Raw genomic sequence first — 57,671 nt, 5'->3', positions numbered from 1 at the left:
CGGATGCCGAGAACCGTGTCGCGCTCGCCGACCTGAAGACGGTGTTCGGCCGGCGCGGCTACATGGCGCTGTTCCAGCGGCGAAGACCGAACGACGCGGTTCGCATCGACGCCCTCGCCCGGCAAGCAGGCGAGGCAAGCGTCCGCGCCGTCGTGACCGGCGACGTGCTCTACCACGCGCCCGAGGTTCGCCTGCTCCAGGACGTGGTGACGGCGGTGCGCGAGAAGTGCACCGTCGACGAGCTGGGCTACCGGCGCGAGGTCAACGCCGACCGCGCGCTGAAGCCGCCGGCCGAGATGGTGCGGCGGTTCAGGGCTTATCCCGACGCGCTGCGGGCCAGCGTCGACATCGCCCGCGCCTGCACCTTCGATCTCGGCGAACTCGCCTACCAGTATCCGCATGAGCGGCTGGTCGAGGGACTGACCGCCCAGGGGGCGCTCGAGAAGCTGGCGAACGAGGCAGTCGCCCGCATGTTCGAAGGCGCGGTGCCGACTGCCTACGCCGATCAGATAACGCACGAGCTGCGGCTCATCGGCGAGCTCGGCTACGCTCCCTACTTCCTCACCGTCTACGCCATCGTCCGCGAGGCGCGCCGCCGCGGCATTCTCTGTCAGGGACGGGGCTCAGCGGCGAACAGCTGCGTCTGCTTCGTGCTCGAGGTCACCTCGATCGATCCGATCAAGCACGAGCTGTTGTTCGAGCGGTTCGTATCGGGCGAACGCCGCGAGCCGCCCGACATCGACGTCGACTTTGAGCACGAGCGGCGCGAAGAGATTATCCAGTGGATCTACGAAACCTACGGCCGCGACCGGTCGGCGCTGACCGCAGTCGTCCAGCGCTACCGTGCGCGCGGCGCGGTGCGAGACGTCGGCAAGGCGATGGGCCTGCCGGAGGACTTGACCTCCTCGCTCGCGGGCCTCGTCTGGGGCTGGTCCGCGGAAGGGGTCGGCGAGAAGCAGGTCAACGAGCTGAACCTCGACATCGCCGACCGGCGTCTCCGGCTGACGCTCGATCTCGCACGCAAGCTGATCGGGGTGCCCGCCACATGTCGCAGCACCCTGGCGGCTTCGTCCTGACGCACGACAGGCTCGACGACCTCGTGCCGATCGAACCCGCTGCGATGGAAGACCGCCAAATCATCGAATGGGACAAGGACGACATCGATGCCCTGAAGTTCATGAAGGTCGACGTGCTCGGTCTCGGCATGCTCGGCTGCATGAACCGGGCCTTCAATCTGCTGGAGGAGTCGAAAGGCGTGCGGGTCGGCATGGCCGATCTCCAGGACGACGATCCATCGGTCTACGCCATGATTCAGAAGGCGGATACGCTCGGTACCTTCCAGATCGAAAGCCGCGCGCAGATGTCGATGTTGCCGCGGATGAAGCCGCGCCGCTTCTATGACCTCGTCATCCAGGTCGCGATCGTGCGACCGGGACCGATCCAGGGTGACATGGTTCACCCGTACCTCCGCCGTCGCGAGGGGCTGGAGAAGCCGGAATACCCGCGCCCCGAGCTGCGCGCGGTGCTCGAGAAGACGCTGGGTGTGCCGCTCTTCCAGGAACAGGCGATGAAGGTGGCGATCGTCGGCGCCGGGTTCACGCCGGCCGAGGCTGACCAGCTGCGCCGCGCGATGGCGACGTTCAAGTTCACCGCGGGGTGAGCCACTTCAGCGAGAAGCTCGTCGAAGGCATGGTGGCGCGTGGCTACCCGCGTGAGTTCGCCGAGCGCACTTTCCGCCAGTTGGAGGGCTTCGGCAGCTATGGCTTTCCCGAGAGCCACGCGGCGAGCTTCGCCAAGATCGCCTATGCGTCGAGCTGGATGAAGCATCATCATCCCGACGTGTTCTGCGCGGCGCTGATGAACGCCTATCCCATGGGCTTCTACGCGCCCGCGCAGATCGTCCGTGACGCCCGCGAGCACGGCGTCGAGGTGCGGCCGCCGTGCATCAACGCCAGCCGCTGGGGCTGCACGCTGGAGCCGACCGGCGGGCGCTACCTCGCCGTTCGGCTCGGGCTGCGGCAGGTGCGTGGGCTGTCCAACGCGGATGGCGCCGCGATCGTCGGCGCACGCAGTACGGCCGCGTTCGAGTCGGTCGAGGACGTGTGGCGGCGCTCGGGCGTGCAGCGTGCTGCTGTAGAGAAGCTCGCCGATGCCGACGCCTACCATGCGTTCGGCGCGGATCGTCGGCAGGGATTGTGGAAAGTGAGGGGGCTCGGCGAGGCGCCGCTGCCATTGTTCGCAGCCGCCGACCGGATCGCCGACGGTATCAGCGCCGAAGGCATAGAGCCCGACGTCGCGCTCCGGCCATTGACCGACGGCCGCGAGGTGATCGAGGACTATCGCACGCTCCAGCTATCGCTGCGCGCCCATCCGTTGTCGTTCCTCCGCGACGAGCTGTCGGGCCGCGGCGTGACCCGCTGCGGCGACCTCGCGGGCATCCGCGATGGGCGGCACGTCGAGGTCGCCGGGATCATCCTCGTTCGGCAGAAGCCGGGCTCAGCGAAGGGCGTGCTCTTCATCACCATCGAAGACGAGACGGGCATCGCCAACGGTATCCTCTGGCCGGACCGCTTCGAGGCGCAGCGCCGCACCGTCATGTCGGCCTCGATGATCGGCATGAAGGGTAGGGTACAGAAGGAGGGCGAGGTCATCCACGTGATCTGCGACCGGATCATCGATCACGGCGACCTGCTGACTCAGGTCGGCGCCATGTCGTTCCCGCACCAGACCGGCCGCGGTGACGGTGCCCGTCACGCCGGTTCGCCCGATCGAGGCGACAAGGGCTGGAGCCCTCTTCCTCGCAATTCCTACTGGCCGCCGCACGCCGACGGCATGGATCCCGAGGAGGTCGTGCGGTTCAAGTCGCACGACTTCCGCTGAGCTGTGACGGCGCTCCCGCGCGGCCAGCGGATCATCATCGCCCTGTCGATCCACATCCTGCGTACCGGCGTCGCCCGCTGCTCCGACACAAGGGTCGACAGCGCCGAGGTGCGCCTGGCGCTACGCTGCCTGCTGCCGCACTGCCCCAAGCGCTGGCCGCTCGAACTCTACTGGGACGCGGCGCAGCAGGAAAACGAGATCGGCCGAGCACAGGGCGTCACCGCGGCCTTCAACGGGATCGTCAGACAGTTGCGTCGCGCGGGGCGGTACGAAGAGTCCATCGTCCCGGTTCAGTGACCCAAACCGTAAAGCTACTCTAGCTTCACCTGCAAAAACTCGGATTAGCCGCTTTCGGCGCGCTCGGCGAAAGCGGATCATTGATAAAGTCGCCGGGGCCACCTTGGGGTGAGGGGGCAAGCGACTCCGGCGCATGGTTGCAGGCATTGCATCAGGATGCATAAGCTACCGCGCCACCACGCCTGGCACATCATGGCTCAGAGGTGCATGCCGCCATTGGCTTGGATGCACTGACCGGTGATCCAATGCCCTGCCGGGGAGGCAAGGAACGTTACCACAGGCGCGATGTCATCTGGCTTTCCGAGGCGTCCGAGCGCCGTTTGGGCAGCGATGGCTTCCATCACGCCGGGGTAATCCCGAACCGAGTTGATGAAGTCCGTATCGGTCGCGCCCGGCAGTACCGCGTTCACAGTAATTTGCCGCTTGGCGACCCCAGCCGCCAGCGACCGGGTGAAGGCATTCACCGTGTTCTTGGACATCGCATAGACGATGTACTCTGGATAGGCCGCGATCGACACCGTGGACGAAGTATTGATGATGGAGCCACCATCCTGCATTTTGGGTAGCAGCGCCTGCGTCAGGAAGAACATGGCTTTGACGTTAGTGTCGAACACGGCATCATATTGGTCACGCGTCGTTGCCAAAATATCCGCTCCGTCCGCAATGCCGGCATTGTTGACGAGGATATCGAGCGTCTCGACTTGGCCAACGAGCGCATCGATCGCTCCCGGATCGCGCAGATCCGCCTGTACGCTCTGCGCGTTGCCGCCATTGTCGGCGATAACAGCGACCGTCTTGTCCGCAGCCGCCTTGTTTCCGGAATAGTGGACCATCACATGCGCGCCGGCTTTAGCAAGATGCATGGCGATGGCTTGGCCAATCCCACCTGATGCGCCCGTTACCAGCGCAATTTTTCCGTCAAGCGTCTTATTGGTCATGTCGATTTTCCTGGAAAGAGGGAGGTTCGTCACGCAGAGCTGTCGGCGCTGTTTGATGTATTTCCGGCGATGAAGAGCGATGTGACGCCGATGATATGGGCGAGCAGTTCGCCATCCCCCGGACGAGTATCCAGGCCACAAACCGCGCGCAGATGGATATCTGCCCGAAGCAGTCCCATGAATTGCTTCGCGGAGGAAAGCGCGTCGGGGCATTCGATCTGACCGATCGAGTGGAAGTGCGCCAATCCGAGCGCCACTGCCTCATCAGCTGGGTCGAGTGCTTTCTCGGCGTAGATCCGGGCTATCTGTGGATGCCGAACGCCTTCGCTAAGTACCAACCTGCTGATATCCAGCGCACTGGACTCCAGCATCGCCGGTAGCATTCTAGTGCCCGCATCGATGAGATATTCACGGACATCCTTGTATCTCGTTAGATCGCCATTGAAGTCAACGAACATGTCTTTGCAGCACTGCAGCATGACCGCTTCGAAGAGCGCACCTTTGGTATCGAAATATTTGTAGAGCGTACCCTTCGAGCCGCCCAGGTCCGCCGCAATCCCCGACATCGATGAACCGCCATACCCGTCGCGTGAGAAGACCTGCCGGGCGACCTCGACGATGGTGGTGCGTCGATCGTCGGGCGTAGAACGGCTCAAGCGTGTTCTAGTGACCATACCGTACGGTTATGGAGATCACGCGTGAATTACAATGGGAAATTTCCATCGACCTCCGATAGCCGCAATGCCCGTATCCCGAGCCCCGCGTCAGAGGCAGCAACAGTCGCATGAGTGGTTGAGCGTTGTCTCAGACGATTAGGGTCACACCCGAACGGTCTGCAAGTGCCCTGAACCGCATTGCGAGCACCGGATCGGCGTCGATCCGGGTCGAGCTGACCACGCTCAGCGCCCCGGAGGGCAAGCGATCGCCGAAGAACATCATCGCCAATGATGACGGATAAGCTCGTGATTCCCAGACCATCCCGTGTGTGCCGACATCCTTGCGGTGAAGCGCGGCCGCCCAGCGCCGCGTGTCAGGGAACTCGTGCGCAGGCGTATCGATCAGCTGGTTCCGCGCGAGGCCCAGCTTCATCAGGTCCGGCGCAAGGAAAGAGCGTAGCGCCAAAGGACTGGTCACCCGCAGCACCGAGCAACGGACCTCCCCAAGTTTGCTCAAGGGATAGGTTTTGAACGGCTGCGCGGGATCGAGATCGTGGAAGATCGTCTCGTACACCGCCGCCTCGAACTCTTGCGCGGCATAGGCGGTCGGCACGCGCTTGCGCACGGGTCCGATCGGTGCAAACCGGGAGGCGCCAAAACCCGGATTGAAGACGTTGCCAGCAAGCTTCTCGGCGTGGATGCGCCAGAGAACCGCACCCACGGGCAGATCAGTAACGTGGGTCGCAAATGCAGTTGGCGGTTTGGGAACGATACCGGTCGGCGCGAGCACCATCACCCGCTGATCTCGTCGCTCTCGTGCGCCGCGGCTTCAAGGACACCCGCTTCATTCTCGAGCATCTCCCGCGGCGCGGGACCACCGAGCCAGGAGTTGGACGACACGAACCAGAAAGCGGTCTGCCATTGCGTCCGGCTCGCCGGCAGGACGTCTAGGATCTTCTTGATGAGGGGGAGCGGCTTGCCGTCGGCGTCAAACAGGAAGGCCGGGAAACGGTCCTGTCCCTGATACGGGACCGCGAAGACGCGGCGCTGCGCCTTCCAGCGCGCGGCGGTCTGGTGACGGTTCTTGGCTTGGTGTCCCGCCCGCGCTGCGACCTCGGCCGAGGTGAGCGTCTCGACCTCGTGCATGAAGCGCTGGCGGATGGCTGTGTTGTCGGCCGCAACCGCGGTATGAAACTCAGCCATAGGATCATGGGTGTCGGCCAGGACGTCGAGGAGTTGCTCGATCTTGCGCTCGAGGTGCCGCGCGCGGACGTCGGGCAGCAGCTTGTCAACGATCGCGTAGAGTGCCTGTCGATCCGGGTCGGCTGCGATGCCAGTGGCGGTCAGCTGCTCAATCGCGTGATCGACGGCCGTTCGATACTGTTTCGAGAAGCCCTCAACGGTGGGTGCTATATATAAGGTGTCGTCGATCACGTCGGATCGCGTGGTCCCGCGACGCTTGGCCGGCTTGGCGCGCGCGGTTTCGACCAGGCTGGCGAACACCAGATTGGCGAAGGCGCCGGGATCAATAGCGTTGGCGAGGGTCGCCATGGGCAGCTCCTACGTTAGTCTCGCTAACATATAACTCTAATAACCGGCATTACCATCCTTCGGGCAACGATTCCGCTTAGTCTCGCTAACTTATAAGCGGTCTAACCGCCTAAGCCACACTCAATGTATTTTCCAGTAACACCTCTTCCTGGAAAAAAGATAGAGGGCGCACCACGCGGGTCGTTATCGGCGTCTCGCCCTCAACGAACATCGATCACGGCGAGCTGTCCGGACGCTTAGACCCTCAAACAGAGACGAACCTCCGAACGAGTGGCTTTCGTGAGGCTTGAAGAAGCGCTCCGTCGAGGCTCACCCAGATGGATGAATGTGGCACGTAAAATCGCCGGGTCAGCTGCGAAGCGCTAACCTTTATGCACCGTTTTTGAGAACGCGTTTCGAGAAAGCGCTTCTGCTTGGCAAGATCGTGAGGCTGCGCGGAAGGCGCGACGATCAAGCTGGACCCAAAGCCGCGATAATTCTGCAGTCGGCCACCATGTTGCGGCTACAGGAGTCGATCAGCGAGTCCAACTCGCCCGCGAGCGCCGTCAGGTCAGCTATCTTCCGCGTGATCGCATCCCGATGCTGGTTGGCGATCACGTCCACGGCCATGCAGGACTGATCGCGACGATCGGCGAGCCCCATCAGCTCTCGCACCGCATCGATCGAGAAGCCGAGATCGCGCGCCCGGCGAATGAAGGACAGCCGACGCAGGTGCTCGCTCTCATAGGTTCGGTAATTGCCGGCCGACCGCGCTGGCGCCGGCAGCAAGCCGATCTGTTCGTAATAGCGGATCGTCTCGACTTTGGCGCCCGTCGCCGCGGCCAGCCTCCCGATTGTCAGTTTCTCAGACACAGCGCTTGACCCTCTAGCGACTAGAGGGTGCATATACGCTGCCAGATCGATTTTTTCGAGGTGGCGAAGATGGCCTGCACGAGCTGCGCGTCCGACAAGGTGGGCACCCTCAACGACCCGAAGTGGCGGCGCGCGCTGTGGATTGCGCTCGCCAACAACGGCGGCATGTTCGCGGTCGAAATCGTCGCAGGGATTACAGGCGGGTCGAAAGCGCTGCAGGCTGACGCGCTCGACTTCTTCGGTGACGCCGCCAATTACGCGATCAGCCTTGGTGTCGCCGGGATGGCGATAGCCTGGCGCGCGCGCGCCGCGATGCTGAAGGGAGCGACGCTTGCTCTGCTCGGGCTCTATGTCCTGCTCGCGGCGGGGTGGGGCGCGCTCCACGGTGCTGTGCCTCATGCCGAGGTCATGGGCGTCGTGGGGGTTGCGGCGCTGATCGCGAACGTCCTGGTCGCGGTGATGTTGTACCGCTTCCGCAGCGGTGACGCGAACATGCGCTCGGTTTGGATCTGCTCGCGAAATGACGCGATCGGCAATATCGCCGTGGTGCTGGCGGCGGGTGGCGTCTTCGGTCTGAACAGCGCGTGGCCCGATCTAGTGGTGGCCGCGCTGATGGCAGTGCTCGGGCTATCGGGCGGCTTCCAGATCATGCGACAGGCGCGCACCGAACTGCGGCCCGGTTTAATGCCCGCCCCTTCCAATTACAGGCTGCCGGGACATGGCAATCGGTAAGCTCTAGGATGGTAGCACAAGCCGAGCGCTGGTCGATGAGCTTGTTACGCTTGTTCCGATTGCGATCTTAATGGATTAAGGCGCCAGCGATCATCGAACGTGTGAGCATCAAAGTATAGCCATGATGATGCACCGGGATATCGTCTTGGTTCTTATCGACAAGGGTCACATCGACAGGAAAGCCGGCACGCGTGACCGTCTCAGCAAGACGGTCTACGGCCGCCCCCCTGTTCGGGATTGAAGAGGGACCAGGCAATGCGATGCATTTGTCCGGGCACCATGAGGTACCAGAGCCACGGTTTGCGGGGCCAAGCAAAAGGAATTGACCCGCCCTCGGTGCTGGGTCAGCAGGCTGAACATGGCTGATCCCATCTTAGACCGCCTCGAGACGACGATCCGTGCGCGACGCGACGCCCCCGCCGACGCCTCCTACACCGCTAGTCTCTTCACCAAGGGTCGTACAAAAATCGCTCAGAAGGTCGGCGAGGAAGCGGTCGAAACGGTGATCGCAGCCTGTTCCGGCGATGGGGCGAGCATCGTGTATGAGGCGGCGGACTTGCTGTTTCACCTTGCGGTCCTGTTGGCTGATGCTGGGCTGAGTTTGAAGGATGTACGGGCCGAACTTGAACGGCGCGAGGGCGTAGGCGGGCTCGTCGAGAAAGCTGGGCGGACCGCTTGATACGTCGTGCCGAACTTCGTCCGGCGTACTGACCGCTGCAACCGTTCAAACCGAATCAAGCACTCTTCTAAGGGCCGCTTGGCAATCCAGCGCGCCCGCCAGTACCTACAGCAGCGGACCGCGCGGCGCGGAGACTCCGTCGCTGTCGGCCGATCGGGACGAAGCTAACCAGTTCAAGGTTGTGGGGGAACGGCCTGGTGACGTCGTCCTTGCGAGCCGTCCAAGGGCTTCGCTACAAAGCTGGGTAGCCAAGGGCGTACCTTGCCGACTCCGTGGTGGCGCATAGCTCTGCGTTCGTCACGAGCATGGTATTATTATACGTGCTGAGGGACGTGACCTTCGTATGCGAACATCATCGTAGCAAGCGAAGGCCGGCGGCGGGGCAGCGCGGCTTAGTTGTGGAGAGTATGGTATGCATCGCAAGCGCCCCGAGGGGATCAAGGACTATACTGGCCCGGCCGGCGGCTGGGGCGCGCTGAAGGCAGTTGCGCTCACCCTCAAGGCGCAGCAGATCGTCCAGCGCGGCGCGCAGACCTTGCTCAAATCGAACCAGCCCGACGGCTTCGATTGCCCGAGCTGCGCGTGGCCGGACCCCAAGCACACCTCGTCATTCGAGTTCTGCGAGAATGGCGCCAAGGCGGTGGCCTGGGAATCGACCGCGAAGCGGATCGGCGCCGACTTCTTCGCGCAGCACAGCGTGGCCGAGATCTGGGAGCAGAGCGACCATTGGATCGAAGGCCAGGGCCGCATCACCGATCCGCTGCGGTACAATGCCGAGACCGATCACTACGAAGTGGTCGAATGGGATGAGGCGTTTGCCGCGATCGGCGCCGGCCTGGCCAGGCTCGACGATCCCAACCAGGCCGAATTCTACACCTCGGGGCGCTGCTCCAACGAGGCGGCGTTCCTTTATCAGCTGTTCGCCCGGCTCTATGGCACCAACAACTTTCCCGATTGCTCCAACATGTGCCACGAGGCGACCTCGGTAGGGCTGCCGCAGTCGATCGGCATCGGCAAGGGCACCGTCAGCCTGGAGGATTTCGACCACGCCGATCTGATCCTCTCGATCGGCCACAATCCCGGCACCAACCACCCGCGGATGATGGCGACGCTGCGCGAGGTTGCCCGCCGCGGTGGCCGGATCATCGTGTTCAATCCGCTCAAGGAACGCTCACTTGAGCGGTTCGAATCGCCGCAGTCGGTGATCGAGATGGCGACCTTTTCGGCGACGCCGATCGCGACCAACTATCTGCAGGTGAAGGTCGGCGGCGATGCCGCGGCGCTGAAGGGTATCGCCAAGGCGCTGGTCGCGATGGACAAGGCCGCCACCGCCGCCGGCGAACCGGCGGTGCTCGATCATGCATTCATCGCCGAGCATACCGCCGGCTTCGACGCGCTGGTCGCCAATCTCGAGGGCAGCGACTGGGCGGATATCGTCCACGCCAGCGGGCTCGGCCAGAGCGACCTCGAGGAGGTCGCGCGGCTCTACGCCCAGTCGACCGCGACCATCGCCTGCTATGGCATGGGCATCACCCAGCACCGCACCGGCACCAGCAACGTCCAGCAGATCGCCAATCTGCTGCTGCTGCGTGGCAACATGGGCCGGCCGGGCGCCGGCATCTGCCCGTTGCGCGGCCACAGCAACGTCCAGGGCGACCGCACCGTCGGCATCACCGAACGGCCGACCGCGGCGCTGCTCGACAAGATCAAGGAGGTGTTCGCCTTCGAGCCGCCGCGCGCGCATGGCCATTCGGTGGTCGAGAGCATCGCCGCGATGCGCGACGGCAAGGCCAAGGCGATCGTCTGCCTCGGCGGCAACCTGGCCATCGCCTCCTCCGATCCGCAGGCCTGCGCGCAGGGCTTCCGCAACATGGAGCTCGCAGTCCACATTACCACCAAGCTCAACCGCACCCAGCTACTGATGGCCAAGGGCGACACCTACATCCTGCCTTGCCTCGGCCGCACCGAGCGCGACCTGCAGGACGGCACGCCGCAGGCGGTGACCGTCGAGGATTCGATGTCGATGGTCCACGCCTCGCGCGGCTTCCTGATGCCGCCGGGCGACAACGTCCGTTCCGAGCCGTGGATCGTCGCGCACATCGCCAAGGCGACGCTGGGCGGCAAGGGCGGGATCGATTGGGACGGCTACGTCGCCAATTACGACCTGATCCGCGACAAGATCGAGGCGGTGTTCCCCGCCTTCAAGGACTACAACAACCGCATCCGCGAGCCGGGCGGCTTCCACCTGCCCAATTCGGCGGCCGAGCGGGTGTGGAACACCGACACCGGCAAGGCCAATTTCATCGTCTCGCCCGGCGTCGAGGAGGACGAGACCACCGCCGACCCGACGGTGATGCGGCTCACCACGCTGCGCTCGCACGATCAGTACAACACCACCATCTATGCGCTCGACGATCGCTATCGCGGCGTCTTCGGGCGGCGCGACATCCTGTTCATGAACGCCAAGGAGATCGCGCGGCTCGGCTTTGCCGAGGGCGACGTGATCGACGTCACCACCGCGCTCCAGTTCAAGCGCGACGACCGCATCGTCCAGGGACTGACGCTGGTCGAGCATGCGCTGCCCGACGGCTGCTGCGCCTCCTACTATCCCGAGACGCAGCCGCTGATCGCGCTGGAGGACCATGACCTCCAGAGCCTGACGCCGTCCTACAAGTCAGTCCCCGTCCAGATCCGCCCCGCCGGACCCGACGACGGGACCGAGCGCCTCGTCGCACGCGCCGGCGTGATCGGTCGGTCCGTCGAACCTAAAGGCTGACCGCCATGCACCGGCCAGCGCCCGACCGGACCATCAGGGCTGCCAGTTGGGCCGGTAAGCTGGATCGAGGCGTCGATCGATGAAATAGGCCGCGCTGATGAAGGCGAGATGCGTCAGCGCCTGCGGGAAGTTGCCGAGCGGCTGGCCACGTCGGTCAAGCTCTTCCGAAAACAGGTCGAGCGGGTTCGCATAAGCCATCCCCTTGGCGAGGGTCATCTGCGCCTCGTCGATCCGGCCCGCGCGTGCCAAACATTCGGCATACCAGAAGGTGCAGGTCGTAAACGCGCCCTCGCCACCCTCCAGCCCATCGCCATTGCGGTAGCGGTAGATCAGTCCGTCGTCGCGCAGACGTTCGCCGATCGCGTCGAGCGTCGTCAGCCACACCGGATCGGTCGACGACACGAACCGCACCAGCGGCATCATCAGCAGCGCGGCATCCAGTTCGGTGCCGCCCCGCGACTGCACGAAATGGCCGTGTTCGGGATGGCGGAAGTTCGCCCATACGTCGGCGACGATCGCGTCGCGGCTTTCCGACCATTCGACCAACGGCGCCGGCAGCGACCGTTTCTTCGCCAGCCGGATCGCCCGGTCCAGGGCCACCCAGCACATCACCCGCGAATGGAGAAAATGCCGCGGTTCGCCGCGCATTTCCCAGATCCCGGCATCGGGCTCCTGCCAGTGCGCGATCACATAATCGACGATGCCGCAGATATGCTGCCAACCGTCATGGCTGATCGCCGCGCCATATTTGTTGGAGAGATAGATGCTGTCGAGCAGCTCGCCGAAGACATCGAGCTGGCTCTGCGCATGCGCCGCGTTGCCGATCCGCACCGGGCGGCTGCCCGCATATCCTGCCAGATGCGCCAACTCCTGCTCGTCGGCCGCTTCGCTCCCGTCGAGCGCGTACATGATGCGGATCGGATCGTCGGGCGTGGATGCCATCACCCGTTGCCCGGCCCATTGCCGGAAATGCTCCGCCTCCTCGATGTAGCCCAGCCGCATGAACGCATAGACGGTGAACGATGCATCACGGATCCAGGTCGCGCGATAGTCCCAGTTGCGTCCTGCCCCCGTCGCCTCGGGCAGCGAGAAGGTCGCTGCGGCGGCGATCGATCCGTGCCGGGCAGAGGTCAGCAGTTTAAGCGCCAGTGCCGATCGCAGCACCTGTTCGCGCCACCGCCCCTTGTAGCTCGATCGTCCCGCCCAGCTGCGCCAAGCCGCGGTGGTGGACGCGATTTCCGCCGTGACCTGTGCGTCGTCGGGCCGCGCGAGCGTGTCGCCGCCAAGCACGAACCAGGCGCTTTCCCCCGCGGTCAGCCTGACCTCGCCGATCGCGTCGCCGCCATTGCAGGCGAGCGGCATCGACGCGAATAGCCGTAGCGCAAGGTCGGGCGTATTGAAGCGCACGCCCCCTGCTGTTGCCGCTGCCGTCGGCACCTCGCGAGCATAATCGAACCGCGGCGCGCAGCGTACGGCAAACACGATCGTTCCCCGTGTCACCGTGATCCGCCGAATCACACATTGTGCGCCGCGATCGGAATGTACCCGCGCTTCGGGATGGGGCATCAGGTCGACCAGCTCGGCACTGCCCCCTTCCGACATCCAGCGCGTCACCAGCACGTTGGTGTCGGGAACGTAGAGCTGCATCACCTGCGGATCGTCCAGGTCCGGCCTGATCGAAAACGCGCCGCCATCGCCGTCGATCAGATCGGCGAACACCGTTGGACTGTCGAGCGATGGCCAGCACAGATAGTCGATCGTGCCGTCGCGCGCGACCAGCGCCGCGGTTTCGAGGTCGCCGATGATGCCGTGATCGCCGATGCTGCGCAGTGGCGGTACTGCTTGCGCGTCATCCATTGTCACGGAACTCAGGGTAAAGCGACATACCGCCATCCACGAACAAGGTCGTGCCGGTTACGTAATCCGCCTGATCCGATGCCAGCCAGACCGCGGCGCGGGCGACATCCTCGGGCTCGCCGATCCGGCCGTAGGGGATCAGCCGCAACAGCTTTTCCAATGCCGCATCGCTGTCCCACGCATCCTTGTTGATCGGCGTGCGGATCGCACCCGGTGCGATTGCGTTGACGCGGATGCTATCGGCTGCGACCTCTTGCGCCAGGCTGCGGGTCAGCATGCGGGTGCCGCCCTTGGCCGCGGCGTAGTTGATATGCCCGGCCCATGGGATGATCTCATGTACCGAGCTCATCGCGATGATCGTGCCCGCGCTGCGCGCCGGGCGCCCTTTGCACGGCTGAACGCGAAAGCGGCGGACCGCCTCGCGCGCGCACAGGAACTGCCCGGTCAGGTTGACGTCGATCACCGTGTTCCAGTCGGCCAGCGACATGTCGGCGACCGCAGCATCCTTCTGCACGCCGGAATTGGACACGAGCACATCGATACGGCCGAACGCCTCTGCCGCGACATCGAACAAGCGTGCGACGTCCGCCTCGTCCGACACATCCGCCTGCACCGCGATCGCGCGACCGTTGTCCCCGACGATGCGCTCGACCAGCGCATCGGCACGGTCGCCATCGGATCGATAGTTGACCACCACCGCCGCGCCTGCAGCCGCCAGCGCCTCGGCCACGGCGAGGCCGATCCCGGAACTCGCGCCGGTCACGATCGCGGCGTGGTGCGCCAGCAGTTGCTCTTTAAAAGACATGGATCGATCCTTTCGGGGGCAGGAGTTGAGATCAGTCGCCTGTCGGCGATGCCGCATTGACCGGATCGGGTGCCGAAACCGCGCGCAGGGTGCGTTCCTGAACGTCGGGATCAATCCGCCGGGTTCGTCCAATGTGCGCGACCTTGACCGGCAGCTGCGTTTTCAGCGCTTCGACGATCGCCTCGACGACCAGCAGATCGGCCAGTCCCTCCTCGCCGTCCGGCTCGGGGCTGCGATCCTCCAGAATGCATTCGGAGAAATACTGCAACTCGCCTCCGAATTGGTCGGTAGCCTTGAATGTCTCCTGGCTGTCCTTGTCGCCGATGCGACGACGGTGAGCGAGACCCTGGCCGAAGCCGAACGCGGGATCCATCTGGATCGAACCCTTCGTGCCCGCAATGGTCAGGATGTCGACGTTGTTGGCGTAATAGCTGACGGTAAACTGCGCGAGGCGGTTGCCCGGCATGCGTAACGTCACCGCAAAGGTGTCGTCCAGATCGCCGAAGCCTGATTCCGGGTGGCGCGTCGCCACTGCCGAGACGACTTCGAGCGGCTCTGCGCCAAACAGATAGCGGATCGCATTGATCGGATAGGGCGCCATGTCGAACAGCGGCCCAGCCTCGATCCCGCTCGTCGCGCGATGATTGGCCGGATCGACCATCTGCGTGAAACAGGCGGTGAACGCGATCAGGTCGCCGAGTTCGCCGGCCCTTATCCGCCGGATCGCATCCAGCGTCGCGGGTTCGAAGTGCAGGCGATAGGCGGTCATCAGCTGCGCCTTGCCCTTCGCCGCCGCGGCCATGATCCCGCGCGCCTTGGCCGACGAAACATCAAGCGGCTTTTCGCTGAGGACGTGGATGCCAGCCTCGAGCGCCGGCACCGCGAATTCGGCATGCCGCCAGTTGGGCGTGGCGAGGTAGATCGCATCGATCTCCCCCGACGCGAGCAGCGCGGGGAATTGCTCGTAGCTGTAGAGGTTCTTGACGCCGTAGCGCTTGCCCACCTTCGTCAGCTTCTCCGGGTCGCCGGACACCAGGGCGGTGATCGTCGAGTTGCCGGTGTGCGACACGCCCGGCATCAACGCCTCCTGCGCGATGTCGCCGAGACCGACGATGGCGTAACGGACCTTGCGGCCGCCGAGGCCGAGTGCCGAAGCGATGCTCATTTCAAACTCCTGATCGGAAAAGTCTGGCCTAAACGCCCAACCGGGGGCGGATGGGTCCCACCACGATGATGTGCTATGGGCAGAGGCCTGTCCGCCCGACCCACAACACATCATCCGCACGTAAGCGTTCTTCTAGTGGAGGACGGAAGAACGCCTCTGAACTTCCAGTCCGCTACGCAGCGGGTCCGGGCAGCCCCGTCTCGGTCGGCGACCCGCGACTGACGATCGGTGTCGGCGAACCCTTGGTCTGCAAGGCATAGCTGGCGATCTCGTCCTTGCGCGCGAACCACACGCCGGGCTTCGATTTGGCATAAGTGAGAAACCGATCGAGAAGCCGGACGCGATTGGCATGTCCCGAGATACGGTCGTGCAGCGATATGACCATCATGCGGCGCCGATGCGCGCCTTCTTCATAGAGCTGATCGAATTCGTCCTTGAGCGCCTGCTCGTAGGCGATCGGATCATAGCCCTCGAACGGGAACGACGAGATATCATTCATGTGGAAGGTATAGGGCACTGTCACGAAGTCGCCGCCCGACAGGGGCACGATGAATGGCTCGTCCCGGCTGGGTTCGTCGATATGATATTGGAACCCAAGCTCCTGCAGGATGTCGAGCGTACTGGGGGAGTTTCGCAGCCAATAGGCGTTCCAGCCAACCGGCTTCACCCCGGTAATCCTTTCGATCGACGCCACGCAATCTGCGATGAAGCGCCGCTCCTCGTCAGGTTGCATCGCGTAGCTGTTCTGCCACGTGCGCCCGTGCGCAGCGATCTCGTGGCCCCGCGTGGCGATTTCCAGCGCTAGCTCGGGTTCCTTTTCGATCGCCTGTCCAATTACGAAGGACGACAGCTTGATGTCGTGCTTGTCCATTAGATCAAGGATGCGAGGGATACCTTCATGGACGCCATAGGCGAAGAAGGCGTTCGTCGGCAGATCGGGCAGGCCATCCTTGATCGGCTCAGGGATCGGGCCATCCGCACCCGAAATCGGCTGGCCACCACCTTCGAACATCAAGCTGAGGGAAATGGCGAGGCGTGCCCCGTCGGGCCAGAATGCGTTGTCGGACATGTGCCGTAATCCTTTGAAAGTCTCGTTTCACCCGGATCGGCGGACCGGACACCCGTCGGCACCGAAGCCTGCACTTCAGTCTGGAATGGCCGGTCCTACCGGGTCTACACGTCGATCTGGCCGTTGTGGCAGATCTCGATGACTTCGCCGTCGAGGCCCATGATCATGGCGATGCGGAAGGGGAGGTTCGGCTCACCTACCAGTTCGCGACCCTGCGGCTCGGTATGCACCGTAGCACCTGCGGCGACAGCGCGCGCGACGACGCGATCGACGCTCTCCGGGCTGGCTGCCTTGAGCGCGACATGGACGATGCCGGGCTCCACCTTTCCGTCGAACGGCGCCGTCTTGACACTGTTCTCGGGTGCGCCGGCCGCATCGTCGTCAGATCCGAAGACCTCGATGAAACCGCCGCCCGGTGCCCGCAAAAACGCCGACTTCTTGATCAATGGCTCGAAGGTCCAGGGATAGACCATCTCGAAGCCAAGTCCCTCGACGTAGAACTTGACCGTGGCGTCCCAGTCCACGGCGCGGATCGCGTAATGATGCAGGCCAAGAATATCAGTCATAGTGATTTCCTCTCTAGAATGGAATTTGCCACGATCGTTTGGGGTAAAGTCGCGACCCCGCCACGGTCGTGTCTTCAGGGGATCAGCTTGCGCTGGCGCATGTCGTCCAGATGCGCGAGCAGCACATCATCCGACCGTTCATCCATCGCGAAGCCCGCGCGTCGTGCCTTAGTGACGTCAAAGATCGCGTCCGCCTCGACGTTGAAGATGAAGTCGCCAAAGGCGCCCGGTGCGAGGCGATCGATGTCCGCTTCCGCCAGATCGTTCGCCTTGGCGAGATCGCGCCACACCGGCCGCATCGCGTGGAGCCGCTGCACCAGCGAAATCGGTTGTGGTTCACCCACCTCCAGCCCGAACCAAGCCGCGAGCTTGGGCCAGACGTGCGACCAGCGAAAGACGTCGCCGTTGGTGATGTTGAAGGCGCCGTCCGCCTCCGTCTCGACCGACCAGAGCGCCGCGCGGCGCAGCACGTCCGTGCCGGTGACGTTCACCAGCACATCCCGGTAGGCTTTTTCGGTGCCGGGGAACTGGAACGACGTGCCCGTGGCACGGCAGAGCGAACCGTAGACGCCAATGAGGTTACCGAGGTTCATCGCCGACCCGAGCGAATGGCCGATCACGATGTCCGGGCGCAACGCCGTCCAGCGGATGCCGTCCTTCTCCAGCGAACGGGCAAAATCCTCATGCCGGAAGTAGAGGTTCGGTGGGAAGTGGCGACTATCGTCCTCGCGTGCCGGCGTCCTGTAGACGCCAAGCTGCGCGCCATAGACCTTGCCGCCCTGGATGAAGGTCACCCGCTCGAGCGGAGCGCCAGCACGGCGCAATGCCGCGACGAGGTTCTCCAGCATCGCGGCATTCTCGTCCGCCTCCACGCCGGGGTCGGCGTTTGGCTTAAGCGCCGCGTAGAACAGATGCGTGACGGTCTTCAGCGTGTCGCTCGACGCATCGAGGCTGTTCGGATCGAGCAGGTCCGCCGGGATGTGCTGCCCCTTGCCCAACGCGGTGTCGTCGCGATTGAGCGTGGTGACGGGCCAGCCCGCCTCTTCGAACGCGTCGATCGCGGTCCGGCCGACGACTCCCGCGCCGCCCGCTACCAGGATATGCTTGTCTGCCATGATGTTTCTCCTGAAATTGTGATGTTCAGCCTGTCGCTAGGAACGATCGATCAGGCGACCCGGCCGCCGCCGTCGACGTTCACGACGGTCCCGTTGATGAACCCGTTCTCCATCACCGCGAGCGCGGCATGCGCCTCGTCCTCGACCTCACCGACCCGCCCGACAGGAAGCCCGCCGGCGACGTCGGCGAAGAAAGCGGTGCGTTCGTCCTCGCCCATGCTCGACCAAGAACCCGCATCCACGACACCGGGCGAGATGACGTTGACGCGCTTGGGCTTGAGCTCGATGGCGAGTGCCGCCGCAAGGCTCTCCAGCGCGATGTTGACCACACCGACGATCGAGGAACCGGGGCCCTGGCGGTAGGCTGCGAGCCCCGAGAAGAACAGCAAGCTACCCTGCGGGGCGAGATGCTTGTCGGCAGCCCGGCCGAGATTGATCGGTCCCCAGAACTTGGAGGCGAGCATGCCCTCGATCTGAGCGTCGGTGAGGCCGGTGAACGGCCCGAAGGTGAGGTCAGCTGCGGTGGTCACGATGTGATCGTAGGGACCATGCTCCGCAAGCGCCGCCTCGACCTGTGCGCGATCAGTGACGTCGAGCGCATAGGTCCCCAGCACCGCACCGCTCAGCGTCGCCGCGGTGGCATCCAGCTTGTCGCGGCTGCGCCCGGCCAGCGCCACCTTGGCGCCGCGTGCCGCTGCCATGCTCGCGATCGCACGCCCGACGCCCGAGCCGGCCCCGACGATGAAGATCTTGGCACCGATCAGGGCACCCAGCCCGTCACCGCCGCGGGTCGCCTGCGAAGTGGTATTCGTCATGTTGCTTGCTCCATTCCATCTTGATGAAACAGAGATAGGCATTGCGCGGCATTGAATAATCCGCGAAGGCAATCAGGCACCTTTCGGTCAGAGCGAACAATGGATCAGTTCAACCTGCTTCGTCTCTATGTCGCCGTCGCCGATCTCGGCAGCTTGTCGGCGGTCGCACGCGCGCAGGGACTCTCGCCCTCAACAGTGACGTCCGCATTGCAGCGGTTGGAGGAGCGGGTTGGCGCACGCCTGGTAACGCGCACCACGCGGCGGCTTTCGCTTACCCCGGAGGGCGAGCGGTTTCTCGCTAACTGTCGGCGCATCCTCGCCGATCTCGATGAAGCGATGGACGAGGTGTCCGATCGCGGGCCGCTCCGTGGCGAAATCCGTGTAACCGCGACCAATGATTTCGGACGCAGCACGCTCGCACCGCTCCTTCATGAGTTCATGGAGGCGAACCCGGGCGTGCAGATCTCGCTGACGCTGAGCGATGCGGTGGTCGACATGGTCGAGGACAGCTACGATCTGGCGTTGCGGATGGGGCAACTCCCCGACTCCGGGCTGACGGCGCGCCTGCTGATGCGCGGCACGCGCCGGGTCTGCGCATCACCGGCCTATTGGCGACGCCACGGTCGACCGGAGCATCCTCGCGATCTTGCGCAACACAACTGCATCGTCCTCGCCCGGCCGGGTGCGCCACAGAGCAGCTGGCAATTCCAGGAGGAGGGCCGTGCGTTCGCCGTACGCATCCGCGGAGACCGAACCGCCAACGACGGCGGGACCTTACGCGCTTGGGCGATCGCCAGCGCGGGTGTCGTCCTCAAATTCGACCTCGACATCGCGCAAGATCTTGCCGCTGGCCGGCTTGAAGCCGTGCTCGACGATTTCAGCACCGGCGCTGTAAACCTTCACGCGGTCCATCCCGCCGGCCGGCATCCGTCCCGCCGCGTCGCGGCGTTGCTCGACTTCCTCGCCGCACGTCTTGGTCCCACCAAATCCTAAGCCAGGAGCGTCAGTGCGTATGCCGAGGCTCGGCCTGATCGCGGTTACCGCTTGGCAACAACGCGGCGATCGGGACAGCGATCAGGATCAGCAGCCCTGCCAGGATGAACGCTGTCGCAAATCCGGCAGCGCCGGCCATCTGTCCCAGCGGCACAGCGACGGCAGCGGTTCCGATGACCACGCCAAGCTGTCGGATGACGCTCAGCATCGACGTTCCCCGCGCGATCTGAGCCTGATCCATGCCGCGGAAAGGCGCTGTCTGTAGCGGGACGACTGTCAGACCGAACGACCCGCCCGCGACCAGGAGGATCAATCCCAGGAGCAATTGCGACGTGGCCTGATCGGTGAGCGCGAACGCGAGGGTCGAAACACCGGAGCCGAGCAGGCCAATAGCCAGCACGATCCTTCTTCCGACGCGTTCGATCAGCTTCGGGCCGGCAACGGTGGTCACGATGATGCCGACCGCATGCGTGGCCATGATGGTTCCCGCACGTGCAGCGGAAAAGCCGTGCGGGCCTTGCAGCAGGAGCGGAAGCGCGAACAGCAGCCCACCGAACCCTACTGACGCCAGAAACATGGTCGCATTGCCAACCGCAAAGTCTCTGCCTTCGAACAGACGAAGATCGACCATCGGTGCATCGGTCTTCAGTTCAATCCTTACGAAGGCGGCAAGGATCAGGATTCCTCCCAGCAGCGGGATGAGGATGCCGGGTCGCATAAGCGGTCCGTCCGGAGCAGACGAAAGGGCAATCGTCAGTGCCATGAACCCGAGCGCACCGAGGACAAATCCCCTGGCATCGAAAGGACCGCCGCGCTCGATGCGGTTCTCCTTGAGCCAGAGGACACCGAGACCGAACCCGAGAATGCCGATGGGCACGTTGATCAGGAATATCCAGCGCCAGCTGGCGGCGTCGATGAGGATGCCGCCTAGGAAGGGGCCGAGGGCTGGTGCGACTGCGGCCGGTACCGAAAAGATCGCCGAAGCGGTCGCGCGCTCCTGTTCCGGAAATGCCCGGAAGAGGATGGCCATGCCTACCGGCACCAACAGGCCGCCGCCGATGCCCTGCATGGCACGAGCGGCGATCAGCGCGTGCATGCTCCACGCTGCCCCGCATAGGGCGGAGCCAAGCGTGAAGACGGCGAGTGAGAACAGAAACGTCCGCTTGGCGCCAAACCTGTCCGCCGCCCAGCCGCTTGCGGGCATCACGATCGCGACTGTCACGACATAGGCGGTGACCGCCAGCTGAGCGAGGCCAATGGACGCGCCGAACTCTCTCCTGAGCGTCGGGCTCGCGAGGTTTACGGTTGTGAGATCGAGCAGATCGACGAACAACGCGAACACGGTCACGATCGCGACTTTGTATTTCAAGGCCATCGCGGCATCCTCACAGGTCCTACTCTGGCAGCCAGGTTGGATCCCCGCTCCGTAGCATCAACCGTTAGCTGCAAAGGCGTTGCCTGTCGCCATTGCGAAGATCTACAGTTGGGCGTCCGATAGCGGTCGAGTGAGTTAGTCGATATAGATTTCGCCGTCAGAGCCAAACTGGTTCATCGTTTATTCTATCCGCCGGATGCCGAGACTAAATACCTAGTCGCCTGACACGAAGTTGCAAAACGAGGGAAGGATCAAAGCCTGCCGTCCTAGATAATGCAGCATCTAGGGACGCCCATCATCGCTCTACGCTCGTGGATGATATGCCGCGATGCCATGTTTCGATGATGGTGACGCTATCTTCGATGGATTCCGAAGGATCGCTCGAAAGGACCACCAGATCCGCGAGACGTCCGGTCGTCAACGTGCCACGGTCGTCGAGCTTCAGTAGGGCCGCGGCGTTCGCAGTTGCGACACCGATCGCCTGCAGCGGGGTTAGGCCAGCCTCGACCATCAGGACTAGCTCACGGTGCTCCGCGACGCCGGGGATGCGCTCCGGCGCAGCACCACTATCCGTCCCAAATCCGATCTTCACGCCTGCATCGTAGAGGGTTTTCAGGTTCCGAAGGTTGATCGCCAGCGACTTTCGCGCCGCGGCCGTCTTGGGGTCGGCGAGCGTCTTGCTGCGCCAGGCAGGATCATCGAATCGTGCGGTGAGTTCAGGTGATAGGGCGTCGCGCACGAACGGTGTTCGGGTCCAAGCGGGTCGATCGGCATAAATGAAAGTTGCCTCGTCCAATGCCAAGGTGGGGATGTACCAAGTGCCGCTCGACTTCAGCAGCTGTACGAAGGCAGCGTCGACGGGCTTGTCCCGCACGCCGTGTGCCACGACGTCCGCGCCTGCCAGAACGATGGCACGCGCGTCCTCCAGATCGTGGACGTGTGCAGCAACCCGCAGACCCTGCGTGTGCGCCTCGTTGATGGCGGCTTTGTAGATCTCCGGCTTCATCTTCACAGGGACCGAGCCGCCGAAGTCGTCGAGCCAGAGCTTCGCCATGTCACCGCCACGAGCCTTCATCGCACGGATGGCCTCGCGAGCCTGTTCCGGCGTCGAAGGACGGAAGAGCTGATCGGGGCCAACTTTCAGCATCGACTGCGGCGGTGCGCCGTCGGGCACCCCGATACCACGATCGACACCAAAGACGTCGGCGCCGGGCAGCCTGCCGGCATGCGCCTCGGCGCGGATCGACGGAAAGATCGCGCCGTTTAAGCCGAGCGCCATGACGGTTGTGACGCCCTTCGCCTCGTACGCCCGCAACGCCGCCACGATGTTTTCGCGCGTATAGTTGGGCGTGCCGCTTGTCACGCCTCTCACCTGGCCGACGTGCGAGTGATCGGAGATGAGGCCAGGCATGACGATGCGCCCGCGATAATCCCGAACGGTCGTGCCGTACGGGAGCCTTTTTGGAGCCGGTCCAGCCGAGACGATCCGCCCCTTGTCGATCACGACGGTTGCGTCCTCGATCGGCTTGGCACCAATGCCGTCGATTAGGCGGACACCGGTCAATGCGACGGGTTCGGCCGCGACGGTGGGTGCGAACAGCATGGCTAGGCCCATGATGGCAATCGCGGGTATCATGCCGCAGCGTGCCTTACTTGATCCGAAGCGTCCAAATTTCATGCCATCGTCCTTCAAGGTCTCGAGCCTCAGCTCATGTGCCAGCCGCCATTCGCGTTAATCGTCTGACCGGTGACGTACCCGTTGGTCGCTAGCATTACGGCGATCGACGCGATCTCATCGGGCTGACCGAAGCGACCGAGCGGAATCTTATCAGGTGTGATCGCGTCGTTATGCTTGATCATGTCGGTCTCGACCAGCGCGGGAGCGATAGCGTTGGCGGTAATGCCCTCCTTTGCCAGTAGACTGGCGTAGCTGTGCATCAATCCGATCAGACCCGCCTTGCTGGCAGCGTAGTGAGGTCCGATGACGCCACCCGTCTGCGCAGCGATCGACGACAGCATAATGATCCGCCCCCAGCCACGCTTGCGCAGCCCGGGCAGCGCCGCCTGGGTCACGTAGAAGGCAGAGCTCAGGTTCACTGCGAGCGTCTGCGCCCAATCGTTGATCGTGATGTCATCGAGAGTTCCGCCGGGATTTATGCCCGCGTTGTTGACGAGCACACCGATAGGTCCAAGGCGCATCTCGACGTCCCGTACCAGGCCCGCCGCCGCTTCCGGCGCGGAAATGTCCGCACCAAAGGATATCGCTCGGCCACCTTGTGTCGCAATTGCCTTCACAACCGCTTCGGCTTCATCGGAGGCGCTGTAATAGCCGACCGCAACGCTCGCCCCCGCGCGCGCCAGGCTGACAGCGATCTGCCGCCCGATGCCGCGTGACCCGCCCGTCACTAGTGCGACCCTGCCCTTCAAGCCGTCCATTCGTGTACCTTCGATCAAACTCATCGCGTTCGCCACCATCGAAGGATCGCGGCACGCGCTTCCACGAGGTCGCCATCGGCAGCAGCGATGTTCTCCGCCATGTGCGACGGATTGCCGGTGCCAGGGATGGCACAGGTGACCGCTTCATGCCCGAGAACGAATTTCAGGAGGATCTGGGACCATGTTGTGCAGCCGATCTCGGCCGCGAAGGCCGGCAACGGCTCCCTCGATAGCATGTGCAGCAGCGAGCCGCCTCCAAAAGGCCTGTTTACGATGACCGCCGTACCGCGAGCTGCGGCGAGGTCGAGCAATCCATCCTCCGCCTCCGGCTGTTCAAGCGAGTAGTTGATCTGAATGAAATCCGGTTCGTGACGACGCATCGCCTCGGCGACGTACGTATGTCCGTCCTGACGATAATGCGTGATCCCCGCATATCGGATCAGGCCCTCGGCCTTCCACCCCTTCAGCGTGTCCAGATGCGTGTCCATATCGAGAAGATTATGCACCTGCATCAGATCGATGCTGTCGGTCCCAAGCAATGCCAGCGATCGCTCCATCTGCGCGATCCCTGCAGCCCGGCCCTTGATCCAGACCTTCGTCGCGAGGAACGCGCGGTCGCGCTCCGGAATGGTCTTAAGCACTTCGCCAACCACGAACTCCGCACGCCCGTACATCGGCGAAGTGTCAATTAGCTCACCCAGCCCGGCCAAAAGCGCATCAACCGTATGACGAACATTCTCGAACGCCTTACTTCCAGAGGACACGTCGAAGCCACGATACGTGCCGCATCCAATCACAGGCAGCATTTCGCCTGACGAGGGAATTTTCCGTTCAATCATGTAAAAAACACATTGAGATCGAGTGAAGAGGGACCGACTGTGCCAATCCGGTGATTTTCTTCTGGTCTGCCGCCCCAGATGCCAGATGCACCGACGTTGAGATGATCCGCTCCCTGGCGAACGGTATCGACGAAGACTTCTTGGTTGGGCGCAGTGCGGCAGTCACGGCGAACCACCTCACGCCGGAGACGCGCTGATCTTGAGAGAGGCTGCCATCGCTTCTGCGGCTCGGGTGATTGCGGTGTCGACATGCTAGCGTTTTAAGCAAGACAAGCGTGGAGGGTTAGCGGTATATGGTCATCTGATGTCGCGAATTCGCCACATAGGACGATCTCCGATGATTGCGCCCCTCTGTGGCTTGGCGCTCGCTCAGGATCCAGGCGTCCTGGCGGAGCACACGCATGATGATCGCACTCAATTGATCTACGCGTCGCGCGGCATGGTGCATGTGACTACGCGTGCCGGCCGCTGGATTCTCTCGCCTGGACGTGCTTTGTGGATCGAAGCCGGGACGGCCCACGGACTAGAGGTACGACGCCCTGTCGACTTGAGCATCCTCTATCTTGATCCGACAACAACGGGTCTGCCGGAATGGCGGGGTTGTAAGGTTGTCACGGTCAATCCGCTGTTGCGCGAACTCGTCGCTACAGCGATCAAAATGCCATGGGACTTCAAGCCGGACTCTTCCAGCGCTCGGCTGATGCGTGTTCTGATCGACCAACTTGGTGAAATGCAGCAGGCGCCCGTTGATCTTCCCGAACCAAGGGATCCTAGGGCCGTCCGGGTCGCAGATCTTGCTCGACATAGTCCAGCAGACCGCACGCCTCTGTCTCGCCTCGCTCCGATTGCGGGAGCAAGCACACGGACGATCGAGCGTTTGTTCTTAGCAGAAACGCAAATGAGTTTCGGCGCCTGGCGACAGCGTCTTCGGCACGTGATTGCCTTGGAGCTCCTTGCTCAAGGTGAAGGTGTAGCCTCGGTCAGCTTTGCTGTAGGCTACGAGAATCCCTCGAGCTTCATTGCTTCATTTCGCTCTACGTTCGGCAAGACGCCGGGCACCTATTTCGATCCGGTCTGAGTCCGATGGGATCGGTAAATGGCGAATGGGCATCATCGCGTGACGTTTAGCGATCATGCAACCCCGTTTGCGGATGACACGCTGACGCTTAAAGCGACGTCGATGTTGATCGCGACGCTGTCGCGACAGCCGAAGGGAGCTGAGCCCTTCTCATCGGTGGCCTAGCGCCTTTCGCATGATCCGTTCGAACCTGGACGGTAAAACGAGATACCAACACGGACGATCAAACATGACGACAATCGTCGACGCTAAGATTGAAGAGAGTGGGAACGTCGGTGGGCCGCTGGACCAGCCGGTGACGGTACACATATGGCGCGAGAAGTACCGTCATGCCGACGAAGCGAGCCCGTCGGCGACCTTCAAACGCGTAGTCGACGGAGTTTACGCCCAGGACGCGGATCACGCCTCCAAAGGGCTTGCTGCGCTTGAAGCACGCGACTGGGTTCCGGGCGGGCGGATCTTTGCGGGCGCGGGGACCAACAAGCGCGTCACCTGGATTAACTGCTTCGTCAGTCCGACTATCCAGGACTCCATGGATACGGAACCGGGGCTGTCAGGTGTCGGCATCATGCCGGCCCTCAGCGTTGCGGCCTTCACTCAGCAGCAAGGCGGCGGCATTGGCATGGATTTCGGTACCATCCGTCCTGATGGGGCGATCGTCGGGCGGACAGGCTCGATCTCGTCGGGCGTGATCCCGTTCATGGTGATGTGGGACGGCATGTGCGTCACCATCCGCTCCAGCGGCTCGCGCCGCGGCGCGATGATGGGCGTGCTCCCGGTCTGGCACCCGGACGTGCTCGCCTTCATCACCGCCAAGACCCGCAAGGACTTCCTCAAGAACTTCAACGTCTCGGTCACCGTCACCGACGATTTCATGGCTGCGCTGGAGAAGGGCGAGGACTGGGACCTCGGCTTCCACGTGCCGCGCGCCGATGGCCAGCATGTCGGCGTCACCGAAAAGGACGGCCGTCCCTGGTATATCTATCGGCGCCTGCCCGCCGCCGAGCTGTTCGACCTGATCACGCGCACCACCTATGAGTTCGCGGAGCCCGGCGTGATCTTCATTGATCGCGTCAACAAGCTCAACAACCTCAACTATTGCGAGACGATCGCCGCGACCAACCCGTGCGGCGAGCAGCCGTTGCCGCCGAACGGCGATTGCGACCTCGGCCACGTCAACCTCGCCAACATGGTGCTTGATCCGTTCACCGACCGTGCCCGGGTCGATTGGGAGCGGCTGCGCGCCGCGGTCGCCACCGGCGTCCGCTTCCTCGACAACGTCCTCGACACCTCGCCCTTCCCCACCGCGGAGCAGAAGGCCGAGGCGCTCAACAAGCGCCGCGTGGGCCTCGGCTATACCGGGCTCGGCAATCTGCTCCAGCAGATGATGGTCCGCTATGGCCGGGCCTCGGTACCGCTGGTCGAGCAGGTCGGCGAGGCGATCGCGATCCAGGCCTATCGCACCTCGGTGGAGCTGGCGCAGGAGCGTGGCGCCTTCCCGGCCTATGATGCCGAGCAGTTCGCCAAGGCGCCCTTCCTTCAGAAGCTGCCTGCCGAGCTGCGCGCTGCCATTGCCGAGCACGGCATCCGCAACGGCGTGCTGCTGACGCTGGCGCCGACCGGCACCACCTCGATCTTCTACGGCAACGTCAGCTCGGGCGTGGAGCCGACCTTCAGCTGGCACTACAACCGCACCGTCGTCATCGAGCAGACCGCGGTCGAGCAGAAGACCGAGCAGTTCGAGGTCCAGGACTACGGCTGGTATCTCTACACCCGCCTGCCCGGCTATGACGCGTCGGCGCCGCTGCCCGATTACATGGTCGGTGCGCTCGAGCTGTCGGTGGACGATCACATCGCCGTCGCCGCCGCCGCGCAGCGCTGGGTGGACGCCGCCATTTCCAAGACGATCAACTGCCCGGCCGAGATGAGCTACGAGGCGTTCCGCGAGGTGTATCTCACCGCCTATCACGAGGGCATGAAGGGCTGCACCACCTACCGTCCGAGCGGGGTGCGAGGCTCGGTGCTGTCGATCAAGGAAGACGCCAAGCCCGCCGTCGCCGCCGAGGCTGCCCCGGCGGTCAACAACGACGACATCCTCACCCGCCCGCAGGTGCTGCCGGGCAAGACGGTGAAGATCAAATGGCCGATCGATGGCGAGAATTACTATCTCACCATCAACGACTATACGCATGCCGACGGCCGCCGCGTGCCGTTCGAGATCTTCATCTCGACCTCGTCGGTGGAGAATTTCGAGACGATGGCGGCGCTGACCCGCACGCTCTCGGCTGCCTGCCGGCGCGGTGACGCGACCTTCCTGTTCGAGGAACTGGAGCGGGTCCATTCGCCCAAGGGCGGTGCGCTGGTCCGGCTTGAGCATGAAAAGAAAGGCACCTACGCGCCAAGCCTGATCGCGCTGATCGGCCGCATCCTGCGCCAGCATTCGGCGCCGCAGCAGGAACTGTTCGCCGAGGACACTCCCGAGACCGGCGAAACCTGCCCGAACTGCAAGCGCAACACCGCGCACAAGATCGAGGGCTGCCTCACCTGCTACCAGTGTGGTTACAGCAAATGTGGGTAATCGCGATCCCGTGTCCCTCTGAAGCGGCGTAAGCACGCCGATCCTCAGAAGGTTGGGGGTGTGCAGCCTGCCAAAGCCGCAGGCTGATACTTCACATGACGGGTCGTACGGATGTCTGCAGCGTGACTCCCGTCCTTTGGTCTTTGCAAAGGACGCATCACGGAAGCGAACGACGGGCCGTGGCTCATCGGATGCCAAACTACGCGAACTCCGTGAGTGCAGCTCCTTACGTCGACTCAGCATTAATTTCGACGGCCTCGCTCGTACGGGCATGAGTGATCAGCGCGCTCACGTAGCTCGCGAAGGATCGCATGGAGCCCATGTAGACGTTGTCGGTCGAGACAGCCCAAGCCGGTTGGTCGCTATCGTCCGTGCGATGTTCAGTATCCTGGCTGTGCGCGATGTCCGCCCAACCTAGTAACCGGAGGAGCTTCGGCGGGATCCCGTTATAGTCTGGCGCAATGCCGCTACGGACTCTTCTCGCGAATCATTATCAATAAAAAAGGCGCAGAGCTGGATTCTACCATCAGGAACTAACATGAAATAGCAATGGAACGTTGAAGCACCGCGAGGGCCGTTGCTGCGGTTCAGAAAGCCACGCGGCAGGCAGAAGCATGCCAATCGGCTTGGCTTAGGAACGCGTGGATATCTTTACGGTACCGGTGCGGTCACCCGACTTTGCTTGAGCTGAAAAGCAAAGAACTTTCTGTCCGACAACTCGGGTGCGCGCAGCCGAACCGACGATCGCCAAGTAGCGGCCCGCGGACAGGGCGTCCGTGCATGATTGCATGCATCTTCGAAGCACAGATCGAGGCGCAACGATCCAGCCCCTCCCGACCCATTGGACATTCGACATGACTGAAACGCGCAACAGCGCTGCCCTGCAAGCGGTTGAGGATGCCTCCGACTACAAATGGGGCTTTTCGTCTGATATCGAGCAGGACTTCGCTCCTAAGGGCCTGAGCGAAGATACAGTGCGCTTCATATCCGCGAAAAAGGGGGAGCCGGAATGGCTTCTCGAATGGCGGCTCAAGGCCTATCGCCGATGGCTCGAGATGGCTTCGCCGGACTGGGCGATGCTTCAGATACCTCCGATCGATTATCAGAATGCGTACTACTACGCCGAGCCGCGGCCAAAACCGAAGCTCGACAGCCTCGATCAGGTCGATCCGGAGATCCTGGCTGTTTACGAGAAGCTCGGCATCCCGATAGAAGAGCAGAAAGTGCTTGCCGGTGTTGAAGGTGCCCGCAAAATTGCAGTTGATGCTGTGTTCGACAGCGTCTCTGTTGCGACAACCTTTCGCGCTGAGCTGGAACGTGTCGGCGTAATTTTCTGTCCGATTTCCGAGGCGGTCCGTGAACATCCCGACCTAGTGCGGGCGTGGCTTGGTAGGGTCGTGCCGTCACACGACAACTATTTCGCCGCGCTCAACGCGGCGGTCTTTTCTGACGGTACCTTCGTCTTCGTACCGAAAGGCGTACGGTGCCCAATGGAATTGAGCACCTATTTCCGGATCAATGCAGCTAATACAGGACAATTCGAGCGCACTTTGATCATCGCGGAGAAGGGTGCGTACGTTTCATATCTTGAAGGCTGCACGGCCCCTCAACGGGATGAAAATCAACTCCACGCCGCAGTCGTTGAGCTTGTCGCGCTCGACAATGCCGAAATCAAGTATTCCACGGTTCAGAATTGGTACCCTGGTGACGCGGCAGGCAAAGGCGGCATCTATAATTTCGTAACCAAACGCGCTCTGTGTCAGGGTAAGAGCAGCAAGGTGAGTTGGACCCAGGTCGAGACCGGCTCAGCGATCACGTGGAAGTACCCCAGCTGCGTGTTGGCGGGGGAAAACAGCGTTGGCGAATTCTACTCCGTCACGGTCACTGGCAACAGGCAGCAGGCCGATACGGGCAGCAAGATGATTCATCTTGGCAAGGGGTCACGCTCGACGATCGTCTCCAAGAGTATTTCGTCCGGAACGAGCGACAACACCTATCGCGGGCTTGTGCGAGTTGGCGCGGCCGCGTCCGGCGTCCGTAACTTCACGCAATGCGATTCTCTGTTGCTGGGCGATGGCTGCGGGGCGCACACCGTCCCCTACATCGAGGTACGAAATTCCTCGGCACAGATCGAGCATGAGGCGACGACGTCAAAGATATCGGACGAGCAACTCTACTATGCGATGTCGCGTGGCCTGAACCAGGAGAACGCAGTCGCGCTCATCGTAAATGGCTTCGCGAAGGAGGTGCTGCAGCAACTTCCGATGGAGTTCGCGGTCGAAGCACAAAAACTGCTTAGCATCAGTCTCGAAGGCTCGGTGGGCTGAGGCTTCTTATCACCCCTTGTTCGCGCCGCGAAGCCGGCGCCGTTAGGATAACGTCCTCATGTTGAAAGTCGAAGGTCTGCAGGCCGAGGTGGACGGCAAGTCTATCCTCCAAGGAGTATGGCTCGACGTCCGACCCGGTGAGATCCACGCGATTATGGGACCAAACGGCGCAGGCAAGTCGACCCTTGCCAACGTGCTGGGCGGGAAGCCAGGCTATGATGTGACGCAGGGTTCGGCGACCTTCCTGGGTAAGGATCTGCTCGAGCTGCTTCCTCACGAACGTGCTAATGCCGGCCTTTTTCAAGGCTTTCAGTACCCAGTCGAAATCCCGGGGGTTTCCAATCTTCAGTTCCTACGTACCGCCCTCAATGCTCAGCGCATCAGTCGAGGCGAGAAGGAGCTTTCGGGTGCGGCGTTCCTAAAGCTTGCCCGCGTGCAGGCTGCCGCACTGGGCCTTGACATGGAGATGCTCAAGCGACCGGTGAATGTCGGCTTCTCCGGCGGCGAGAAAAAGCGCAACGAGATGGTTCAGATGGGTATCATCGACCCCGCACTTGCGATTCTCGACGAAACAGACTCCGGCCTCGACATCGACGCGCTGAGAACCGTCGGCGAGGGCATCAACCGCATCATGCGCAAGCAGGACAAGGCGGTGATCCTGATCACCCATTATCAGCGACTGCTCGATTACGTGCGGCCGGATTTCGTGCACATCCTTGCTGACGGACGGATCCTCCGATCCGGTGGGGCAGAGCTTGCTTTGTCGCTCGAGGCCGACGGCTATGCACCGCTTCTGGAGAATGTCGCATGACGCTGGCACTTCCATCGTCTCGCGATGAAGATTGGCGCTGGTCGGACCTCTCTGCACTGCCCGAACTCATGCGTGCGCCGGTCTTGAGCCCAAATGCCGATCTCACGCCGTTCTGGGTGGGCCACGGCCCGCGACTGGTTTTCGTTAACGGCAAATACTGGCCTGGGCGCAGTCGTCCCGGGCCAATCCGCCTCGGATCGTCGTTCGCGGCCAACAGCAACCATCCACTTGGCAAGCTATGCGTCGAAGGAGGGTGGACACTCCCTATCGAATCAGCCGGCGAGCAGACTGACCTGATTGAGATCATTCATCTGACGACAGGGGGCGCCAGTCACGCGCCTGCTCGTATCAGCCTGAAGGAAGGCACTCGTGCGGCGGTGCTTGAAACCTACATAGGCGATGGTTGGGCCAATCGCTGGACGCACATTCGCCTCGCCTCTGGCTCCCAATTGCACCGCACGGTGCGACTAATGCAAAGTTCAGGCTTCACCTCCCTACGCGATGCGATCGACATCGGGTCTGACGCGTCATTGCAATCGACCGTTCTGGGGCTAGGCGGCGCAGCCACACGCGTCGACGCGACGATCGACCTTTTGGCGGCCGACGCCCATGTCGAATATGGCGGCGCCCTCCTTGCCCGTGGCGACCAGCGACAGGAAGCTGTAGTTGCGGTAAACCATCTCGCGCGAGGCGCTTCGAGCCGTCAGACCTGGCGCGCGGTCGCCTCCGATCGGGCGGTCGTCAGTCTGGCGTCGAGGGTACATATCTCTCGCTATGCAACGCAGACAAACGCCGTTCAGAATCTACGCGGCATGCTCGTAGATCGTGCGGCAACGATCAATCTCAAACCCGAGATGGTGATCTACGCAGACGATGTCCTTGCCGCCCATGGGGCGACCGTGGGCGCACTGGATGAGGACGCACTCTTTTACCTGATGAGCCGGGGTATCTCGCCACGCTCCGCGCAGGCGATGCTAATGACCTCATTCGTCGCGGATGCACTGGGAAGCGTTTCGTCGGATGTGGCACGCGTGGCGCTCGACGACGCAGTGGCGAAATGGCTCGAAGCCGACATCTAAAGCACAACTATGGCGACCCTTGGGGCTGTATCCAGCCCTGCATCTCAGGACCAAACGTCCAACGCCCTGGCTCCGCCAAGCTGAAGACTTGGCGGAGCCAAAGGAACCATGATGTCAGGCGGCGAGCATCGTTTCCGCTGCGTCAACCTCCGTTTCCAGCGGCAGGCGGATGAGATGATCGAACGCTGCCAGCGACGCCTTCGAACCCTCGCCCATCGCGATCACGATCTGTTTGAAGGGCACCGTGGTCACGTCGCCCGCACCGAAGATGCCTGGCACCGATGTCTCCCCCCGATGATCGACTTCGATCTCGCCGTGCGGCGTCAATGCGACGGCCTCGCGGAGCCACTCGGTATTGGGGATGAGGCCGATCTGGACGAAGATGCCCTCCAGTTCGATCTGGTGGACCGCATCGTGGTTGCGGTCCTTGTAGGTCAGCCCCGTCACACGTGTTCCGTCGCCATCGACCTCCGTCGTCATCGCCGATGTAATGACCTTCACGTTGGGCAGGCTGGCAAGCTTGCGCTGAAGCACCGCGTCGGCCCGCAGGTCGGCGGCATATTCGATTAGCGTGACGTGTGCCACGACGCCGGCCAGATCGATCGCGGCCTCGACGCCGGAGTTGCCGCCCCCGATCACCGCGACGCGCTTGCCCTTGAACAGGGGGCCGTCGCAATGCGGGCAGTAGGTCACGCCCTTGTTGCGATAGGCGTCCTCGCCCGGCACGTTCATCTGCCGCCAGCGTGCGCCCGTCGCCAGGATCAGGCTCCGCGCCTTCAGCGATGCGCCGCTTTCCAGTTGCACTTCGTGCAGGCCGTCAACCGAAGACGCGGGGATGAGCTTGGCCGCGCGCTGCTGGCTCATCACGTCGACGCCATATTCTGCGACATGACGCTCCAGATCACCCGCGAGCCGCGGCCCTTCGGTGAGCGGAACGGAAATGAAGTTCTCGATCGACATGGTGTCGAGCACCTGCCCGCCCATCCGCTCGGTGGCGATGCCGGTACGAATGCCCTTGCGCGCTGCATAGATCGCCGCGGACGCACCTGCCGGGCCGCCGCCGACGACAAGGACGTCGAACGCATCCTTGGCGCCGATCCTGGCCGCCGCTTTCTCGGCGCTGCCGTGATCCAGCTTGGAGACGATCTGCTCCACGGTCATGCGGCCTTGCCCGAACGGTTCTCCGTTGAGGAAAATCGCGGGCACCGACAGGATGGACCGCGCGGCCACTTCCTCCTGAAATAGCCCACCCTCGATCGCAACGTGGGTGATCTGCGGGTTGAGCACGCTCATCAGGTTCAGCGCCTGCACGACATCGGGGCAGTTCTGGCACGAAAGGGAGAAGTAGGTTTCGAAGGCGAGTGGCCCTTCGAACGCTGCGATTTGCGCTATGACGTCCTGCGCCAGCTTCGACGGGTGCCCGCCGACCTGCAGCAACGCGAGTACAAGCGACGTGAACTCATGCCCCAGCGGGACGCCAGCGAAACGCACCGCCACATCCGTACCAGCCCGGCGGATGAGGAACGATGGGCGACGCGCATCATCCCCCGCTGCAACCGTCACCTTGTCCGACAGCGCCTCGATCTGACGCAGCAGTCCGAGGAGCTCGCGCGATCCCTCCGAATCGTCGAGTGCAGCAATCAACTCGATGGGATGAACGATCTTAGTCAGGTAGCCCTGAAGCTGAGTGCTGAGATTGGCGTCGAGCATGGAAGTACTCCGGAAAAGAGGTGCGACGGTACGGGGCCGGTGCAAGCCCCAGCCTTCCGCCCGTCGGCGTCAGATCTTGCCGACCAGGTCGAGGGACGGCGCGAGCGTCGTGTCACCCTCTTCCCACTTGGCGGGACACACCTCGCCGGGATGTGCGGCGATATACTGCGCGGCCTTCACCTTGCGCAGCAGTTCCATGGCGTTGCGGCCGACGCCCTCAGAGGTGATCTCGACGAGTTGGATGACGCCGTCCGGGTCAACGACGAAGGTGCCGCGATCTGCGAGCCCTTGGCCCTCACGCATGATGTCGAAGTTGTTGGTGACGACACCTGCGGGGTCGCCGATCATGGTGAAATCGATCTTTCCGATCGCCGGCGACGTGTCGTGCCAGGCCTTGTGGCTGAAGTGGGTATCGGTTGATACCGAGTAGATTTCGACTCCCATTGTCCGGAAGGTCGCAGCGTTGTCGGCCAGATCCTCCAGCTCGGTCGGGCAGACGAAGGTGAAGTCAGCCGGGTAGAAGAAGAACACTGCCCACTTGCCGAGAACGTCGGCTTCGCTGACGGTGACAAAGCTGCCCTGGCGATACGCCTGAGCGGTGAACGGCTTGAGGCGTGCGCCGACGATGGACATGCAAGTGCTCCTGATTTTGATCGTGGACGCACCACAGCGGGCCGTCCTTCAATGTGTCAGATAAGCTCTTGCGATTATGCCGTATAATGACATTCTGCCGGATAATATTGGAAACTCGCCAACCAAGCTCCACGCCGAGGGCTCACTTACTGATTGAAGTAGGTACCCGGGGTCGCGCCGAACGTGGTACGGAAGTTAGCGATAAAACTGGACGGGTTCTCGTACCCGACGGCAAAAGATGTCGCTTGTACGCTTTCTCCGGCAGCGAGACGTTCCAAGGCAACAACCATACGGGCGCGGGCACGCCACGCGCCGAAACTCATGCCCGTTTCTGCGGAGAACAGGCGCTCGATGGTCCGCTCGGATGCTCCTGCATCCCGTGCGAGTTGGTTCAGCGGCGAGCGACTGGCGATATCGTCCATAACGATCTGGGCTACGCGGACAGCACGCGTATCACGCGGCGACGGCAGGTTGACGGGTGCTCTGGACATGGTCGAAACCTCATCGAACAGAACCCCGATCCGCCGCGCCTCGGCCGTATCGAGGGCGTATGCATCGTCCATGCCCATGCACGCCTCTATGAGATAGCGCACAAGCGGCGTGACGTTAACAACGGCACACCCATCCCAGTCCGGAAGTCTAGGCGTACGAACGCCGAAATGAAGGATTTCCAGTTCGGCAGGTCGGTTGACCTCCAAGCTGTGTTCCGTCTGCGCTGCGATCCAGAGTGCGCGACCCGGCGGCAGGATCCATCGGCCAGCTGGTGTTGCCACGTGCATCAGACCGCGTGCTGCATACATCAGCTGAGCGCGATCGACATGCACGTGGCGCGAGAAGTCACCCGAACCCGCTAATGTACGAAAGCCCGTGACAACGACGTGCGTGGAATCCTCTGGCTGGGGGAATGCTATGGCCATGTCTTTGCGGATGTCGTGACTTTGATAGCGTCATAGAGCGCCCGACCGAGGATCGCCAAGGCACCATGGCCGCCGAAGTCGGCTAAGCCACGACCAACCGCCGAGCGCGCACGCCATCGTCAAAGCCCTCGCGTCTACCCAGTCGGAAGACCAGTTTCGTTCAACATCGGGAAGCCGTGCTGGTGCCCATACGGATATGGCGCGGGCACGGTGCTCGCCTCGTCGAGACGGGCCACCTGTTCGCCCGAGAGCGCCCACCCCGACGCACCAGCATTTTCGATTAGCTGTTCCTCGTTGCGCGCACCGACGATGACAGTTGCGACGGTAGGGCGACGTAGGAGCCAGTTGAGCGCGATTTGCGGTATCGTTTTGCCTGTTTCTTCGGCGAGGATGTCGAGAACGTCGATGATGCGGTACAGCCGCTCCTCATCGAACTGCGGACCCGTGCCGGCGATGTCATGCGCTCTGGTGCCAGGTCTGGGCGGCTGGCCACGCCGGATCCGCCCAGTTAGCTTGCCCCAGCCGAGCGGGCTCCAGATTGTCGCACCCACGCCCTGATCATGGCCGAGCGGCATGAGCTCCCATTCGTATTCGCGATTGAGCAGTGAATAGTAGACCTGGTGCGCAACATGTCGGGGATAACCGAGCCGATCGGCAGCGGCGAGCGACTTCATCAGGTGCCAGCCTGAAAAATTGGAGGCGCCAACATAGCGTACTTTGCCCTCCCGGACGAGCTGATCAAGCGTCGACAATGTCTCCTCGACGGGGGTGCCGAGGTCTTGGCCATGCAACTGCAGCAGGTCGAGGTGGTCGACTCCGAGGCGTTTCATCGACGCATGAACGGCCTCGATCAGGTGGATGCGCGACGATCCGTAATCGTTCGCGCCGTCGCCGGTTGGGAACGTCACTTTAGTAGAAACAAGCAGTCGGTCACGCTTGCCGCGGATCGCTCCGCCCAAGATTTGTTCCGCTAGGCCGCCCGAATAGCCGTCGGCACTGTCGAACATCGTAATCCCGTGATCGAGGCAGATGTCGATGAGTCGTGCCGCACCATCGGCGTCGGTGGACCCCCAAGCCTTGAAGAAGTCACCGGCACCGCCGAATGTCCCGGTGCCAAACGACAGGGCCGGTACGCGCAGGCCCGATGAGCCCAGACGACGATTTTCCATTGATTACTCTCCTCAACTAAGCCGGGCTGACCGGCGGTAATGCCGCTTCGTCACAATGAGGGAGGCTCGACTTCTATAGTCTCGAGCTCCGTCACCACGGCCGTCAGCGCGACATCCCAGGGATCGGACGGAACCTCGTCTACTTCCTGAGCGCTCCAGGCAATACCGAGCCGCTTCGTCTCCGGGCGGTGCTCTAGGTAACGGTCGTAGAAGCCGCCTCCCTGCCCTATCCGGCCGCCCTGCCGATCGAAGCCTAGAAGCGGAACAAGCAGGAAGCGGGGCACGCCGCTATCACCTCCGAGCTGCGGCATCGGGATGCCGGCATAGCCTGGGACCAGCGGGTCGGCCGGCGACCACGCGGAAAACTCCATATCAAGCCGCCGTACGCACGGTAGTAGAACCCGACGGCCCGCTGCATGCAAGCTTGCTAGGAACGGCAAAACATCGGGCTCATCCGATTGCGCTACGTATCCTGCGACGGCCGCATCACCGGGGATCAACGGTGTTATTGCCGCATCGATTCGCGCGAGGGCCGCATCCCGCTGATCGGCACTTAGCCCGCTCAGGAAGTCGTGCCTGACGCGCCTGAGGGCGATCCTCAGAGATGCCTTCGTCGATGCGGCGTCAGACACTTCAGCTCCTCTCGACACGTTTCAGAGATTTCACTGAGAAGCTCGCACCATGCATTCCGTCAAAGTAGGTCAAGAAACGCCCGTCCATTATCGTCGTTACGCCATCGAGTAACGCAGACCCGCCATAAGCATGACCTGCTCGGTAGGTCAGTGGCGAAAAATCGACATCTCTTGTCGGGACATCTCGATTGCACAATTGCGAACCATTCTCAATTATAGAGGAGAACGATCGGGGAATCCATAATGCACCTCCAAACTCGATATCCTGCATTCGACGCGGAGGTGACGTCTGTCGAACAGGTGACGAAGCGAATGCGGAGAGTCACCTTCCGCAGCGAAGCGTTTCGCGACCTAAACGACCTTTTGCCTGGTCAGTGGATGAAGGTCTTCTTCGACGAGCAGACTGCAGGGCGCGCGTACACGGTTCGGGCCGTGCGTGCAGCGGTAGGCGAGATCGACATGGATTTCGTCCTTCATGGAGAAACGTCAAAGCACGGCCCTGCCGCCTCATGGATCCGGCAGGTAGGTCGTGGGCGCCGGGTTCGCCTCTACGGTCCCCGCAGTGACTTTCGGCATGATCCTGATCGCCGCCTCTGCCTCTTCGGGGATGAGTGCGCCCTTCCCGCGATATGCGTCATCCTTGAAAGCCTGCCACAGCGGGCGCCATGCATCGCCGTGATCGAGGGCGCAGATCGTCCTGCTATCGGTCGGCTTTGCAGCAACGCAGGCCTGGTAAACTCCAGCGTCGTGCAAATGCCTGAACGAGGCGGCGAGGGGCTGCTGGCTGTAGGACGTCATCTACTACTGACCCCTGAGACTGACCAGATCTGGGTCGGGTGCGAGAGTACCATGGCACGACGCCTTCGGGCCGAGTTCCTGGAGCTCGGCTTCGATCGGCGGTCGCTGCACGTATCGGGCTACTGGAAGCGCGGAGTGTCGGATCATGTCGACAGCGACAGTGACTATTGACGTGACACATCGGAACAAGACCTGTGCGCTAGCGCCCTTCGTGCGCTTCGGCCTAATTGCGAGCTTCAACGAGCCGGCGAGCCAAGTATGGTTTACCGATAAAAACCTCGTCCGAGTTCTGCCAACGCTTCTCGGCAAGAAGGAACGGATCGACAAGACATGGTGAGCAACGCGACGTCTGGCGTACACCCAATCGCGCGCTCTGAAGGCTCGGCTAGGTCGACGAACAGGCCATCCCAGCGAGCGTTGCGCGCCCTCATCCGCGTCGACCACGCCGGTGAGTTCGGCGCCGTGCGGATCTATGATGGCCAAATCGCGGTGTTGGACCGAAAGAATCTCCATCACGAGGAACTGCAGCATATGCGGGAACAGGAGCGCGAGCATCACGCGCGCTTCTCCGAACTCCTCGCCAACCGGAACGTGCGTCCAACAATCCTTCTCCCACTGTGGCATGTAGCTGGGTACGCCGTCGGCTTGACCACTGCCCTTATGGGGCCAGAAGCCGCCATGGCCTGCACTGAGGCAGTCGAAGATGCGGTCGTAGAGCACTACGATGAGCAACTTGCCTTGCTGGGTGATAGCGAGCCTGAACTTTCATCCATCGTTGCAAGGATCAGGGATGAAGAACTGGAACACCGCGACCACGCCATAACGGCGGGAGCTCACGATACCCCTGGTCATACGCTGGTGTACGGAGCAATCCGCTTCGGCTGCCGGATCGCCATCGCGATCAGCAAAATACTGTAATGGTCATATCGCACCAACAGGTAAAATATCAATCGCCACGGCAGCGCGCGACATAATACGTTCGACCTACGGTGACCCATGCTTGCGTGACAAATAAGGATATCCACATGACAAAGACATTTATGTTCGCTGGTTTACTTGCGCTGACGGGGATGACATCGCCAGCTTCGGCACAGGATGCAGGCGTCAAGGGCGTCACCCGGACTATCCTGGGGTCTGGACAGCCGGTGGCGGCATCCGGTCTAGAGCTTTCACTCCGCCGCGTGGTATTTGCGCCGGGCGCAAAGATCCCGGGTGAGGTGCATTCGGGGATGCAGGTGATCTACGTCCTATCAGGCCGGCTCTCACTGCGTGTCTTGGGCGGCAGCGCCGTAGTGCGCAAGGCACTCCCGGACGGGAGCATGGGGCCGCCGATGGAGGTCAAGGCAGGTCCAAACCCGGTTATTCTCAGCCCTGGCGACACCGCGCTTGAGAACGAGACCCTAGTGCTCGCCCCGTCTAATCCCTCCAAGGAGCCGCTCGTCATACTCGCGGGTTCACTGATGCCGGTTGGCAAGCCGCAGAGCGTACAGATCACCGAACCGGTCAGCATTCCCTGACGCAATTGCCTGTTACGGTATCGCGCGCGTCACGACGCGCTCCGATAAACGTGCCGCAAAAAGAGGGCTGGTCTACAACGACCAGCCCTCTTCTATGGATCTAGGGCGGCGCCAGATGCTATCAGTCGGCGTAAGTACGCATGATGCGTAAGCCGTCTATCGCCAATCGCGCATGCAAGCCGCTTCAACCACAGCCCGACCCTTCACCGCGCCGTGCCGATGACTGGTTTGAATGAATGCGCCGGTCCTTTCGGTCATACGAGCATGTTCGCCACGATCGACGGCATCACGGATGACAGTCACCTCCTGGATCCGGAGGAGGTCGCATCGGCATCAAAGACCGCCTCGAGTAAGGTGCCACCCGGCGTCCACAGGAAGATGCGTCGCTCGTTGATATCGGGTAAATCCATGGTGGAATATCGGATGCCTCGAGCGTCCAACCGATCGCGTAGGCCCCAGTAGTTCTCCAGCCTAAAGCCGACATGATCGATCGTCTCGCCCGGCTTGTCCCGCGCAATGCCCCCCGCAGGCTCACCCGAGCCGATAAGGTGGACGACCGGTTTGCCCGCGGAGTACAGCCAGTGGCCGGGGATACGCTGGATGGCCAAGGGCCGCGGTCCCTCCTCCAATTCGAAAACCTCAAGGAAGAACGCTCGGACGCTTGCCAGAGCGCCTGTCCGAATCGTGACATGGTCGATGGTCATCATGGTAGGCTGTCCTCTCGAGCCGAGGGTGGTGTGGCGTACTTCACGTGGTGACCAACGGGACGCGCAGTGAGCTGGGCGCACACGAAGAAGTTCGCCTGCGCTGCAAAAAATGGGCCTTTCCCGGGGCTCACTTCAATCCGAAGTGACCCTGCCGGGCGAGAGAACCCAACGTCCTCCCCTGGTCCCATATGAATCCTGCCGCTGAACGGGTCGTTTAGTAGGGTACGGTTCCCATGGCTTACTGGGCAAACGGCCCTTATCTCGAGACATGGGGACGCCCCAGATATGCGCCATAACCGGTGCGTTGATTGGCGAGATAGCGACATTAGGTGGCTCTATGGCGGTAACGCTGCAAGTCGGTCGCATGTAATGTAATTGAATGACTAGAAGGCAATTTGTCGACGCGGACCGATGTCCTGAAAAGAAAGCCCAGACGGACGAACTTCGGCGTGAGCTTGCACGTCGTGGGTGCCGTGCTACGCCGGAGCGTGAACTTATTGCCAGTATCGTCCGCGAAGCCGTGGACCATCCCGACGTCAACGAAATCCACCGGCGTGGTCAACTCGTTCAGCGAGGCCTAAGCGTCGCAACCGTTTACCGCACCGTAAAGCTGCTTGCATCCCTTGGAATCTTCATCCGGCATCGCTTCGGCAATGGCAGAACCCGTTATGAGTTCGCAGCGGCAGGGCACCACGACCACCTAATTGACATCGAAACCGGGCAGATCGTCGAATTCCGCGATCCCCAGCTTGCCGCGATGCAAAGCCGGCTTGCGCGCAAAATGGGCTACGAGATCGTGTCATACCGGCTGGAGGTATTCGCGGCGAAGCGGAAGACGCCCAACAACAAGACGGAGCGTACCAGTTTGCCGGCGCCCACCAAGGCTGGAACAAGGCTCACCTTAAAGCCTATGGTTCATGCCAGTCGTAGCCATCACAATAGCAAAGGCCCGTAATTGAGAATACCGTCATAAACATAGTATGTTGATCATCAAATCTACGTCGAGTCCCCAGCGCGCAATCGCTTGATCAAAGGACGAGCGCCATGTCCGAAAAGCTGTTAAAGACTATTTTCGGGCGCCTGACGCTCGAAAGCTTTCCGATCCACGAACCGATCTTGATTGCGACCTTTGCGATGGTCGCGATGGCCGGTGCGGCATTAATATCCGCCCTCACCTATTTCAAGGTGTGGGGCTATCTGTGGAAGGAATGGTTCACCTCCGTCGATCACAAGAAGATCGGCATTATGTACATGATTCTCGGCATCGTCATGCTGCTGCGCGGCTTTTCGGATGCGATCATGATGCGCATCCAGCAGGCGATCGCCTTCGGCGCCAACGATGGCTATTTGCCCGCGCATCACTATGACCAGGTGTTCACCGCGCATGGCGTGATCATGATCTTCTTCGTCGCGATGCCGTTCGTCACCGGGCTGATGAACTATGTCGTGCCGTTGCAGATCGGCGCGCGCGACGTGTCGTTCCCCTTCCTCAACAACTTCAGCTTCTGGATGACCGCGGCCGGCGCAGCGATCGTCATGGTGAGCCTGTTCGTGGGTGAGTTCGCCCGCACAGGCTGGCTGGCGATGCCACCCCTGTCAGGGCTTGATTACTCACCCGATGTCGGGGTGGACTATTACATATGGGCGCTTCAGATCTCCGGAGTTGGCACATTGCTGTCCGGCGTCAACCTGCTCACGACGATTCTTAAGATGCGCGCTTCCGGTATGAACATGATGAAGATGCCGGTCTTCACGTGGTCAGCGCTTGCCACCAACGTGTTGATCGTTGCCGCCTTCCCGGTGCTGACCGCCGTCCTCGCGCTGCTTAGCCTTGATCGCTATCTCGGTACACACTTCTTCACCAACACCATGGGCGGCAACCCCATGATGTACGTCAACATGATCTGGATCTGGGGTCACCCGGAGGTGTACATCCTGATCCTGCCGGCGTTCGGCGTGTTCAGCGAGGTCACCTCGACCTTCTGCGGCAAGCGCCTGTTCGGCTATACGTCGATGGTCTACGCGCTGCTGGTCATCACCATCCTCGCCTACCTCGTCTGGCTGCACCACTTCTTCACCATGGGGTCGGGAGCGAGCGTCAATTCGTTCTTCGGCATCACCACGATGATCATCTCGATCCCCACGGGTGCCAAGATCTTCAACTGGCTGTTCACCATGTACAAAGGAAACATCCGGTTTGAGCTACCGATGATGTGGGCTGTTGCGTTCATGGTCACTTTCACCATTGGCGGCACAACCGGCGTGCTGCTCGCCGTTCCACCTGCCGACTTCGTCCTGCACAACTCCCTGTTCCTGGTTGCGCACTTCCATAACGTGATCATCGGCGGCGTGCTGTTTGGGATGTTCGCCGGGATCAACTACTGGTTCCCGAAGGCGTTCGGCTTCAAGCTCGACAAGTTCTGGGGCACGATCAGCTTCTGGTTCTGGACGATCGGCTTCTACGTCGCCTTCATGCCGCTCTATGTGCTCGGCCTGATGGGCGTGACGCGTCGCCTGCGCCACTTCGAGGACCCGTCGTTGCAGATCTGGTTCATCATCGCCGCGGTCGGGGCGGCGATGATCGCGATCGGCATCGCCGCCTTCCTGATCCAGTTCTACGTCAGCTTCCGTAACCGTGAGGCACTGCGCGACGTCACCGGCGATCCGTGGGACGGCCGAAGTCTGGAATGGGCGACGTCGTCGCCGCCACCGTCCTACAACTTCGCCTTCGCTCCGATCGTCTACGATCTCGACGCCTGGTACGACATGAAGTCGAAGAACGCGGTTCGTCCAGTGATCGGGTTCCACGATATCCACATGCCTCGCAACACTGGCGCCGGAATCATCCTCGCCGCAATATCAGCAGCTTTTGCGCTCGCGATGATCTGGTACATATGGTGGCTCGCGGCATTGGCGTTCGTCGCGCTTCTGGCGACGGCGATCGGCCACACCTTCAACTACGATCGGGACTTTCGTATTTCTGCTGACGAAGTGGCGCTCGCGGAGAATGAACGTACACGGCAACTCAAGGCCTCACCAAGGTAGCGCGCCCGAGGCGACATAGCCAACCTGGTCCCCGACCGCCAGGTCCAGGTCAGACGATATCTGCTCTACAACCTGCGTTTCGCAAGACATGGCGGGCCGATCCGGCAACTAGGCGTAGCAGTGATGCGGCTCGTACAAGGGATCGCGCAGATCGGCCCCATGCGATATCTTTCTCTACAACACCCCCGAATCAGCCAATGCCGACGACGTTTTAGCGATGGTCGTCGGTTTCTTCACCGTCCTACCGATAGTGGCAAGGGTCGCCGTGTAGCAATGCCGACCTGGATCACGCGATGACGACTGGCTGCATGATGGAGGCGCAATCGATCGGGGACGACAAAGCCGGCACGAGTTCGGGCCTCAGGGGCATGAGAGCCATAGGCATTCATCCGACGCGTATTTGCCCATAACAAGCATGCTGTCCGGATCCAGGATGTACTTCCCGAGCGGAGCGTTCAGCCGCCCTTATCTATCCAGAGCGGGACCGCGATCACGCCCCAAAGTCGCTGCTCCTTGCCGCCGTAGTTATGCTGATAAATATCCGACGTCGCGCGTAGCTGAAGGGCAAAGTTCTTGAAGTCGTAGCCTAGCAGAGGACCTGTCGCAATTTGGCGCTGTGTTCGATATCCCGCAAAGGGTGTGGTCGTGTCGGTCGAGCCAAACCCGACCCATCCATATTCCAGCTTTCCGGCATGGCGTGAATATGTGACGTCAAGATTGAGGTATTTTGGCGCGAGTCGCACACCGCGCCCTGTGGGCAAACCATAATTAAAGTTTGCAGTGAAGTGGGTTCCATTCTTTAGATAGGTAACCCCGAAACGCGTGTCGATTGTGTTGAAAGGTTTAGCAACCTTGTTGGTCTGCTTGATGAAATCGCCCAACCGGAAACCCGCGCCCCAAGCATCGTCGAGCTTCCAAGTGAATTGGACGCCGCCATAGGTGTTGTACAAGCCTCTAATGTGCCGGCCATTATCAAACTTAACGTCGGCCAGGATTGGCGAAAAGACCGGCGCAATCCTCGCACCCGCCACCTCCCACGGCGTCTGAAGGAAGAAGAAGGGTGTGTAGATTGAAAGGCGGGTGTCGGGGGCGGTCTTGCGGACACCAACTTCCGCAATGTTCGTCACATACAATCCCGTTGGCAGTTCGGCATAGAGGGGGACGCCGATGGTGAAACCCGGTTGGTTTACCGAGTCAGCCCAGGCTCTGCCGCTACAACAGCCTGATGCCAAGAGTGCGACAACAACGAGCTGACAGCGCTTTCCAATTGCCATTTCCCTCTCCCTTGTGGCTTTTCATGGTTGGTGCACTTCGCCGACCATGACGGGTCAGCAAGGGACGTCGCGTGCGCACGAGACGTTGGCTCGCGACGCCCCGCCCGCGACGGAGGACGCCCCGCGTCGAAGATCGCCTGTGTGTTTCAGCTTTCAGATCGGAGCTCCCTCGGGGGCTCCGATCGGACCAGCCCTCCGGTACCTCTTTCGGACGGCCGATCTTTACATCAGGCAGCGACCACCCGAAGATGGTCGAAGCGCGGCAGGCGCTGGATGCGTGCCTCGGCGCTCGGAGGTGCCTTGTGGAAGGCGCCATCCTTCATGATCGCAAGCAGATTGTCCCGATCCTGAAGGATCGTGATATCGCGGAGAGGATCCCCGTCGACGAGCAGAAGGTCCGCGAAATATCCCTCGCGCAGCTGGCCGAGATGTTCGGGGTCCCCCATGATCTCGCCGCCGAGCTTCGTTGCCGACAGGATCGTCTCCATCGGCGTGAAGCCGAGCAGGTCGACGAAATATTCGAGGTCCTTGGCATAGGTGCCATGGGGCGTCCAAGCGAAGCCATAGTCGCCGCCGGGCAGTACCCGGATGCCACGCTGATGCATTTTCTTCATGCTCTCGATGGCGTTCTCAAGTTCGTCGACATAGCCCATCTGCTCGGCCGCCTCGGGCGTGATCCCCCAGTCCGACGCATGGTAGCAAGTCATGATGAGCCAGGCGAGGCCGGGGGCGACGAAGACACGATCCTTCGCGGCCTCGAGCATGTCGAGCGCCTCCTCGTCCACGAAGCTCGCATGGTAGATGATGTTCACCCCGTGCTTCACGCAGAGCTTGATCGAATGCTGATTACGCGCGTGGGCACAGACCCGGGCGCCGCGACGGCTCGCCTCCTCGACCGCTACGGCGACCTCGGCATCGGTGAAGAAAGTCTCATGGTTCAGCGCGGCACCGGTGATCTGCTCGCCGGACATGCTCAGCTTTACCGTGTCGACGCCGAGCTTGCATACCGAGCGCACCGTCTTGCGGATCTCTTCCACGCCGTCTGCCGTCAGCGACGGGTTCACATCCGCACCGGTGGTCGCGATCTCCATGCCGGATGCCAACAGGCGCGGTCCCGGGATGCGGCCGGAATTGATGGAGTCGCGAATGACCACGTCCAAACGCTCCTTGGCCGAGGCCGCGCCGACGCACATCGTGTAGCCGCAATCGAGGTAGGTACGGGCATTGTCGATGGTCAGAAGCAGATGCTCCTCGATCGGGAGCGCGGTTGTCGCGTGAAGGTTGGTGCCGTTGTTCCAGGTGATATGGGTGTGTGCGTCGCATAGCCCGGGCATGAGCGTCCTATGCCCGCCACCGTCGACGACGTTGGTCGCCAAGTCGTGGGCGATACACGTCTGGCCGGCCCGCGCGATCCGGTCGATGCGATTGCCGCGGACGAGCACGTCTCCGCGATAGGGCTGCGCACCAGTGCCATCCAGAATGTTGACGTTGCAAAAGAGCGTGGATTCTGCGTTCATCTCGTCCTCTCCTTTTCTTATCGTAAGCATGCGGCGCCACACTGCCCTATGGGCTGCTGTCACCCGCGCCGTTCGTATGTTGACTTGCGAAGACCGGCATCGAAGCCGCCAGCTTTCCCGCCAGCCTGTCGGAAATCAGGCTTGGATCGACGTTGCCGCCCGGACTCGCCTCGTAAGCCCGCGCAAAGGCGGCGAGTGCGTCGGCATCCTCGGGTACGAGCTCATGTAGCCTGACCCACCTCTTGCCGCCGGCGGACAATCTGGCATTGCAGGGCGTCAGGCATCCGCTCAGACAATCGACGAGGCGGACAACGACGTTGCCGCCGTCGAGACGAGAGCGGAGCCGTTCGGCGAGACGGACGCCAGCATCTGATCCAAGTGGCCTCTTCCGGGTTGCATTGGCCTTGCCGGGACAGGTCCGGCAGATCAGCAGCCGGGTCGGTGACGTTGGATCCGCCATCCGCCGGCTCCTACCGGAACGTCCGCGAGAAATAGAAGGTCGTGAGCGCTTCCGTCACGTCCCTGGGCCGCTCCAGCGAGGTCCAGTGGCCGCAGCGGCTCAGGACGGTAAAGTCCGCGTCGGGAAGTGAGAGGGCGAGCGAGCCGGCCGCGGTCGGGGGGGCGGTCCCGTCCTCGTCACCGGTCACCAGGATGCTCGGACAGCGGATCCGGTCCGTATCCGCCGGCTGCGCGTTCGCCAGCGCTTCGCAGGTCTGCGCATAGGCCTCCGGATGCTGGCGGAGCGTTGCCTCCCGGACGAACGCGGCGATCTCGGGACGGTCGGCTCTGGTGTACGCCGACGTGCCCCCCTGGACCACCGCCTCTGCGACCGGCAACATGCCGCGCGTGCGGCTGGTTTCAGCGCGCGCTCTCAGCGCGTCGCGCGCCGCATCCGAGGGCGTGTGGATGGGACCGAACAGCGCAAGGCTCCTCACCCGTTCGGGATGCCACGCCGCGAGATGCTGGCAGACGATCGTCCCCATCGAATGGCCGACGAGGTGGGCGGAACCGATGTCGAGGCGATCCAGCAGACCGACGATATCCCGAATATAGCGCTCGATGCTGATCGTTTCGCCGTCGAGCCGACTGAAACCCGAACCGACCAGATCGGGACGGATCACCCTGAAGAAGCGCTGCAGCGTCGTGACCTGCGGCGTCCAGATGTTCGAGTTGCCGCCGAGACCATGGATCATGACAACAGGGTCGCCCTCGCCATGTACCTCATAGAACATGGCAGGTTTTTGCTCTTGATCAGTTGATACCGTTGCCAACGCGTTCATCGAATTCTCCCGTTCTATTCCAACCTTCTAGAGAAAATGTATTCCCCGCCCGAGCGAAGGCGCACCGGCTCTGCGGCCGGACCGCGATGACCCGGCGCGGGAAGTTTTCGGAGAATTGAGGGGCGCCACGGACTAATGAAGCTGTCCGCCACGGACCTGCTGAGCGCACGCTCAACCTTTAGCCCGCCAAAAATGCGCGGGTTTTAGATCAGCCCGATCCTGTCAGAAAAGTGTCCTTCACGGCACCTCATCCTATGTCTTTATGAACCAATTGGTTCTTTATTGTTGTGACTAGATACGACTCGTTCGCCAAGCCCGCAAGCAATTGCTATACTGGTTCAGCATTGGTCTATGAGGAGAATGTCGGATGAGCGTGCGGACGCAGGCGGCAGCCGCCAGGGCGCGCTTCATGGCGGAGTTCGAACAGCGTGTGGCTGCGGGCGAACTCATGCCCGGCACCCAGCTGCCGAGCGAACGCGAGCTGACCGAACAATATGGCGTGGCACGCAACACGCTACGTCGTGCGCTCGACATGCTCGAAAGCCACGGGAAGATCGTACGTATCGCCGGCAAGGGCGCTTTCGTCAGCGACCCGGATCCCGTGGAACTCGAACGCGCGCGCGTCGACACGCTGCTCGGCCGCCTCGCCATGACGACCAGTCCGGCGGACGTCCTCGACGCACAGCTTGTGGTCGAGCCGCAGGCAGCAAGGATCGCCGTGGCCAAAGCGACCGATTCGGAGCTGCGTGCGCTCGAGAGTCTCTCCCTTGGCAACGAACGCGCGACCAACATCGCCGAATACGAACATTGGGATAGCAAGCTGCATCGCGCCATCGTCGCCGCCAGTCACAATGCGCTGCTGGTGACGCTCTATGATGTCATCGATGGCCTGCGCCACGATGCGATCTGGGGCGGCCTCAAGGTCAGTGGCCGTACACTGCAGCATCGCCGGGTCTACCAGATGCAGCATCGCGACATCGTCCAAGCCCTTCGCGATCGCGACGGCGAGCGTGCAGCGCAGCATATGCAAGGCCACATCCAGACTGTACGAACCGTTCTCCTGGGAGACCCCGTGTAAGGAGGAAACGAGTGCCGGCACCCGGGCGCGGAGGCGCTGCTACCGTCCTCGACCTACTGCGCGAGGATCTCGCGCGTGGCGAGTGGCGCGTGGCTCGATGGTCGGCTACCGACCGAACGTGCGCTCGCGGAGCACTACGGCGTTGCACGTGATACGTTACGACGCGCGCTCAGTGACCTCGAGGCCCAGGGGCTAATCCGCCGCGCCGTGGGCAGTGGAACATTCGTCATCTCGGCCGTCACGGCCGGATCGAACGACGCCCCCCTCAACGACGAGGCCATCCTCGGCATGTCGAGCCCCGCCGAGGTTCTCGAATGCCGTCTGATGTTCGAACCCGGAATTGCGGCCCTCGCCGTTGCGCGGGCGACGCATGAGGATTGCATGGCGATCGAATCGTGCCTGGAAAAGTCCTTTGCGGCGCCGACGGTGGCCGACTTCGAAATCTGGGATGCCGCACTTCACGATGCCCTCGCAGTGGCCGCGCACAACCGGCCAGCACTCGCCATGGTCCGCACCATGGCATCCGTTCGCACCCGTGCTGACTGGGGTCGGCTCAAGCAACGGACGATGACCGCGGAGCTTCGCAAGGAGATCCATGGGCAGCATGCCTCGATCGTCGCCGCACTCCGCAACCGCGATCGCCAGGGCGCACACGATGGTATGCGCATGCATCTTCTGCATGTGCGGCAGTACATGTTCGGCCTCTCCGACATGCGGGTCGCTTGATCCATCACCAAGCGCAAGTCAGCGTTTCGGCAGTGGCGTCGAAGGCTGAGGAAACGCGAGCCTGCGATTTTTCGATATACCAATAAGCTTGATCTGCCGTCGTGGGAGCCTTATTGGATCAGCAATGGCTCACAATGCTGCTTCTCGCGACCTACGCTCTCGCGCCGCTGGCGCGGTCGGCTCGCTCATCGAAAGCATGGAAAGCAACATTGCCAGCGGTGAATGGCAGCCGGGGTTCAGGCTACCGACCGAACGCGAACTGGAGATCGAGTTCGGCGTCGCGCGCAACACGATCCGGAAGGGTCTCAAGAAGCTCGAGGATGCCGGCCAGATCGTTCGCCACGTCGGCCGAGGCTCCTTTGTCGCGGACAGGACGCCTGTCGTCGAAGAAGCCACTTCGCTGCTCAGCAGAGTCGTCGGTTCAAGCCCTGCCGAGGTCATGGAAATCCGCCTCGCGATCGAACCATGGGCTACGAGTCTCGCGGCATCGCGAGGAACGTCAGCCGATCTGGCAAGCCTGCGCGAATGCGTGGACGAAGCCGAGGCGGCGCCGGACGTGCCGACGTTCGAGACATGGGATGGCAGGCTTCATGAGCGGGTCATAGCGGCTACGAAGAATGAGCTACTGAAGGGCCTCTACGAGGCGATCAATCTGGCCCGGAACCAGCCGGAGTGGATGAAACTCAAGGAACGGACGGTGACGCGCGAACGGCGCGATCTCTACCAGCGACAGCACCGTGCGATCGTCGGCGCCCTTCTCGAACGTGATGCCGAAACTGCAGGACGGCTGATGCGTGAACATCTTTCCGAGGTCCGGATAGCTTTGGTCGGCAGCTGAGCGGCACGGATGAAATTCCGGACCAGAAGTGGAGGCTCCCGGCAGAGCTTCATCAACTGCTGAAACCGACGTCCGCGAGCCTAGTGCATGCCCCGCGCCGCCATGCAGTTCGACAACATGGGCCCGACACTTCAACGCAGACAGGCGCACGGATCGGGCACGACGCATGCATGAAGCCCGGCGATCATGAAGGTCACGACACTGGCCCGGCTCTGAATTCTGTCATCCGGAGGCGCGTCGTTCATTTCATCTGATGCCGGGCACGGACTTTCCGTTCGGACCCGATCGTCCGGCGCCCCCTCCATATCCGCCATGGCATGCCAGGATCGGCGGGCTGGCAGGACCGCGACGTCGTTCGGGCCACATCTCTTCCGACGCGTCCGGCGGACGCCTTTATCGAAATGCCGCAGGATCTGGCGCTGCCTCGTGAAAAACACGGACTGCGGTCCGCGCGCATGCGGTCGATGATTGGACCACTTGGGAGACGGTGGCAAAGTTCGCGCGATCCGCTGGGGCTTCGTAGCGGATCCCCGGATCAAAGACCGCCTCGAGCTCGACGCGTCGCGATTGGGAATGCGTATGGCTGCTATCGCCGAGTCGCCGGCGTCAGGCGGTGCCGCGTTCGCGGCCTCCGATGGCGTACGTGGCGACAATCCCTCGAGCCTCATCCCGTTGCTCGAAGCGATATTCGCGCGGCGTACCTTGGGGATACGTCAGGACGGCCTGGCCCCCTCAGATCGGCCATCACGGCGCTTCCCCGCAAAGGCGTGGCGGAACTGAACCAACACTATACCAGGACCCTTATTATAATTATTTTGCCTGCGCCATTGCATCGGTTTATTGACCCAAGGACGCTCTTGGTTCATAAGCAGCCAACCAATGGTTCACATTCGCCAACAATCTTGACGGGAGAGACTGATGAAACTGGCAACCTTGAAAACGGGAGCCGACGATGTTGTCGCGGTCGTCTCCCCAGAGACCGATCGATACTGGCCCGTATCCGACCTGCTCGGCCAGCCAGTCGACACCATGATCGATCTCATCCGCATCTACGATGATGTGAAAACCCGCCTCGTTCCTTCGGGCGAGGGCGAGCGCCTGAGCGACGTGACGTTCGCGCCGCCGATCGTCCCGAGCCGCAACGTGATGTGCGTCGGCAAGAACTATCATGCCCACGCGCACGAGTTCACCAAGAGCGGTTTCGACAGCTCGGCAAAGGACGCGAGCGACGCCATCCCGACGGCGCCGATCATCTTCACCAAGGCACCCGAGACCGTCATCGCCAATGGCGAGGACATCCTCTATCCGACCGGACTTTCCGACAGCATCGACTATGAGGCCGAACTCGGCGTTGTGATGGGGAAGAGTGGTCGCGGCATTTCCAAGGCGGACGCCCTCGACCATGTCTTCGGCTATCTTATCATCAACGACATGACCGCGCGTGATCTGCAGTCGAAGCACAAGCAGTGGTTTATCGGCAAGTCGCTCGACACCTTCTGCCCGATCAGTTCGTACATCGTCACTGCCGACGAGGTAAAGGTCGATGATCTGCACCTGCAGTGCTGGGTCAATGGCGAGCTGCGGCAGGACAGCAACACGTCTGATCTCATCTTCGACGTACCGACCCTGATCGAGACGCTGAGCGGAGGTCTGACCCTGCAGCCCGGCGACATGATCGCCACCGGCACCCCGGCGGGTGTCGGGATCGGATTCGATCCTCCCAAGTATCTCGCGCGCGGTGACGAGATCGCTATTGAAATCTCCGGTCTCGGCCGGCTTGCAAACAAGGTCGCTTGAACATGTCAAAGTACCACGTCGAAACAACTGGATCGGGCGATCCGATCCTCTTCATCCACGGTCTCGGCGGCACGTCGAACGTGTTTGGTCCGCAGGTCGCTGCGCTCTCGCGCTTCTTCACCTGCCATCGCTTCGATCTGCCGGGCGCAGGGCAGTCGGAATCGAAGGGTAAGAACACGATCGATGGTCTCGTCGAAGCCGCGCTAGGCGTTCTTGAGCAGATCGGCGTCGATAAACCCGTCCATGTCGTTGCCCATTCGATGGGCACGGTGGTGGCACAGCATCTCGCCCTGATGGCGCCGGATAAAGTGCGTTCGCTTACGCTGATCGGTCCGGTCCATGCGCCAGGTGAGGCCGGCCGCGAGGCGATGAAGGCCCGCGCCGCCAAGGCGCGCGAAGAAGGCCTCGGCGAGATCGCCGATCAGATCGTCGCTGCCGGCACTTCAGCCGACACCAAGGCCAACCAGCCCGCAATCGCGGCCTTCGTACGCGAATTCATCATGCGCCAGCCGGCCGAGGGTTATGCTCGCCATTGCGAAGCGCTCGCCACCTGCGTTGCGGCCGACGTGGGGCGGATCTCCGTTCCCGCCATCCTCATCACCGGCGACGAGGACAACACATCGCCGCCGCCAGCTGCGTCCGCGCTCGCGGCCAAATTTCCGGACTCAGCATTCTACATCCTCGCACGGACCGGCCACTGGACAACCATCGAGCGTCCTAAGGAGGTTAACGAGCTCGTGCTGAACTTCCTGTTCGGCGTCAAGTAACCGGCCGGGGACCAGCCAGAGGTCTCGCCTCGGCTGGTCCCCGCCGCTCATGGCTCTTCGAATGCTATTTGCTCAGTCGGAAGAAGATCAGCGGATGGCGATGTCTCGGCGTGCGTTGCATTTCGACAGCCCGGCTCACTGACGAACAAAACCGCAGCGCGGCCCGCGACCGCTGATGGTTTGATGCTTCGTCCGCCGAACGGTCCTCCCGCGCTAGCCGCGCCGGCTCCGGGGCGAGGACGGGCATGATGGACACGGCGGTCCCGTGCGTCACGCAGAACGATCAATGCGCCATTGCCGCCCCGGCAGCGGCATGCCGCCGGGACACCGCCTGGCGAGCCTCAAGCTGCCACGGCCGCTTTCAAATGGAATGTTGTGAACGCCCTTGCCTCCTCGTCGATTGCGTGGACATCGTCGAGATCTGCGGGATCTGGAGCCATATAGGTCTCAAGCACCATCTCGACGACCTTCATGATATCGGCGAAGCCGATATGCTGCTGAAGGAAGGCTGCGACGGCGACCTCGTTCGCGGCGTTCATGATCACGGGTGTCGCTCCTCCCTGGTACAGCGCCGATTTCGCGATACGCAGCGCCGGAAAGCGGTCTTCGTCAGGCTTTTCGAAGGTCAACTGACCAAGCTGAGCAAGATCAAGCCGATCGCAGGGCGTCGCCATTCGCTCCGGCCACGCCAAGGTATAGGCGATCGGCACGCGCATGTCGGGACAACCCATCTGTGCCAGCGTCGAGCCGTCGATGAAGTCGACCATCGAATGGATGATGGATTCCGGATGAACCACGATGTCGAGCATGCCAGGCGCGACGCCGAATAGATGGCGTGCCTCGATCAGTTCGAGCCCCTTGTTCATCATCGTGGCGCTATCGACCGAGATCTTGTGTCCCATCGGCCAATTTGGATGCTTCACTGCCTGTGTTACGGTCGCATACCTCATCTGCTCGTACGACCAGGTGCGAAACGGCCCCCCGCTGGCAGTTAGGACGATACGCCTGATCCGCGCAGGATCGGGCTCAAAGCACTGGAAGACGGCGTTATGCTCCGAATCCACCGGGAGCAGCGTTGCGCCATGGTCGACAACGGCGTCCATCATGATCGTACCGGCTGCCACCAGGGCCTCCTTGTTTGCGAGCGCTACGGTCCCCCCTGCCCGAAGGGCCGCCATAATCGGCTCAAGACCTGCCAGTCCGACGATCGCCGCCATCGTCCAATCAGTACCGGCCCCCGCCCTCTCTATGATCGCGTCCGCGCCCGCCGCCACTTGAATGCCGGTTCCGCCCAAGAGTCCCTTGAGCGCAAGATATTTGGTCTCGTCCGCGATCACCGCATATCGAGCATTGGATTGGCGAGCCGCAGCGGCGAGTCCGACGATGTCACGATGGGCCGTCACCGTGTCGACGTCGAAGGTGTCGGGGTGACGATTGATGAGGTCGAGGGTCGAATTCCCGATCGAACCTGTCGCCCCAAGAACGGTGACGCTTCGTCTGTTCAAGGTCATGTCATCCTTTGGTCTACGTTGTCGAGTGGGCGGCGAGCCCAACATGACGCGTGAGTCTGCTCTCGCTTCGACTCCTTCACCCGTTCGCCTTGCCAGTTTGTGGAGGCCAGGAACCGCTTGGTCGTGGCTCTCGCATGAGCACGGCCGCTGATACGTGTTTGCGGGTCGTCGCGTTATCTCGGCCTCGACAGTCGATAACGGAGTTCCGCCAGCCGGGCGCTTGGCTGCCAGATCCGCTGGCTGATTAACGACAGCCGCATGATGGCCGCATCGGCCCTACGTCTGACGAGACCAATGGTACCTCTGGCAGCGACGTCGGAGCTTCCATCGCTGGCAAAGGGCGACTTCCCATTATTCTATGGCGTTTGACAGTTACGCAAGACGATCTGCTAATGATTATCATTAGGCCAATCAGAATTGGGCGGGCGCGTCGAAGGAGCGTTAGATGCATCACAAGCCAATCTACAGGCTGTACGAGACGAACGTGAAGCGCATCGTCGACGTCACGCCACGCATGCGGCGCGTGACCCTTGGTGGTGAGGATCTTGCCCATTTCGCGCGTGATCGCCCAGGACAGTGGGTGAAACTCTTTTTTGACAATGGCGCGGACGGTCGTGCGTTTTCGATCGGGGCTTGGCGGCCTGAGGAATGCGAGATGGATGTCAATTTTGTCGTCCATGGGCACGGCTTGGCAGGACGATGGCTGGAAACGGCGAAGGTTGGCTCAATTGTGCAAATAGCAGGTCCGCGCAGCAACTTCTCGCACATACCCGGAAAGCAGCTGTTTCTCCTTGGGGACGAGACCGCAATCTCCGCTATATCAGCAATACTAGAGGGGATGCAGCAGGCAGAACGCACCGTGGTAGTACTTGAGGCATCGACGCCGGAGGCAGTTCAGCCGCTGCCGGCTTACGATGGCGCCCAGGTTAGCTGGATTATCAGCGATCGGCAGCCTGGCGTTCTGCTTGCTGAGTATGCGAAGACGCTGACCGTGAACCCCGACACATCGCAGGTTTGGGTCGCTTGCGAGGCGACCGCCGCACGAGAGCTACGGTGTGCGTTTGGGCGCATCGGCTTCGACCGATCCGCGCTTCATGTATCCGGATACTGGAAATGCGGCGAGATCGAGCATGTCGATCAAGACAGTGACTACTAGGAAGACCTCATCCTCGGCAACCTGGATCAAGCGGCCGGGCATGGCTCTAGCCACCCGGCACCGCGACACGCTCGCCAGCCGTGAGGCCAAGCCGCCGGCCGTAGTTGAGCGCGTTCCGGTCGAGGAGTGCGCACATGGTGACAACGCCGTAGCGCGCGGCGGGCGACATGCTTCCGGTAACAACATCGAGGGATCTATGTGTAAGGTAGTTACCCACGACCCAGTCGAGGGAGTGCGTGTACAGCTTGCGTCCGGTCTTTCCGTCGCGGCCCCCTCCTGCACCGAGCTAAAAACTCCCCGCCGCTGTGCCGAGGAAAAGACAATGCTGCGAACGGCAGCCGCGCTTACCCACGATCTGAAACGGCCGCGCGCCATCATTTACTGGGTGGATATGCTCGCTGCTGCAGTAATCGGCTATGGCGCGTTGATGTTCGCCGCGTCCGCTAGGACAACGCCGGTGGTGATCGCCGCAGGTATTGTTTCGGTGCTCGCGCTCTACCGCGCTCTCTCGTTTATCCATGAGGTAAGCCACATCAAGCATGCCGCTCTACCAGGTTTTCGATTGATCTGGAATATTGTCGTTGGAATACCGATGCTGGTGCCGTCCTTCATGTATGATGGTATCCACAACCTCCATCATGCTAAGTCGCGGTACGGAACCAAGGACGATCCAGAATATCTGTCCCTTGCGCTGATGATGCCGTCAACACTCCTATTGTTCATACTCGTCTCCGCAATGGCCCCGGTCGGGGTTATCCTACGATTTGCGGTGTTGACGCCACTTTCATTGCTCTCCAAACGGCTTAGACTAGTAGCCATCGAGCGATACTCGTCCCTCACGATCAACCCGTCTTTCCGCCGGCGCATGCCTACGGGTGACGCTCGCAAGCTCTTTATGCAGCTCGAGGCAGCAGCGAGCGTTTGGGCGATCATGCTGTTGGCTATGGTGGCATACGGCACCATCTCGTTGCACGGTTTTATCGTCGGACTAATCATTGGCTCAAGCATCGCGCTCTTGAACCAAGTTCGCACGCTCACTGCTCACCTTTGGGAGAATGAGGGGGAGGCAATGAGCCTTACCGCGCAGTACCTTGATTCAGTCAACGTGCCGCCACCCACGTTGCTGCCGATGCTTTGGGCCCCTGTTGGCTTACGCTACCACGCGCTCCACCACCTTCTTCCAAGTCTACCCTATCACGCCCTGGGAGAGGCGCACCGTCGGCTTACCGCCGCGCTGGGTGTCGGATCATCCTATCATAAGGCGAATCATCCCGGACTATTCGGATTGGTAAGCAGGATCACCCGCAAGACAAGGAACTCCGACCAACCGCGTTGATACTACCGAAGTCGATAGATAGTCTGCTGAGTATGGGCCAATCCGGTTTCACGCTCTCCGGCAGCTGACCTGCTCCCCGTTTTCAGGCCGCTGATAACTTAGCTTTGGTGTCCATATGCCCCTGGCGGGGGCTGTTCGTAAACTCGGCGGGTGCCATCCCGCCAAGACTGCTGTGCGGACGCACGGTGTTGTAGTCCGTCCGCCATGCCTCGATGATCCGTCTCGCCGCAGCCAGCGAGGGGAACAGGTGTTCGTTCAAACACTCGTCGCGCAAGCGACCATTGAACGATTCCACAAAGCCATTCTGCTGCGGCTTCCCCGGGGCAATGTAGTGCCACTCGACTCCGGTGTCCTGACACCAGGCGAGGACGGCATGACTGGTCAGCTCGGTGCCGTTGTCGCTGACCACCATGCACGGCAGTCCACGACGCTCGGCGATGGCGCTCAGCTCGCGAACAACCCGCCGACCCGACAGCGAGGTGTCGACGATGCATCCCAGGCATTCCCGGCTGTAGTCGTCGATGACGTTGAGCATGCGGAACCGCCGGCCGCAGGCCAACGAGTCCGATACGAAGTCGAGCGACCAGCGCTGGTTGGGTTCTTGCGGGAGCGCCATCGGCGCCCGCGTGCCCAGCGCGCGCTTGCGACCGCCACGCTTGCGCACCGTTAGTCGCTCCTCGCGATAGAGCCGATACACCTTCTTCAGGTTCATGCCCTTGCCCTCCCGCTTGAGCAGGATCGCCAGCCGTCGATAGCCGAAGCGACGACGTTCGTTCGCGATCTCGCGCATCCGCTCGCGGACAGCATCGTCCTTCCCGCGAAGCGGCTCATATTGCCACGCCGACCGGTTCACCCCGATCAGCCTGCAGGCGCGACGCTTGGAGAAGCTGTGGTCGGCCATCAGCTTCTCCACCGCAGCGTAGCGATCTCCAGACCGGGTCAGTTTTTTCTCAGCAGATCCTTCAGCGCCGACACGTCGAGCATCGACTCCGCC

General features: G+C 62.0%; 50 protein-coding genes and 1 pseudogene (2 of these 51 running past the window's edge). 23 read left to right on the top strand and 28 right to left on the bottom strand.

What is annotated here, in order from left to right; all coding sequences use genetic code 11:
• Positions 1 to 2,880, top strand: a pseudogene (locus FSB78_RS18945) (error-prone DNA polymerase); it begins 380 nt to the left of the window's first position.
• 3 nt (positions 2,881 to 2,883) lie between these two features.
• Positions 2,884 to 3,177 (top strand): hypothetical protein, encoded by a 294-nt coding sequence (locus tag FSB78_RS18940; RefSeq protein WP_147084323.1) that lies wholly within the window; start codon positions 2,884 to 2,886, stop codon positions 3,175 to 3,177.
• A 197-nt stretch (positions 3,178 to 3,374) separates the two neighbouring features.
• Here FSB78_RS18940 and FSB78_RS18935 read toward each other — a convergent pair whose 3' ends face one another.
• From FSB78_RS18935 to FSB78_RS18915, 5 genes are all read right to left on the bottom strand, one after another.
• Positions 3,375 to 4,115: an SDR family NAD(P)-dependent oxidoreductase gene (locus tag FSB78_RS18935; protein WP_147084322.1), complete on the bottom strand. Its 741-nt coding sequence runs from the start codon at positions 4,113 to 4,115 to the stop codon at positions 3,375 to 3,377.
• Positions 4,116 to 4,144: 29 nt separating this feature from the next.
• Positions 4,145 to 4,771, bottom strand: coding sequence for a TetR/AcrR family transcriptional regulator (locus tag FSB78_RS18930; protein ID WP_158638043.1), 627 nt, complete (start codon positions 4,769 to 4,771; stop codon positions 4,145 to 4,147).
• A gap of 148 nt (positions 4,772 to 4,919) precedes the next feature.
• Positions 4,920 to 5,564 (bottom strand): RES family NAD+ phosphorylase, encoded by a 645-nt coding sequence (locus tag FSB78_RS18925; protein ID WP_147084320.1) that lies wholly within the window; start codon positions 5,562 to 5,564, stop codon positions 4,920 to 4,922.
• Positions 5,564 to 6,322 (bottom strand): hypothetical protein, encoded by a 759-nt coding sequence (locus FSB78_RS18920; RefSeq protein WP_147084319.1) that lies wholly within the window; start codon positions 6,320 to 6,322, stop codon positions 5,564 to 5,566. The genes FSB78_RS18925 and FSB78_RS18920 overlap by 1 nt, the downstream gene beginning before the upstream one ends.
• Before the next feature lie 450 nt (positions 6,323 to 6,772).
• The gene (locus tag FSB78_RS18915; RefSeq protein ID WP_242008448.1) at positions 6,773 to 7,174 is read right to left on the bottom strand and encodes a MerR family transcriptional regulator; all 402 of its coding nucleotides are present in this window, start codon (positions 7,172 to 7,174) and stop codon (positions 6,773 to 6,775) included.
• 69 nt (positions 7,175 to 7,243) lie between these two features.
• Here FSB78_RS18915 and FSB78_RS18910 point away from each other — a divergent pair, with 69 nt between their 5' ends.
• The 3 genes from FSB78_RS18910 (at position 7,244) to FSB78_RS18900 (ending at position 11,361) form a co-directional block, all read left to right on the top strand.
• Positions 7,244 to 7,906: a cation efflux transmembrane domain-containing protein gene (locus FSB78_RS18910; protein ID WP_147084426.1), complete on the top strand. Its 663-nt coding sequence runs from the start codon at positions 7,244 to 7,246 to the stop codon at positions 7,904 to 7,906.
• Positions 7,907 to 8,264: 358 nt separating this feature from the next.
• The gene (locus tag FSB78_RS18905; protein WP_147084317.1) at positions 8,265 to 8,585 is read left to right on the top strand and encodes a phosphoribosyl-ATP diphosphatase; all 321 of its coding nucleotides are present in this window, start codon (positions 8,265 to 8,267) and stop codon (positions 8,583 to 8,585) included.
• Positions 8,586 to 8,997: 412 nt separating this feature from the next.
• Positions 8,998 to 11,361, top strand: coding sequence for an FdhF/YdeP family oxidoreductase (locus FSB78_RS18900; protein ID WP_147084316.1), 2,364 nt, complete (start codon positions 8,998 to 9,000; stop codon positions 11,359 to 11,361).
• 33 nt (positions 11,362 to 11,394) lie between these two features.
• Here the strand turns inward: FSB78_RS18900 and FSB78_RS18895 are convergent, their stop codons facing one another.
• The 7 genes from FSB78_RS18895 to FSB78_RS18865 form a co-directional block, all read right to left on the bottom strand.
• A complete protein-coding gene (locus FSB78_RS18895; RefSeq protein ID WP_147084448.1) occupies positions 11,395 to 13,218 on the bottom strand; it encodes a glycoside hydrolase family 15 protein in 1,824 nt (607 codons plus the stop codon).
• The gene (locus FSB78_RS18890) at positions 13,211 to 14,023 is read right to left on the bottom strand and encodes a glucose 1-dehydrogenase (protein ID WP_147084315.1); all 813 of its coding nucleotides are present in this window, start codon (positions 14,021 to 14,023) and stop codon (positions 13,211 to 13,213) included. The genes FSB78_RS18895 and FSB78_RS18890 overlap by 8 nt, the downstream gene beginning before the upstream one ends.
• A 31-nt stretch (positions 14,024 to 14,054) precedes the next feature.
• Complete coding sequence (locus FSB78_RS18885; protein ID WP_147084314.1) at positions 14,055 to 15,188, bottom strand: Gfo/Idh/MocA family protein; 1,134 nt, start codon at positions 15,186 to 15,188, stop codon at positions 14,055 to 14,057.
• Positions 15,189 to 15,360: 172 nt separating this feature from the next.
• Positions 15,361 to 16,257 (bottom strand): polysaccharide deacetylase family protein, encoded by an 897-nt coding sequence (locus FSB78_RS18880; RefSeq protein WP_147084313.1) that lies wholly within the window; start codon positions 16,255 to 16,257, stop codon positions 15,361 to 15,363.
• A gap of 104 nt (positions 16,258 to 16,361) precedes the next feature.
• Positions 16,362 to 16,823, bottom strand: coding sequence for a VOC family protein (locus FSB78_RS18875; protein WP_147084425.1), 462 nt, complete (start codon positions 16,821 to 16,823; stop codon positions 16,362 to 16,364).
• Between the two features lie 74 nt (positions 16,824 to 16,897).
• A complete protein-coding gene (locus tag FSB78_RS18870; RefSeq protein ID WP_147084424.1) occupies positions 16,898 to 17,938 on the bottom strand; it encodes an NAD-dependent epimerase/dehydratase family protein in 1,041 nt (346 codons plus the stop codon).
• Between the two features lie 50 nt (positions 17,939 to 17,988).
• On the bottom strand, positions 17,989 to 18,753 hold the full coding sequence (locus FSB78_RS18865; RefSeq protein ID WP_158638050.1) for an SDR family oxidoreductase: 765 nt from the start codon (positions 18,751 to 18,753) through the stop codon (positions 17,989 to 17,991).
• Positions 18,754 to 18,852: 99 nt separating this feature from the next.
• Between FSB78_RS18865 and FSB78_RS18860 the strand changes: the two genes are divergently transcribed.
• On the top strand, positions 18,853 to 19,746 hold the full coding sequence (locus FSB78_RS18860; RefSeq protein WP_147084422.1) for a LysR family transcriptional regulator: 894 nt from the start codon (positions 18,853 to 18,855) through the stop codon (positions 19,744 to 19,746).
• 10 nt (positions 19,747 to 19,756) lie between these two features.
• On the opposite strand, the gene FSB78_RS18855 is transcribed toward FSB78_RS18860, so the two are convergent.
• The 4 genes from FSB78_RS18855 to FSB78_RS18840 form a co-directional block, all read right to left on the bottom strand.
• Positions 19,757 to 21,121, bottom strand: coding sequence for a DHA2 family efflux MFS transporter permease subunit (locus FSB78_RS18855; RefSeq protein WP_147084421.1), 1,365 nt, complete (start codon positions 21,119 to 21,121; stop codon positions 19,757 to 19,759).
• 295 nt (positions 21,122 to 21,416) lie between these two features.
• A complete protein-coding gene (locus tag FSB78_RS18850; protein WP_199743324.1) occupies positions 21,417 to 22,799 on the bottom strand; it encodes an amidohydrolase family protein in 1,383 nt (460 codons plus the stop codon).
• A 26-nt stretch (positions 22,800 to 22,825) separates the two neighbouring features.
• Positions 22,826 to 23,593, bottom strand: coding sequence for an SDR family NAD(P)-dependent oxidoreductase (locus FSB78_RS18845; protein ID WP_199743323.1), 768 nt, complete (start codon positions 23,591 to 23,593; stop codon positions 22,826 to 22,828).
• Positions 23,578 to 24,396 (bottom strand): aldo/keto reductase, encoded by an 819-nt coding sequence (locus FSB78_RS18840; protein ID WP_147084420.1) that lies wholly within the window; start codon positions 24,394 to 24,396, stop codon positions 23,578 to 23,580. Before FSB78_RS18840 ends, FSB78_RS18845 begins: the two co-directional genes overlap by 16 nt.
• A gap of 337 nt (positions 24,397 to 24,733) precedes the next feature.
• Here FSB78_RS18840 and FSB78_RS18835 point away from each other — a divergent pair, with 337 nt between their 5' ends.
• The 5 genes from FSB78_RS18835 to FSB78_RS18815 all read left to right on the top strand — a co-directional run bounded on the left by FSB78_RS18835 (position 24,734) and on the right by FSB78_RS18815 (position 32,269).
• Complete coding sequence (locus tag FSB78_RS18835) at positions 24,734 to 25,474, top strand: AraC family transcriptional regulator (RefSeq protein ID WP_158638049.1); 741 nt, start codon at positions 24,734 to 24,736, stop codon at positions 25,472 to 25,474.
• A 175-nt stretch (positions 25,475 to 25,649) separates the two neighbouring features.
• Positions 25,650 to 28,052, top strand: coding sequence for an adenosylcobalamin-dependent ribonucleoside-diphosphate reductase (locus FSB78_RS18830; RefSeq protein ID WP_338419998.1), 2,403 nt, complete (start codon positions 25,650 to 25,652; stop codon positions 28,050 to 28,052).
• 854 nt (positions 28,053 to 28,906) lie between these two features.
• Positions 28,907 to 30,379, top strand: a complete 1,473-nt coding sequence (sufB, locus tag FSB78_RS18825) for a Fe-S cluster assembly protein SufB (RefSeq protein ID WP_147084418.1) — start codon at positions 28,907 to 28,909, stop codon at positions 30,377 to 30,379.
• Positions 30,380 to 30,437: 58 nt separating this feature from the next.
• Positions 30,438 to 31,190, top strand: coding sequence for a Fe-S cluster assembly ATPase SufC (gene sufC, locus FSB78_RS18820; RefSeq protein ID WP_147084417.1), 753 nt, complete (start codon positions 30,438 to 30,440; stop codon positions 31,188 to 31,190).
• Positions 31,187 to 32,269 carry a SufD family Fe-S cluster assembly protein gene (locus FSB78_RS18815; RefSeq protein ID WP_147084416.1) on the top strand — a complete coding sequence of 361 codons (1,083 nt, stop codon included), beginning with the start codon at positions 31,187 to 31,189 and terminating at the stop codon, positions 32,267 to 32,269. The genes sufC and FSB78_RS18815 overlap by 4 nt, the downstream gene beginning before the upstream one ends.
• A 114-nt stretch (positions 32,270 to 32,383) precedes the next feature.
• On the opposite strand, the gene ahpF is transcribed toward FSB78_RS18815, so the two are convergent.
• From ahpF to FSB78_RS18790, 5 genes are all read right to left on the bottom strand, one after another.
• Positions 32,384 to 33,979 carry an alkyl hydroperoxide reductase subunit F gene (gene ahpF, locus FSB78_RS18810; protein WP_147084415.1) on the bottom strand — a complete coding sequence of 532 codons (1,596 nt, stop codon included), beginning with the start codon at positions 33,977 to 33,979 and terminating at the stop codon, positions 32,384 to 32,386.
• Between the two features lie 69 nt (positions 33,980 to 34,048).
• Positions 34,049 to 34,612 carry an alkyl hydroperoxide reductase subunit C gene (ahpC, locus tag FSB78_RS18805; RefSeq protein ID WP_147084414.1) on the bottom strand — a complete coding sequence of 188 codons (564 nt, stop codon included), beginning with the start codon at positions 34,610 to 34,612 and terminating at the stop codon, positions 34,049 to 34,051.
• Between the two features lie 146 nt (positions 34,613 to 34,758).
• Complete coding sequence (locus FSB78_RS18800) at positions 34,759 to 35,529, bottom strand: AraC family transcriptional regulator (RefSeq protein ID WP_147084413.1); 771 nt, start codon at positions 35,527 to 35,529, stop codon at positions 34,759 to 34,761.
• Positions 35,530 to 35,663: 134 nt separating this feature from the next.
• Positions 35,664 to 36,698: an aldo/keto reductase gene (locus tag FSB78_RS18795; RefSeq protein ID WP_147084412.1), complete on the bottom strand. Its 1,035-nt coding sequence runs from the start codon at positions 36,696 to 36,698 to the stop codon at positions 35,664 to 35,666.
• Between the two features lie 50 nt (positions 36,699 to 36,748).
• Entirely contained in the window at positions 36,749 to 37,330 is a 582-nt protein-coding gene (locus tag FSB78_RS18790) for a 5-formyltetrahydrofolate cyclo-ligase (protein WP_158638048.1), read from the bottom strand.
• A 243-nt stretch (positions 37,331 to 37,573) separates the two neighbouring features.
• Between FSB78_RS18790 and FSB78_RS18785 the strand changes: the two genes are divergently transcribed.
• The 3 genes from FSB78_RS18785 (at position 37,574) to FSB78_RS18775 (ending at position 39,645) form a co-directional block, all read left to right on the top strand.
• A complete protein-coding gene (locus tag FSB78_RS18785) occupies positions 37,574 to 38,299 on the top strand; it encodes a siderophore-interacting protein (protein ID WP_147084410.1) in 726 nt (241 codons plus the stop codon).
• A 246-nt stretch (positions 38,300 to 38,545) separates the two neighbouring features.
• Positions 38,546 to 39,046 carry a demethoxyubiquinone hydroxylase family protein gene (locus FSB78_RS18780; RefSeq protein WP_242008462.1) on the top strand — a complete coding sequence of 167 codons (501 nt, stop codon included), beginning with the start codon at positions 38,546 to 38,548 and terminating at the stop codon, positions 39,044 to 39,046.
• Between the two features lie 107 nt (positions 39,047 to 39,153).
• Positions 39,154 to 39,645, top strand: a complete 492-nt coding sequence (locus FSB78_RS18775; protein ID WP_147084408.1) for a cupin domain-containing protein — start codon at positions 39,154 to 39,156, stop codon at positions 39,643 to 39,645.
• 299 nt (positions 39,646 to 39,944) lie between these two features.
• Here the strand turns inward: FSB78_RS18775 and FSB78_RS18770 are convergent, their stop codons facing one another.
• On the bottom strand, positions 39,945 to 40,352 hold the full coding sequence (locus tag FSB78_RS18770; protein ID WP_199743321.1) for a VOC family protein: 408 nt from the start codon (positions 40,350 to 40,352) through the stop codon (positions 39,945 to 39,947).
• 379 nt (positions 40,353 to 40,731) lie between these two features.
• Here FSB78_RS18770 and FSB78_RS18765 point away from each other — a divergent pair, with 379 nt between their 5' ends.
• Positions 40,732 to 41,307 carry a Fur family transcriptional regulator gene (locus FSB78_RS18765; RefSeq protein ID WP_147084407.1) on the top strand — a complete coding sequence of 192 codons (576 nt, stop codon included), beginning with the start codon at positions 40,732 to 40,734 and terminating at the stop codon, positions 41,305 to 41,307.
• A gap of 89 nt (positions 41,308 to 41,396) precedes the next feature.
• Positions 41,397 to 43,397 carry a cytochrome o ubiquinol oxidase subunit I gene (gene cyoB / locus FSB78_RS18760; RefSeq protein WP_147084406.1) on the top strand — a complete coding sequence of 667 codons (2,001 nt, stop codon included), beginning with the start codon at positions 41,397 to 41,399 and terminating at the stop codon, positions 43,395 to 43,397.
• Between the two features lie 455 nt (positions 43,398 to 43,852).
• Here the strand turns inward: cyoB and FSB78_RS18755 are convergent, their stop codons facing one another.
• From FSB78_RS18755 to FSB78_RS18740, 4 genes are all read right to left on the bottom strand, one after another.
• A complete protein-coding gene (locus FSB78_RS18755; RefSeq protein WP_147084405.1) occupies positions 43,853 to 44,671 on the bottom strand; it encodes a transporter family protein in 819 nt (272 codons plus the stop codon).
• A gap of 227 nt (positions 44,672 to 44,898) precedes the next feature.
• Entirely contained in the window at positions 44,899 to 46,188 is a 1,290-nt protein-coding gene (locus tag FSB78_RS18750; protein ID WP_147084404.1) for a metal-dependent hydrolase family protein, read from the bottom strand.
• Positions 46,189 to 46,234: 46 nt separating this feature from the next.
• Positions 46,235 to 46,648 (bottom strand): DUF1636 family protein, encoded by a 414-nt coding sequence (locus FSB78_RS19805; RefSeq protein ID WP_147084403.1) that lies wholly within the window; start codon positions 46,646 to 46,648, stop codon positions 46,235 to 46,237.
• A gap of 10 nt (positions 46,649 to 46,658) precedes the next feature.
• Positions 46,659 to 47,468, bottom strand: a complete 810-nt coding sequence (locus FSB78_RS18740; RefSeq protein ID WP_147084402.1) for an alpha/beta fold hydrolase — start codon at positions 47,466 to 47,468, stop codon at positions 46,659 to 46,661.
• A 367-nt stretch (positions 47,469 to 47,835) separates the two neighbouring features.
• Between FSB78_RS18740 and FSB78_RS19700 the strand changes: the two genes are divergently transcribed.
• The 5 genes from FSB78_RS19700 to FSB78_RS18715 all read left to right on the top strand — a co-directional run bounded on the left by FSB78_RS19700 (position 47,836) and on the right by FSB78_RS18715 (position 52,674).
• Positions 47,836 to 48,546: a FadR/GntR family transcriptional regulator gene (locus FSB78_RS19700; protein WP_147084401.1), complete on the top strand. Its 711-nt coding sequence runs from the start codon at positions 47,836 to 47,838 to the stop codon at positions 48,544 to 48,546.
• A 75-nt stretch (positions 48,547 to 48,621) separates the two neighbouring features.
• Positions 48,622 to 49,272: a FadR/GntR family transcriptional regulator gene (locus tag FSB78_RS18730; RefSeq protein ID WP_147084400.1), complete on the top strand. Its 651-nt coding sequence runs from the start codon at positions 48,622 to 48,624 to the stop codon at positions 49,270 to 49,272.
• Positions 49,273 to 49,396: 124 nt separating this feature from the next.
• Positions 49,397 to 50,110: a FadR/GntR family transcriptional regulator gene (locus FSB78_RS18725; protein ID WP_147084399.1), complete on the top strand. Its 714-nt coding sequence runs from the start codon at positions 49,397 to 49,399 to the stop codon at positions 50,108 to 50,110.
• Positions 50,111 to 51,028: 918 nt separating this feature from the next.
• On the top strand, positions 51,029 to 51,907 hold the full coding sequence (locus tag FSB78_RS18720) for a fumarylacetoacetate hydrolase family protein (protein ID WP_147084398.1): 879 nt from the start codon (positions 51,029 to 51,031) through the stop codon (positions 51,905 to 51,907).
• A gap of 2 nt (positions 51,908 to 51,909) precedes the next feature.
• Positions 51,910 to 52,674, top strand: a complete 765-nt coding sequence (locus FSB78_RS18715; protein WP_147084397.1) for an alpha/beta fold hydrolase — start codon at positions 51,910 to 51,912, stop codon at positions 52,672 to 52,674.
• 341 nt (positions 52,675 to 53,015) lie between these two features.
• Here FSB78_RS18715 and FSB78_RS18710 read toward each other — a convergent pair whose 3' ends face one another.
• Positions 53,016 to 54,185, bottom strand: a complete 1,170-nt coding sequence (locus FSB78_RS18710) for a 1-deoxy-D-xylulose-5-phosphate reductoisomerase (RefSeq protein ID WP_147084396.1) — start codon at positions 54,183 to 54,185, stop codon at positions 53,016 to 53,018.
• 445 nt (positions 54,186 to 54,630) lie between these two features.
• On the opposite strand from FSB78_RS18710, the gene FSB78_RS18705 reads away from it, so the two are divergent.
• On the top strand, positions 54,631 to 55,341 hold the full coding sequence (locus FSB78_RS18705) for a siderophore-interacting protein (protein WP_147084395.1): 711 nt from the start codon (positions 54,631 to 54,633) through the stop codon (positions 55,339 to 55,341).
• Positions 55,342 to 55,663: 322 nt separating this feature from the next.
• Positions 55,664 to 56,677: a fatty acid desaturase family protein gene (locus FSB78_RS18700; protein ID WP_242008461.1), complete on the top strand. Its 1,014-nt coding sequence runs from the start codon at positions 55,664 to 55,666 to the stop codon at positions 56,675 to 56,677.
• A gap of 82 nt (positions 56,678 to 56,759) precedes the next feature.
• Here the strand turns inward: FSB78_RS18700 and FSB78_RS18695 are convergent.
• A protein-coding gene (locus FSB78_RS18695) for an IS3 family transposase (RefSeq protein WP_147084442.1) occupies positions 56,760 to 57,671 on the bottom strand; the annotation gives its coding sequence in 2 pieces (ribosomal slippage) (positions 56,760 to 57,628 and positions 57,628 to 57,671; 1,122 coding nt in all); it runs 209 nt beyond the window's last position.

The organism is Sphingomonas ginsenosidivorax (genome assembly GCF_007995065.1).
Classification (GTDB): Bacteria; Pseudomonadota; Alphaproteobacteria; order Sphingomonadales; family Sphingomonadaceae; genus Sphingomonas; species Sphingomonas ginsenosidivorax.
The sequence above is the reverse complement of the archived record's forward strand: the minus strand, read 5'-3'. Positions and strand labels throughout refer to the sequence as shown.

Excerpts from the sequence above, each read along its gene's own strand:
- FSB78_RS18725 (WP_147084399.1), top strand. The coding sequence starts at position 49,397 with ATGGCTCACAATGCTGCTTCTCGCGACCTACGCTCTCGCGCCGCTGGC.
- FSB78_RS18785 (WP_147084410.1), top strand. The coding sequence starts at position 37,574 with ATGCACCTCCAAACTCGATATCCTGCATTCGACGCGGAGGTGACGTCT.
- FSB78_RS18840 (WP_147084420.1), bottom strand. The coding sequence starts at position 24,396 with ATGATTGAACGGAAAATTCCCTCGTCAGGCGAAATGCTGCCTGTGATT.
- FSB78_RS18920 (WP_147084319.1), bottom strand. The coding sequence starts at position 6,322 with ATGGCGACCCTCGCCAACGCTATTGATCCCGGCGCCTTCGCCAATCTG.
- FSB78_RS18885 (WP_147084314.1), bottom strand. The coding sequence starts at position 15,188 with ATGAGCATCGCTTCGGCACTCGGCCTCGGCGGCCGCAAGGTCCGTTAC.
- FSB78_RS18720 (WP_147084398.1), top strand. The coding sequence starts at position 51,029 with ATGAAACTGGCAACCTTGAAAACGGGAGCCGACGATGTTGTCGCGGTC.
- FSB78_RS18925 (WP_147084320.1), bottom strand. The coding sequence starts at position 5,564 with ATGGTGCTCGCGCCGACCGGTATCGTTCCCAAACCGCCAACTGCATTT.
- FSB78_RS18740 (WP_147084402.1), bottom strand. The coding sequence starts at position 47,468 with ATGAACGCGTTGGCAACGGTATCAACTGATCAAGAGCAAAAACCTGCC.
- FSB78_RS19700 (WP_147084401.1), top strand. The coding sequence starts at position 47,836 with ATGAGCGTGCGGACGCAGGCGGCAGCCGCCAGGGCGCGCTTCATGGCG.
- FSB78_RS18765 (WP_147084407.1), top strand. The coding sequence starts at position 40,732 with ATGACTAGAAGGCAATTTGTCGACGCGGACCGATGTCCTGAAAAGAAA.
- FSB78_RS18835 (WP_158638049.1), top strand. The coding sequence starts at position 24,734 with ATGATTGCGCCCCTCTGTGGCTTGGCGCTCGCTCAGGATCCAGGCGTC.
- FSB78_RS18895 (WP_147084448.1), bottom strand. The coding sequence starts at position 13,218 with ATGGATGACGCGCAAGCAGTACCGCCACTGCGCAGCATCGGCGATCAC.
- FSB78_RS18700 (WP_242008461.1), top strand. The coding sequence starts at position 55,664 with ATGCTGCGAACGGCAGCCGCGCTTACCCACGATCTGAAACGGCCGCGC.
- FSB78_RS18750 (WP_147084404.1), bottom strand. The coding sequence starts at position 46,188 with ATGAACGCAGAATCCACGCTCTTTTGCAACGTCAACATTCTGGATGGC.
- FSB78_RS18910 (WP_147084426.1), top strand. The coding sequence starts at position 7,244 with ATGGCCTGCACGAGCTGCGCGTCCGACAAGGTGGGCACCCTCAACGAC.
- FSB78_RS18755 (WP_147084405.1), bottom strand. The coding sequence starts at position 44,671 with ATGGCAATTGGAAAGCGCTGTCAGCTCGTTGTTGTCGCACTCTTGGCA.
- FSB78_RS18710 (WP_147084396.1), bottom strand. The coding sequence starts at position 54,185 with ATGACCTTGAACAGACGAAGCGTCACCGTTCTTGGGGCGACAGGTTCG.
- FSB78_RS18900 (WP_147084316.1), top strand. The coding sequence starts at position 8,998 with ATGCATCGCAAGCGCCCCGAGGGGATCAAGGACTATACTGGCCCGGCC.
- sufB (WP_147084418.1), top strand. The coding sequence starts at position 28,907 with ATGACTGAAACGCGCAACAGCGCTGCCCTGCAAGCGGTTGAGGATGCC.
- cyoB (WP_147084406.1), top strand. The coding sequence starts at position 41,397 with ATGTCCGAAAAGCTGTTAAAGACTATTTTCGGGCGCCTGACGCTCGAA.
- FSB78_RS18775 (WP_147084408.1), top strand. The coding sequence starts at position 39,154 with ATGACAAAGACATTTATGTTCGCTGGTTTACTTGCGCTGACGGGGATG.
- FSB78_RS18865 (WP_158638050.1), bottom strand. The coding sequence starts at position 18,753 with ATGACGAATACCACTTCGCAGGCGACCCGCGGCGGTGACGGGCTGGGT.
- FSB78_RS18880 (WP_147084313.1), bottom strand. The coding sequence starts at position 16,257 with ATGTCCGACAACGCATTCTGGCCCGACGGGGCACGCCTCGCCATTTCC.
- ahpC (WP_147084414.1), bottom strand. The coding sequence starts at position 34,612 with ATGTCCATCGTCGGCGCACGCCTCAAGCCGTTCACCGCTCAGGCGTAT.
- sufC (WP_147084417.1), top strand. The coding sequence starts at position 30,438 with ATGTTGAAAGTCGAAGGTCTGCAGGCCGAGGTGGACGGCAAGTCTATC.
- ahpF (WP_147084415.1), bottom strand. The coding sequence starts at position 33,979 with ATGCTCGACGCCAATCTCAGCACTCAGCTTCAGGGCTACCTGACTAAG.
- FSB78_RS18830 (WP_338419998.1), top strand. The coding sequence starts at position 25,650 with ATGATCCGTTCGAACCTGGACGGTAAAACGAGATACCAACACGGACGA.
- FSB78_RS18800 (WP_147084413.1), bottom strand. The coding sequence starts at position 35,529 with ATGGCCATAGCATTCCCCCAGCCAGAGGATTCCACGCACGTCGTTGTC.
- FSB78_RS18850 (WP_199743324.1), bottom strand. The coding sequence starts at position 22,799 with ATGAAATTTGGACGCTTCGGATCAAGTAAGGCACGCTGCGGCATGATA.
- FSB78_RS18715 (WP_147084397.1), top strand. The coding sequence starts at position 51,910 with ATGTCAAAGTACCACGTCGAAACAACTGGATCGGGCGATCCGATCCTC.
- FSB78_RS18770 (WP_199743321.1), bottom strand. The coding sequence starts at position 40,352 with ATGATGACCATCGACCATGTCACGATTCGGACAGGCGCTCTGGCAAGC.
- FSB78_RS19805 (WP_147084403.1), bottom strand. The coding sequence starts at position 46,648 with ATGGCGGATCCAACGTCACCGACCCGGCTGCTGATCTGCCGGACCTGT.
- FSB78_RS18795 (WP_147084412.1), bottom strand. The coding sequence starts at position 36,698 with ATGGAAAATCGTCGTCTGGGCTCATCGGGCCTGCGCGTACCGGCCCTG.
- FSB78_RS18855 (WP_147084421.1), bottom strand. The coding sequence starts at position 21,121 with ATGGCCTTGAAATACAAAGTCGCGATCGTGACCGTGTTCGCGTTGTTC.
- FSB78_RS18890 (WP_147084315.1), bottom strand. The coding sequence starts at position 14,023 with ATGTCTTTTAAAGAGCAACTGCTGGCGCACCACGCCGCGATCGTGACC.
- FSB78_RS18870 (WP_147084424.1), bottom strand. The coding sequence starts at position 17,938 with ATGGCAGACAAGCATATCCTGGTAGCGGGCGGCGCGGGAGTCGTCGGC.
- FSB78_RS18935 (WP_147084322.1), bottom strand. The coding sequence starts at position 4,115 with ATGACCAATAAGACGCTTGACGGAAAAATTGCGCTGGTAACGGGCGCA.
- FSB78_RS18875 (WP_147084425.1), bottom strand. The coding sequence starts at position 16,823 with ATGACTGATATTCTTGGCCTGCATCATTACGCGATCCGCGCCGTGGAC.
- FSB78_RS18860 (WP_147084422.1), top strand. The coding sequence starts at position 18,853 with ATGGATCAGTTCAACCTGCTTCGTCTCTATGTCGCCGTCGCCGATCTC.
- FSB78_RS18905 (WP_147084317.1), top strand. The coding sequence starts at position 8,265 with ATGGCTGATCCCATCTTAGACCGCCTCGAGACGACGATCCGTGCGCGA.
- FSB78_RS18705 (WP_147084395.1), top strand. The coding sequence starts at position 54,631 with ATGCATCACAAGCCAATCTACAGGCTGTACGAGACGAACGTGAAGCGC.
- FSB78_RS18815 (WP_147084416.1), top strand. The coding sequence starts at position 31,187 with ATGACGCTGGCACTTCCATCGTCTCGCGATGAAGATTGGCGCTGGTCG.